At 52.7% G+C, this 56,707-nt stretch carries 59 protein-coding genes, 1 riboswitch and 1 other annotated feature (2 of these 61 only partly in view); of the genes, 36 read left to right on the plus strand and 23 right to left on the minus strand.

All coding sequences use genetic code 11. The features are described 5' to 3' along the window. The 3 genes from KNP60_RS10515 to KNP60_RS10525 form a co-directional block, all read right to left on the minus strand. On the minus strand, positions 1-220 hold the start of the coding sequence (locus KNP60_RS10515) for a flagellar motor protein MotB (RefSeq protein WP_214788341.1). 557 nt of this gene lie to the left of the window's left edge; 220 of the gene's 777 nt are visible here — the first part of the coding sequence; the start codon lies at positions 218-220; the stop codon falls past the left edge of the window. After that, positions 198-980 (minus strand): flagellar motor stator protein MotA, encoded by a 783-nt coding sequence (gene motA, locus KNP60_RS10520; protein WP_034780808.1) that lies wholly within the window; start codon positions 978-980, stop codon positions 198-200. The genes KNP60_RS10515 and motA overlap by 23 nt, the downstream gene beginning before the upstream one ends. A gap of 86 nt (positions 981-1,066) precedes the next feature. Next, positions 1,067-1,318, minus strand: a complete 252-nt coding sequence (locus KNP60_RS10525) for a hypothetical protein (protein ID WP_233005246.1) — start codon at positions 1,316-1,318, stop codon at positions 1,067-1,069. A 142-nt stretch (positions 1,319-1,460) separates the two neighbouring features. Here KNP60_RS10525 and KNP60_RS10530 point away from each other — a divergent pair, with 142 nt between their 5' ends. Further along, positions 1,461-2,840 carry a TrkH family potassium uptake protein gene (locus KNP60_RS10530; protein WP_214797436.1) on the plus strand — a complete coding sequence of 460 codons (1,380 nt, stop codon included), beginning with the start codon at positions 1,461-1,463 and terminating at the stop codon, positions 2,838-2,840. Positions 2,841-2,857: 17 nt separating this feature from the next. Here KNP60_RS10530 and KNP60_RS10535 read toward each other — a convergent pair whose 3' ends face one another. Together KNP60_RS10535 and KNP60_RS10540 are read right to left on the minus strand one after the other, a co-directional pair. Then, positions 2,858-3,928, minus strand: coding sequence for an SDR family oxidoreductase (locus tag KNP60_RS10535; protein WP_138860057.1), 1,071 nt, complete (start codon positions 3,926-3,928; stop codon positions 2,858-2,860). Beyond that, the gene (locus KNP60_RS10540; RefSeq protein WP_214797437.1) at positions 3,925-6,099 is read right to left on the minus strand and encodes a PAS domain-containing sensor histidine kinase; all 2,175 of its coding nucleotides are present in this window, start codon (positions 6,097-6,099) and stop codon (positions 3,925-3,927) included. The genes KNP60_RS10535 and KNP60_RS10540 overlap by 4 nt, the downstream gene beginning before the upstream one ends. Before the next feature lie 134 nt (positions 6,100-6,233). Between KNP60_RS10540 and KNP60_RS10545 the strand changes: the two genes are divergently transcribed. Together KNP60_RS10545 and KNP60_RS10550 are read left to right on the plus strand one after the other, a co-directional pair. Next, positions 6,234-6,719 (plus strand): restriction endonuclease, encoded by a 486-nt coding sequence (locus tag KNP60_RS10545; protein WP_235420246.1) that lies wholly within the window; start codon positions 6,234-6,236, stop codon positions 6,717-6,719. A 217-nt stretch (positions 6,720-6,936) separates the two neighbouring features. After that, positions 6,937-7,416, plus strand: coding sequence for an LURP-one-related family protein (locus KNP60_RS10550; RefSeq protein WP_034780813.1), 480 nt, complete (start codon positions 6,937-6,939; stop codon positions 7,414-7,416). Positions 7,417-7,483: 67 nt separating this feature from the next. Here KNP60_RS10550 and KNP60_RS10555 read toward each other — a convergent pair whose 3' ends face one another. Continuing rightward, positions 7,484-8,107 (minus strand): DUF1836 domain-containing protein, encoded by a 624-nt coding sequence (locus KNP60_RS10555; RefSeq protein WP_034780815.1) that lies wholly within the window; start codon positions 8,105-8,107, stop codon positions 7,484-7,486. A gap of 149 nt (positions 8,108-8,256) precedes the next feature. Here KNP60_RS10555 and KNP60_RS10560 point away from each other — a divergent pair, with 149 nt between their 5' ends. Continuing rightward, entirely contained in the window at positions 8,257-8,907 is a 651-nt protein-coding gene (locus tag KNP60_RS10560; RefSeq protein WP_034780817.1) for a diacylglycerol/polyprenol kinase family protein, read from the plus strand. Between the two features lie 154 nt (positions 8,908-9,061). Continuing rightward, a complete protein-coding gene (murB, locus tag KNP60_RS10565; RefSeq protein WP_034780819.1) occupies positions 9,062-9,982 on the plus strand; it encodes a UDP-N-acetylmuramate dehydrogenase in 921 nt (306 codons plus the stop codon). Between the two features lie 89 nt (positions 9,983-10,071). On the opposite strand, the gene ald is transcribed toward murB, so the two are convergent. From ald to trhO, 4 genes are all read right to left on the minus strand, one after another. Beyond that, positions 10,072-11,202, minus strand: coding sequence for an alanine dehydrogenase (gene ald / locus KNP60_RS10570; RefSeq protein ID WP_214797438.1), 1,131 nt, complete (start codon positions 11,200-11,202; stop codon positions 10,072-10,074). A gap of 131 nt (positions 11,203-11,333) precedes the next feature. Beyond that, a complete protein-coding gene (locus tag KNP60_RS10575) occupies positions 11,334-12,557 on the minus strand; it encodes a PucR family transcriptional regulator (RefSeq protein ID WP_214797439.1) in 1,224 nt (407 codons plus the stop codon). A 102-nt stretch (positions 12,558-12,659) separates the two neighbouring features. Then, the gene (locus KNP60_RS10580) at positions 12,660-13,085 is read right to left on the minus strand and encodes a divergent PAP2 family protein (protein ID WP_131434844.1); all 426 of its coding nucleotides are present in this window, start codon (positions 13,083-13,085) and stop codon (positions 12,660-12,662) included. Between the two features lie 117 nt (positions 13,086-13,202). Next, the gene (trhO, locus tag KNP60_RS10585) at positions 13,203-14,144 is read right to left on the minus strand and encodes an oxygen-dependent tRNA uridine(34) hydroxylase TrhO (RefSeq protein ID WP_034780826.1); all 942 of its coding nucleotides are present in this window, start codon (positions 14,142-14,144) and stop codon (positions 13,203-13,205) included. 222 nt (positions 14,145-14,366) lie between these two features. Here trhO and KNP60_RS10590 point away from each other — a divergent pair, with 222 nt between their 5' ends. Continuing rightward, on the plus strand, positions 14,367-15,017 hold the full coding sequence (locus tag KNP60_RS10590; protein WP_034780827.1) for a TVP38/TMEM64 family protein: 651 nt from the start codon (positions 14,367-14,369) through the stop codon (positions 15,015-15,017). A gap of 21 nt (positions 15,018-15,038) precedes the next feature. On the opposite strand, the gene KNP60_RS10595 is transcribed toward KNP60_RS10590, so the two are convergent. Both KNP60_RS10595 and KNP60_RS10600 read right to left on the minus strand, forming a co-directional pair. Further along, positions 15,039-16,340 carry a Na+/H+ antiporter NhaC family protein gene (locus tag KNP60_RS10595; RefSeq protein ID WP_214793010.1) on the minus strand — a complete coding sequence of 434 codons (1,302 nt, stop codon included), beginning with the start codon at positions 16,338-16,340 and terminating at the stop codon, positions 15,039-15,041. A 52-nt stretch (positions 16,341-16,392) separates the two neighbouring features. Beyond that, positions 16,393-16,488, minus strand: a riboswitch (SAM riboswitch). 96 nt (positions 16,489-16,584) lie between these two features. Beyond that, a complete protein-coding gene (locus KNP60_RS10600) occupies positions 16,585-18,264 on the minus strand; it encodes a GGDEF domain-containing protein (protein WP_251131383.1) in 1,680 nt (559 codons plus the stop codon). A gap of 152 nt (positions 18,265-18,416) precedes the next feature. After that, positions 18,417-18,629 (plus strand) — a binding site (T-box leader). A gap of 53 nt (positions 18,630-18,682) precedes the next feature. Here KNP60_RS10600 and argS point away from each other — a divergent pair. Then, on the plus strand, positions 18,683-20,365 hold the full coding sequence (argS, locus tag KNP60_RS10605) for an arginine--tRNA ligase (protein ID WP_034780833.1): 1,683 nt from the start codon (positions 18,683-18,685) through the stop codon (positions 20,363-20,365). 37 nt (positions 20,366-20,402) lie between these two features. Here the strand turns inward: argS and KNP60_RS10610 are convergent, their stop codons facing one another. Next, positions 20,403-20,981: a metallophosphoesterase family protein gene (locus tag KNP60_RS10610; RefSeq protein WP_034780835.1), complete on the minus strand. Its 579-nt coding sequence runs from the start codon at positions 20,979-20,981 to the stop codon at positions 20,403-20,405. Further along, positions 20,978-21,469, minus strand: a complete 492-nt coding sequence (locus KNP60_RS10615) for a YajQ family cyclic di-GMP-binding protein (RefSeq protein WP_034780837.1) — start codon at positions 21,467-21,469, stop codon at positions 20,978-20,980. Before KNP60_RS10615 ends, KNP60_RS10610 begins: the two co-directional genes overlap by 4 nt. A 70-nt stretch (positions 21,470-21,539) precedes the next feature. On the opposite strand from KNP60_RS10615, the gene pulA reads away from it, so the two are divergent. Continuing rightward, positions 21,540-23,534 (plus strand): type I pullulanase, encoded by a 1,995-nt coding sequence (pulA, locus tag KNP60_RS10620; protein ID WP_214788359.1) that lies wholly within the window; start codon positions 21,540-21,542, stop codon positions 23,532-23,534. Between the two features lie 16 nt (positions 23,535-23,550). Here pulA and KNP60_RS10625 read toward each other — a convergent pair whose 3' ends face one another. After that, positions 23,551-23,715, minus strand: a complete 165-nt coding sequence (locus KNP60_RS10625) for a YycC family protein (RefSeq protein ID WP_021068148.1) — start codon at positions 23,713-23,715, stop codon at positions 23,551-23,553. A gap of 140 nt (positions 23,716-23,855) precedes the next feature. On the opposite strand from KNP60_RS10625, the gene KNP60_RS10630 reads away from it, so the two are divergent. The 4 genes from KNP60_RS10630 to KNP60_RS10645 all read left to right on the plus strand — a co-directional run bounded on the left by KNP60_RS10630 (position 23,856) and on the right by KNP60_RS10645 (position 28,564). Further along, entirely contained in the window at positions 23,856-24,647 is a 792-nt protein-coding gene (locus tag KNP60_RS10630; RefSeq protein WP_214797440.1) for a hypothetical protein, read from the plus strand. 101 nt (positions 24,648-24,748) lie between these two features. After that, positions 24,749-26,872, plus strand: coding sequence for an MMPL family transporter (locus KNP60_RS10635; protein WP_214797441.1), 2,124 nt, complete (start codon positions 24,749-24,751; stop codon positions 26,870-26,872). Positions 26,873-27,125: 253 nt separating this feature from the next. After that, a complete protein-coding gene (locus KNP60_RS10640) occupies positions 27,126-27,761 on the plus strand; it encodes a YitT family protein (protein WP_034780845.1) in 636 nt (211 codons plus the stop codon). A gap of 80 nt (positions 27,762-27,841) precedes the next feature. Then, positions 27,842-28,564 carry a YwiC-like family protein gene (locus tag KNP60_RS10645; RefSeq protein WP_214797442.1) on the plus strand — a complete coding sequence of 241 codons (723 nt, stop codon included), beginning with the start codon at positions 27,842-27,844 and terminating at the stop codon, positions 28,562-28,564. Positions 28,565-28,585: 21 nt separating this feature from the next. Here the strand turns inward: KNP60_RS10645 and KNP60_RS10650 are convergent, their stop codons facing one another. The 3 genes from KNP60_RS10650 to KNP60_RS10660 form a co-directional block, all read right to left on the minus strand. Continuing rightward, positions 28,586-29,530, minus strand: coding sequence for a DUF4003 family protein (locus KNP60_RS10650; RefSeq protein ID WP_251131384.1), 945 nt, complete (start codon positions 29,528-29,530; stop codon positions 28,586-28,588). 90 nt (positions 29,531-29,620) lie between these two features. Beyond that, positions 29,621-30,052, minus strand: coding sequence for a type III secretion system chaperone family protein (locus tag KNP60_RS10655; protein WP_016509669.1), 432 nt, complete (start codon positions 30,050-30,052; stop codon positions 29,621-29,623). A 66-nt stretch (positions 30,053-30,118) separates the two neighbouring features. After that, on the minus strand, positions 30,119-30,385 hold the full coding sequence (locus KNP60_RS10660) for a metal-sensitive transcriptional regulator (RefSeq protein ID WP_138860044.1): 267 nt from the start codon (positions 30,383-30,385) through the stop codon (positions 30,119-30,121). A 285-nt stretch (positions 30,386-30,670) separates the two neighbouring features. Between KNP60_RS10660 and KNP60_RS10665 the strand changes: the two genes are divergently transcribed. From KNP60_RS10665 to KNP60_RS10680, 4 genes are all read left to right on the plus strand, one after another. Further along, positions 30,671-30,976, plus strand: a complete 306-nt coding sequence (locus KNP60_RS10665) for a rhodanese-like domain-containing protein (RefSeq protein ID WP_214797443.1) — start codon at positions 30,671-30,673, stop codon at positions 30,974-30,976. Next, complete coding sequence (locus KNP60_RS10670) at positions 30,973-33,441, plus strand: CoA-disulfide reductase (RefSeq protein WP_214797444.1); 2,469 nt, start codon at positions 30,973-30,975, stop codon at positions 33,439-33,441. Before KNP60_RS10665 ends, KNP60_RS10670 begins: the two co-directional genes overlap by 4 nt. A 182-nt stretch (positions 33,442-33,623) precedes the next feature. Beyond that, positions 33,624-35,072, plus strand: coding sequence for an alanine/glycine:cation symporter family protein (locus tag KNP60_RS10675; protein WP_034780850.1), 1,449 nt, complete (start codon positions 33,624-33,626; stop codon positions 35,070-35,072). 84 nt (positions 35,073-35,156) lie between these two features. Beyond that, positions 35,157-35,612, plus strand: coding sequence for a DUF1877 family protein (locus KNP60_RS10680; protein ID WP_034780851.1), 456 nt, complete (start codon positions 35,157-35,159; stop codon positions 35,610-35,612). A gap of 434 nt (positions 35,613-36,046) precedes the next feature. Here KNP60_RS10680 and KNP60_RS10685 read toward each other — a convergent pair whose 3' ends face one another. Continuing rightward, on the minus strand, positions 36,047-37,057 hold the full coding sequence (locus KNP60_RS10685) for a metal ABC transporter solute-binding protein, Zn/Mn family (RefSeq protein ID WP_214797445.1): 1,011 nt from the start codon (positions 37,055-37,057) through the stop codon (positions 36,047-36,049). Between the two features lie 173 nt (positions 37,058-37,230). On the opposite strand from KNP60_RS10685, the gene KNP60_RS10690 reads away from it, so the two are divergent. From KNP60_RS10690 to KNP60_RS10700, 3 genes are all read left to right on the plus strand, one after another. Next, on the plus strand, positions 37,231-38,166 hold the full coding sequence (locus KNP60_RS10690) for an alpha/beta hydrolase (RefSeq protein WP_034780854.1): 936 nt from the start codon (positions 37,231-37,233) through the stop codon (positions 38,164-38,166). 66 nt (positions 38,167-38,232) lie between these two features. Continuing rightward, the gene (locus KNP60_RS10695) at positions 38,233-38,832 is read left to right on the plus strand and encodes a histidine phosphatase family protein (RefSeq protein ID WP_214797446.1); all 600 of its coding nucleotides are present in this window, start codon (positions 38,233-38,235) and stop codon (positions 38,830-38,832) included. A 10-nt stretch (positions 38,833-38,842) separates the two neighbouring features. Beyond that, entirely contained in the window at positions 38,843-39,319 is a 477-nt protein-coding gene (locus KNP60_RS10700; protein ID WP_034780856.1) for a DUF456 domain-containing protein, read from the plus strand. Positions 39,320-39,393: 74 nt separating this feature from the next. On the opposite strand, the gene KNP60_RS10705 is transcribed toward KNP60_RS10700, so the two are convergent. Then, complete coding sequence (locus KNP60_RS10705; RefSeq protein WP_034780942.1) at positions 39,394-39,867, minus strand: YwpF family protein; 474 nt, start codon at positions 39,865-39,867, stop codon at positions 39,394-39,396. Positions 39,868-39,982: 115 nt separating this feature from the next. Here KNP60_RS10705 and KNP60_RS10710 point away from each other — a divergent pair, with 115 nt between their 5' ends. Further along, on the plus strand, positions 39,983-40,285 hold the full coding sequence (locus tag KNP60_RS10710; protein WP_034780857.1) for a hypothetical protein: 303 nt from the start codon (positions 39,983-39,985) through the stop codon (positions 40,283-40,285). A gap of 41 nt (positions 40,286-40,326) precedes the next feature. On the opposite strand, the gene KNP60_RS10715 is transcribed toward KNP60_RS10710, so the two are convergent. Next, complete coding sequence (locus tag KNP60_RS10715; protein WP_034780858.1) at positions 40,327-41,772, minus strand: nicotinate phosphoribosyltransferase; 1,446 nt, start codon at positions 41,770-41,772, stop codon at positions 40,327-40,329. A gap of 22 nt (positions 41,773-41,794) precedes the next feature. Next, on the minus strand, positions 41,795-42,328 hold the full coding sequence (locus tag KNP60_RS10720; RefSeq protein ID WP_214710649.1) for a cysteine hydrolase family protein: 534 nt from the start codon (positions 42,326-42,328) through the stop codon (positions 41,795-41,797). 142 nt (positions 42,329-42,470) lie between these two features. Here KNP60_RS10720 and KNP60_RS10725 point away from each other — a divergent pair, with 142 nt between their 5' ends. From KNP60_RS10725 to argF, 10 genes are all read left to right on the plus strand, one after another. Continuing rightward, positions 42,471-42,746: a 4a-hydroxytetrahydrobiopterin dehydratase gene (locus tag KNP60_RS10725; RefSeq protein WP_034780860.1), complete on the plus strand. Its 276-nt coding sequence runs from the start codon at positions 42,471-42,473 to the stop codon at positions 42,744-42,746. Then, positions 42,739-43,221, plus strand: a complete 483-nt coding sequence (locus KNP60_RS10730; RefSeq protein ID WP_235420248.1) for a hypothetical protein — start codon at positions 42,739-42,741, stop codon at positions 43,219-43,221. The genes KNP60_RS10725 and KNP60_RS10730 overlap by 8 nt, the downstream gene beginning before the upstream one ends. A 33-nt stretch (positions 43,222-43,254) precedes the next feature. Next, positions 43,255-43,572, plus strand: coding sequence for a hypothetical protein (locus KNP60_RS10735; RefSeq protein WP_034780861.1), 318 nt, complete (start codon positions 43,255-43,257; stop codon positions 43,570-43,572). A 147-nt stretch (positions 43,573-43,719) separates the two neighbouring features. Next, a complete protein-coding gene (gene argC / locus KNP60_RS10740) occupies positions 43,720-44,745 on the plus strand; it encodes an N-acetyl-gamma-glutamyl-phosphate reductase (protein ID WP_214797447.1) in 1,026 nt (341 codons plus the stop codon). Positions 44,746-44,759: 14 nt separating this feature from the next. Next, entirely contained in the window at positions 44,760-45,977 is a 1,218-nt protein-coding gene (gene argJ / locus KNP60_RS10745) for a bifunctional glutamate N-acetyltransferase/amino-acid acetyltransferase ArgJ (RefSeq protein WP_214797448.1), read from the plus strand. Continuing rightward, positions 45,974-46,753 carry an acetylglutamate kinase gene (argB, locus tag KNP60_RS10750; RefSeq protein ID WP_214797449.1) on the plus strand — a complete coding sequence of 260 codons (780 nt, stop codon included), beginning with the start codon at positions 45,974-45,976 and terminating at the stop codon, positions 46,751-46,753. The genes argJ and argB overlap by 4 nt, the downstream gene beginning before the upstream one ends. Continuing rightward, the gene (locus KNP60_RS10755) at positions 46,713-47,858 is read left to right on the plus strand and encodes an aspartate aminotransferase family protein (RefSeq protein WP_214797450.1); all 1,146 of its coding nucleotides are present in this window, start codon (positions 46,713-46,715) and stop codon (positions 47,856-47,858) included. The genes argB and KNP60_RS10755 overlap by 41 nt, the downstream gene beginning before the upstream one ends. Further along, positions 47,855-48,904, plus strand: coding sequence for a carbamoyl phosphate synthase small subunit (locus KNP60_RS10760; protein WP_214797451.1), 1,050 nt, complete (start codon positions 47,855-47,857; stop codon positions 48,902-48,904). Before KNP60_RS10755 ends, KNP60_RS10760 begins: the two co-directional genes overlap by 4 nt. Further along, a complete protein-coding gene (carB, locus tag KNP60_RS10765) occupies positions 48,897-51,917 on the plus strand; it encodes a carbamoyl-phosphate synthase (glutamine-hydrolyzing) large subunit (RefSeq protein WP_214797452.1) in 3,021 nt (1,006 codons plus the stop codon). Before KNP60_RS10760 ends, carB begins: the two co-directional genes overlap by 8 nt. Next, a complete protein-coding gene (gene argF / locus KNP60_RS10770; RefSeq protein ID WP_214797453.1) occupies positions 51,914-52,840 on the plus strand; it encodes an ornithine carbamoyltransferase in 927 nt (308 codons plus the stop codon). Before carB ends, argF begins: the two co-directional genes overlap by 4 nt. Positions 52,841-52,888: 48 nt before the next feature. Here the strand turns inward: argF and KNP60_RS10775 are convergent, their stop codons facing one another. Next, on the minus strand, positions 52,889-53,614 hold the full coding sequence (locus tag KNP60_RS10775) for a rhomboid family intramembrane serine protease (protein ID WP_034780868.1): 726 nt from the start codon (positions 53,612-53,614) through the stop codon (positions 52,889-52,891). A gap of 63 nt (positions 53,615-53,677) precedes the next feature. Between KNP60_RS10775 and acpS the strand changes: the two genes are divergently transcribed. The 6 genes from acpS to rsbW all read left to right on the plus strand — a co-directional run. Then, on the plus strand, positions 53,678-54,055 hold the full coding sequence (gene acpS / locus KNP60_RS10780) for a holo-ACP synthase (RefSeq protein WP_021068179.1): 378 nt from the start codon (positions 53,678-53,680) through the stop codon (positions 54,053-54,055). Then, entirely contained in the window at positions 54,033-55,109 is a 1,077-nt protein-coding gene (gene alr / locus KNP60_RS10785) for an alanine racemase (protein WP_214797454.1), read from the plus strand. The genes acpS and alr overlap by 23 nt, the downstream gene beginning before the upstream one ends. Positions 55,110-55,238: 129 nt before the next feature. Beyond that, a complete protein-coding gene (locus KNP60_RS10790) occupies positions 55,239-55,517 on the plus strand; it encodes a hypothetical protein (RefSeq protein ID WP_034780874.1) in 279 nt (92 codons plus the stop codon). 5 nt (positions 55,518-55,522) lie between these two features. After that, positions 55,523-55,873, plus strand: a complete 351-nt coding sequence (locus KNP60_RS10795; RefSeq protein ID WP_029596222.1) for a type II toxin-antitoxin system PemK/MazF family toxin — start codon at positions 55,523-55,525, stop codon at positions 55,871-55,873. Between the two features lie 140 nt (positions 55,874-56,013). After that, entirely contained in the window at positions 56,014-56,340 is a 327-nt protein-coding gene (locus KNP60_RS10800) for an STAS domain-containing protein (RefSeq protein WP_128123185.1), read from the plus strand. Continuing rightward, positions 56,337-56,707, plus strand: the 5' portion of a protein-coding gene (gene rsbW, locus KNP60_RS10805; RefSeq protein ID WP_021068184.1) for an anti-sigma B factor RsbW. Its footprint extends 106 nt past the window's final position; 371 of the gene's 477 nt are visible here — the first part of the coding sequence; its start codon is at positions 56,337-56,339; its stop codon lies beyond the right edge, outside the window. The genes KNP60_RS10800 and rsbW overlap by 4 nt, the downstream gene beginning before the upstream one ends.

Consider the following 56,707-nt stretch of genomic DNA (forward strand, 5'->3'; position numbering starts at 1 on the left):
TATCGCTGTTCGAGGCGGTCGAGGCTTGAAACACACTCGTCCCGCCTGAGAACACTTGATTAAAGGACTGGGACATCTTTTCGAGCTTCGTCTGGTCGACGTTACTCGAGGCGAACAAGACGATGAACAAAGCGAGCAGAAGCGTCAGGAGATCGGCATAAGGAATGAGCCAGCCTTCAGGGATATGTTCTTCATGATCATGCTTCTTTTTGCGCTTCATAGTTCGCTCGCTCCTTTGGAGACAAATACACGGCCAACTTATCTTCTAGCGTCTTTGGTGATTCTCCGCCTTGGATGGATAAAATTCCTTCAATCATCATTTCCTTGACGACGACTTCGCTCTTCGAATATTGCTTCAACTTGTTAGCGAAGGGGAACCAAAGGACATAGCCACTAAAAATCCCGAACAGTGTCGCGACAAAGGCAGCTGAGATGGCATATCCGAGTTTGTCGATATCCGATAAATCTTTTAATGCGGCGACGAGTCCGATTACGGCCCCGAGGACACCGAGTGTCGGCGCATATGTCCCCGCTTGCGTGAACACGTCAGCGTTCGCTTTATGGCGTATTTCCATGTTCTCGATATCACGAGACATCACTTCGGCGATGTACTCGGACGGTTGGCCATCAATGACCATCATCATGCCTTGCTTCAAGAACGGTTCTTCGACTTGTTCAAGGGCTGTTTCAAGCGATAACAAACCTTCTTTACGCGCTTGCGTCGATAAATCGACGAATTGCGTCAACAGGCCCGATTTACTCGGCAACTCTTGCTTCTTGAATAAAATTTTGAACAGTTGGGGAACCGTCTGTAACTGTTCTTTTGATACGGCGATGCTGACCGCGGCAGCTGTACCGACAAAAATAATGACCAGTGCTGCTGGGTTGATCAGCGGGGCGACCCCCGCGCCTTTCAAAATCATACCGCCGATAAGCGTGAAGAAACCGAGTAAAAGTCCTATTAAAGTGACGACATCCATGTCTATGTTTTCCACCTTTCTAAAGAGATCGGGAGACAAAAAAAGCGAGAGACTTAACTCGTCTCCCGCAAATGCGTTCCCGATGGTTAAGCGCCGTTTTCGTCAATCAGCATTTGAATGCTGATATTTCGTTCTTCACGCTCTATATCGGTTAACACGTCGTATTTTTTTAATAATGCGTACAATTGATTCACAACTTCTTGATCGAGTGACCAATGTAGCAGTTCTTCAAGTTGGAAATAAAGATGGGCGGGCATACATTGTGACTGACGCTCCAACCTTCGCGAGACATCCGTTAGCGAATGATCTACCGTACTAGGGTCCACGGTTTCATTCAACCTCCTCAACATTCTTAAAGTCTATCTCTCATATTACCAAAAAAAATCGACAAACAGTTAGCGATACATTTTTCTAGTTGGCAATTTTAAAAGTGAGGAGTAATATGAGCCTTAGAAAACTAGATATGAAGGAGATAGCGAGATGCGACATCGATTGACCGTGCGGGAAATGCGCATAAAACGAATTGAAGCGCTCTACCGGCTCGTGTTTGAAAAGCCGGCCCGTTTTATCGCGACTGGATTTTTACTCGCCATCTTGACTGGTGCGACCCTGCTCTACATGCCGTTTGCACAGACGCAACCCGTGTCGTGGATTGACTGTCTCTTTATCGCCACGTCGGCCGGTACGGTGACCGGGTTGTCGACGATTGATATCGGCTCTTCCTTCAACACGTTCGGCGAGCTCGTCATCGTCGCCTTGATTCAAATAGGAGGCCTCGGCTTCATGACGGTCGCTCTCATGTTACTCAGCGTGCTCGGGAAGAAAATCGGCTTGAAACAGCGGATTCTCCTTCAAGAATCGCTCAACTTGTCGGGGCCTGGCGGCACGGTCCGGCTCGTCCGCAACATCGTCTTCACGACACTGATCGTTCAGTTTCTGGGCATGCTATTTTTAACGTTCGAACTGTACAGCACCGGTGATTATCGCTTCGGCGAGGCATTGTATTATGGCTTCTTCCATGCGGTATCAGCGTTCAATAACGCGGGGTTTGCCCTTTGGCCAGACAGTTTGATGCAATTTGAACAGAATACGGCCATTGTCATCACGATCGCCGTCCTCTTGATGATCGGAGGGCTCGGCTTCACGACGATTGCAGATGCGACCGAGGTGAAGCGCTGGAAACGGCTCGCGCTGCATTCGAAAATCATGATCGCGTCACTCGCCATCGTCAACGGCATTGCCTGGTTCGCGCTCATGCTGTTTGAATGGGTGTCGACGGAAGGGAGTTTATATGGACGCCCGTTCGGTGAAGCGTTGCACGTTACTTTCTTCCAGGCGGTGACGACACGGACGGCCGGTTTCAACACGGTCGACATCTCGACGATGGCGCCTGTGTCGATCGGTGTCGTCTTGATTCTCATGTACGTCGGTGCAGGGGCCGCTTCCACCGGGTCCGGGATTAAAGTGACGACCGTGGCTGTCATTTTGGCGGATATGTGGGCGTTCATCGTCGGTAAAAAGGAGACGGTCATCTTGGAGCGGACGATTGACGCGTTCCAAATCAAAAAAGCGTATATGGTGGCCATCACCAGTTTCATCTTTATTTTATTGATTACCGCACTGACCATCTTGACGAACGGCCACATTTCGGCGACCGCGCTCCTATTCGAGACGGTCTCGGCGTTCGGCACGGTCGGGTTATCGCTTGGAATCACGGCAGAACTGAACGATGCCGGAAAAAGCTTTATCATGTTCATGATGTTGCTCGGCCGCGTCGGCTCGTTGACGATTCTATTCACGGTCGCGAGACAAATGGACCGGAAGATTCGCTATCCAAAAGAGAAGTTGTTAATCGGATGACACACAAAAAGCCCTGTTCAGGGCTTTTTGTGTGTCTCGTAATAGGCGACGACTTTCGGCAAGTAGTCTTTCAAGTCAGGACAGACGATGTCCGTCCCGCTCAGTGCCCGCAACGTCTGGGTCGTATCGAAATGGACTTGATGTTTGAAATAGGCGAGTAGTTCGCGCGGAACGCCGTAACGTTCCGACAGATGCAGCGCCGAGAATCCGGTCTCCGCGACTGCGTGTGGAATCGTCCCGCGTGGAGGACGACCGAACATCTCTTCATGAATCATCCGGTACACTTCGCGTGCGCCGTGCGGGAACGGGTCCGTCAAATGGAACGTCCGTTTTAAACCGACCGGGGCGTGGGCGAGATAAGCGGTCGCCTCGACGACATAATCATACGGGACGAGGTTCACTTCGATATTCTGTCGTCCAATGTAAGGCAGCGGGGCGGCTTGGCGGAGTTGGTCCATCAGCTTCAAGACGAAGTAGACCCCGTCAAACTTTTTCGTCTCGCCGGTCTCGCTATGGCCGATGACGATGCCGGGACGGATGATGGTCACCGGCATCGAACCGAGCTCCCGCGAGACGATGGCCTCGGCTTCATACTTCGTCGCCTCGTAATGATTTTTAAAGCGGACACGGTGCCATAACTCGTTCTCATAAACGGTTCCTTGACGGCGTCCGGACACATAGGCGGTGCTGAAGTAGACGTATCGTTTCAAGTGCGGGGCCCGTTTCGCGAGCGAGGTGATGTGTTTCGTCCCAAGCAGATTGATGCGATACCCGACATCATAAGGGATGCTCAAGTCGTACGCAGCGGCCAAGTGAAACACGTAATTCACTTCACGTTCGATGACCGAGCGCATGATCGGGTCGAGCACGACTTCAGGCAGCGTGATATCGGCCTCGACGAGCACGAGTTGGTCATCTCGTAACGATGTCGCTTCCAACAGCTCCTGTTTTAAAGCGAGTGCCCCGGAACGTTCGGTCGGGAGGTGGAGCGCGTAAATCGTTCCGATTTGATTCGGCAAGGTTGCGAGGTGCGTGATCATCTTTCCGGCTAAAAAGCCGGGGAAACCGGTGAAAGCGTAATGGTTCATAGTGTCTCCTCCGCTAAGTCCAACGTGAACGTGAATGTCGAGCCGACGCCGACGCTCGACTCGACCTCGATACTACCGCCGTGTGATTCGATGATTTCCTTACAAATTGACAGCCCAAGACCCGTCCCGCCAATTTGACGTGTGTCCGAGTTGTCGACGCGATAAAACTTTTTGAATAACTCTTCGAACGCATGCTCGGGAATCCCGATGCCGAAGTCTTGAATGGAGACGTGGGCTTGGTTACGTTCATGGCGGACCCGTACCTCGACTTCGTGGTGATGAGGCGAGTACTTGATCGCGTTCGAGAGCAGGTTGATGATGACTTGCTCGATGCGGTCTTTGTCGGCGATGAGGTGAAGCGATTCATAGGCGTCATCGAAATGAATCGAGTGATTGCTCGTCTCGCGGAAGCGTTCGACAACATCGCGGACGAGTTCGTTCAAGATGAAGTGGTCTTTTTTATACTCTTGATTGCCGTCTTCCATTCGTTGAATATCGAGAAAATCGTTCAACAGGTCGGTCAGACGCTTCGCTTCCTTCGCCATCGTCTTTAAGTAGCGCTCACGCTTTTCGGGGTTCAAGTCGCGAGTGAGCATCAATTCGATATATCCCGACAGTGACGAGAGCGGGGTTCTCAGTTCGTGGGACACGGTGCTGACCAATTCGTTTTTGATTTGGTCCATCCGTTCTTCTTCGGTCCGGTTGCGAAAAACAAACAAGAACCCACTGTCCATTCCGATTTGGCGTTTCGTATCCATACCAGTCCCATACATCTCGTAATATTGCTCGTCCCGATCATTCGGTTGCGGAATCGAGAAGCGCATTGACACTTCTCGCGCCGATCCGTCGAGCAACAAATCGATTTTTTTCAACATCTCGGTGCGGTCACGCGCGCGGAATGTCGTCAGGAGCGGAATTCGCTCTTGCATCTTGTTCGGGGCGATACCCGGCAAATCGAGCAGACGACGGGCGTGCACGTTCATGAAGAGGACGCTGCCGTTCGATTCGGTCAAGACGAACGCTTCATTGGACGCCTGTAAAATCGATTGGATGATATCCCGTTGCCGGGCGATGGCGTTCTTCTCCCGCTCGAGCATGCGCTCGACTTTCTTTCGGTCGCTGATGTCGCGCATGACGGCGACACGAAGCGTCTGACCTTGGAACGTCACTTCTTTCGGGTACACTTCCATCTCGAGGAACGTCCCGTCCTCACGACGGCCGATGACCTCATACGGTGTCTGGATATGATTGCGAATGCGGCGCAACACATCGGCCCGGTAGCCTTCGGCGATGAACTCGATCGTTTGACGGCCGACCATCTGTTCGGCCGGGATGCGAAAAATCGTTTCGGCCGCCTTGTTCGCGTCTAAAATCGTCCCGCCTTCATGGAATAGCACAGCTTCGATGACTGATTCGGCAAACATGCGATAGCGTTGTTCTTTATGAAGCAATTCGCCTTTCAAGGCAATCTCAGGACTGACATCGAACACGAAAAAGAAAAAGCCGATGACGCGTGCCTGCTCATAGACAGGGTGCATGAACAGTTTTCCGACGAAATGGGTCCGGTCTTTTCGTTGGAACTTCCATTCACGGTCGCCTCGGTCTAACGCCACACGAAGCATCTGTTCGAATGACAAGAGCCGCTCCGTTTCGTCTTGATAGTGGGTCCGCTTCTCGCTCAGTTCTCTTGACTCGAACAGACCGAATGGGGTCATTTCATAGAGTACTTCGTGCGGCGCATATCCGAACAGTTCGGTCGCGCCTTTATTGAAGCGATTGATCAACAGATTGGCATCGGTCATGATCATCGCCATATCAAGCTCCGTGTGCATCATGGCTTCGAACGCGTTATGTTGTACCGTCACCCGTGTATCGAGCGGGAGCGGCTCGATTGAGAGGATGTAGACGTCACCATTGGGGATGGCGTGAATCCGGATCGTCGGCATCTCATACGTCCAAGATAGTCCTTGCTCCATCCGTCGTGACAGCTCCATCGTGATCGGTGACTGGTTGACCATATGAAAAATGTTTGATCGCGTTTGTAAGTCTTCAGGGAATTGCTCTAAAAACGGACGGTTTGCTTGGACGATTGTCCCATCCGTCGTGATTAACGCTACACCGTAAGGTAAGGCGCGTAGCAGTTCGCTTTGGAGATGTCCTCGGTTCTCCATTAACGATGATCCCTCCTTCTCTATATCAAACGGGTACATCTTCAATACATTCGACAGCTCCCCCTTTGTTTTCCTGCCTTCAAACGGTAAAGTGAAGATAAGAACACATAGAGAGGGCGATGGACGTGAAAGGAATGGGGCTCAGCTTAATGATTGCCCTCGGGTTATGGTGGTGGGATGCACCGATTTGGAGCATCATCGCTTGCGTGGCAGTCGGCCTGCTTTGGCTCATTTGGCGGATGCGTCTCTCGACGATCCACCGCATCGACCGGATGGACGGCCGAGAATTTGAACTATTTTTAGAGGAAGTGTTCACCGCGCTCGGGTATACCGTGACGGTGACCCCGGCGTCACGTGATTTCGGGGCGGATTTGCTCCTTGAAGCAGAAGATGGATGGTCGATCGCGGTCCAAGCGAAACGCTATGAAAAGGCGGTCGGACTCGAAGCCGTCCAGCAAGTCGCGGCGTCTGTTCCATACTATGGCGTGAACGAGGGCTGGGTCGTGACGAACTCATCGTATACCGATAGTGCGTACGAATTGGCGGAACCGAATCAAGTTCGTCTGATTGCAAGAATGGAGCTCGAACAGTTGCTAAAAGAGGCCGGTTTTAAGCGATAAAATCAGGCGTGTTCACAACTTTGACAGAATGGCGGATTGTGTCGAAGAAAAAGGGGTTGTCTTTTTCATCAATCGATGCAATAATCATCTTCGTCATATGAAATATGTAGTCGCTGAAACGAGGAAAGGCGGCTAGCAGTACCAATTTGGGGGTTTCATAGAAAGACCAACCAAACACACACAAATCCAAGGTTGGAACGTATTAGGAGGAAAAGCGGTGCGCAAATTAATTTATGTAAAAGGTTGTGTCTTTACGCAAGGCGAAGCAACCATTTATGACGAGACAAATGATGCGATCGGATCTGTTCACCGCGACGCGGAGGGCAGTGTTCAAGTGCACAACTTGTCAGGCCGTCAAATCGCTCACGGGAAGTACATCCCGAACTGTCAAAAGTGGGTCGTCATGAACCACGACGGGCAGGCGATTGGTCAGTTGAAGGACAAATTCTCGTTATTCGGGAAAAAGTGTGAGTACAACGTCTATGAACGCGGACTCTATACGATTCAATACGATGTCGAGCGCTATAAGTTCAGCGTTCGAGACAAAGCAGGCAAGCTTGTGGCGGAACTCCGCAAACAAGAGGATGACTGCTTCTGCTTGACGAAAGAGGCCGACCAACTCTCGATGTTCGAGTTGTTGTCTGTCCTTAAAACGTTGACAGTAAAATCACGGATGCCCATCGCGGTATCGGTGTGACCAATATGACGAACACCAGTCACGGCGACTGGTGTTTTTTTATGAAAAAAAGCTCCATTCGACGTGGTCAAATGAAGCGGTTCAAATAATGTTTGGCCTCGATCTCGAGGGTCGTCACGCGGTGCGCGTATAAACAGAGTTTAAGGACGTGCAAGATGTTCGGGTGAGTATAGCCCATCTTCTCGATTGAACGCTTCGCACGGGTGTCGAGGAGCTCGATCGGGCTCGTCGACTTGGCGTACTCGGCGTAGAGACGATAAAAGTCGATCGGTGAGATGAGGTCGTCTTCATCACGGTCAGGGTTGTTGAAGATGAGCGCCAGGAGCGAACTCGTCTCTTCTAGCGAGAACAAGTGCTTCAAATCATCGAGTAAATAAATGATGGCCGCTTGTTGGAGCGAGTACTTTTTACCGACCCGGGGCACTCCGATGATTTTCCGGACCTCTCGTTTCGTCCAGTTTTGGATCGTGGTGGCGGATAAGTGTTCCCCCGTCAACGTGTTCGCCAAAGCAACGATTTGATTGATCGACAATCCGTTCTTTTCAATATGAAACAAATGAATTTTGCGAAGTTCTTTCGGGAAATGCTCACGCACGTCCTCTGGGAAGAGAGAGATGGCCCGGTCTACGTCGCCAACCCGCATATAATGAAGGCAATCAGCCAAAGTTTGAATCGAAATTGCGTCGCGCATACAGGCATCCTTTCTATAGCCACCTACGTCCGTTGGCTATACAGTCATTTGACCTCATTCTACCAAATGTTTGAAAAGGAAGCTAGGCTATCGCCTGATTAAGGTATAATGGAAACGTATAAAAAAATGTAGATAAAGGTGGTCCAACGATGAATGAATGGGTCAGTTCCATCCTGTCCATCGTCATTGTCCTGGTGTTTCTCGTCGGTCTTGAACAGATTGGCAAACGCCTCGGCTGGACGGATGAGACAATTCGAAAGAGTGTACATATCGCGGTCGGCCATTGGTCGCTGCTTGCAGTCTGGTTAATGGAGACTTGGTACGTCGCAGCCGTCCCGCTCGTCTTCTTCACGTTTGCGAACGCATTGCTTCTTTATAAGAGTCCGTCACCGGTCCACCAGACGGAGCGCAAATCACTCGGTACCGTCTATTATCCGATCGCCTTGCTCGTCATCCTGTACTTTTTCTTCGAATCGGAGCCGCTCGCTTTTTTGGCCGGATCGCTCGTTTTGGCGTGGGGAGATGGGTTGGCCGCTCTGATTGGACGTAAATATGGTACAGTGACGTACGACTTATACGGACAGAAACGCTCGTTTCAAGGGAGCATGGCCATGTTCCTCAGTTCGTACGCTGTCCTCTTTTTATTGTTTTTGTGGGATGATGTTCCACTTTGGCAAGTGGTAACATATGGATTCATCATTTCCATTATCGCTACGTTGACAGAAGCGATTTCGTATCGGGACTGGGATAATTTCACAATTCCTATCGTGGTGGCAGTAGCTACATCATTATTGCTATAAACTAATTGCTTCATTGTAAAGAAAACGTTGCTTGTCACCCCTGTCAAAGATTTGTATACTGTGTTTCGTACTGAAATCATTCAGTGACGTGTTTGCCTCTCTCTTGACGAACCGAGGCATGCTTAAAATAGAACGTAAAGGATTGAGGCAACGCATGAGCTTTTTAGACCAACTACTTACTATCATTCCGGCCGATCGCGTCAACCAAGACGAACCACTGTCGGCACACACGTATACAAAATTAGGCGGGAAGGCCGATTATTTCGTGGCCCCGCACACGTACGAGGAAGTACAAGCCGTGCTTGAACTTGCTCATCGCGAGAGCGTCCCGTTCATGATTCTCGGGTTTGGATCAAACTTGATTGTCCGTGATGGCGGCCTTCGCGGAATCGTCTTGAATTTGAACGAGTTGAAAACGATTCGTCGCGATGGGAATCAATTGATCGCCCAAGCCGGCGCGGCCATCATCGATGTGTCACGCCAAGCGCTCACCGAGGAACTATCAGGCTTAGAATTCGCCTGTGGCATCCCGGGGACGGTCGGTGGCGCGGTCTACATGAACGCAGGCGCCTACGGTGGAGAGACGAAAGACGTTATCGCGAGCGCGGTCGTCTTGTCACCAGAGGGCGAACTCATGACGCTCACGAAAGAAGAGCTCGACCTCGATTATCGGACGAGCCGAGTTTCTAAAGACGGGCTGATTGTCCTCGAAGCGACGTTCGAACTCGAGCCGCTCGGCTATGAGGCGATCAAAGAAGTGATGGATGACTTGACGCACAAGCGCGAGTCGAAACAACCGCTTGAATACCCATCGTGTGGTAGCGTCTTTAAACGACCGCCTGGTTACTTTGCCGGTAAATTGATTCAAGACTGCGGCCTGCAAGGGAAGCGGATTGGCGGGGCGGAGGTCTCGCTCAAGCACGCCGGATTCATCGTCAATATCGATGAAGCGACGGCGACTGAATATATCTCGCTCATCCGTCACGTCCAAGCGACGGTGAAGGCGAAGTTCGAGATTGAGCTTGAACCAGAAGTCAAAATCATTGGTGAGGATATCGCCGTCGAAAACGCATAAGCACGAAAACGCTCGAACCAACCGGTTCGAGCGTTTTTTGATGATGTGACGACATAAAAACCGACAGAATAGTTCTGTCGGTTTGGTCCTTACGCTTGTAATTGTTTTGTGACCGCTTCAGCAGGCGCCACGAACGTGTAGCCGAGGTCACGCGCGACAGCCTCATACGTGACTGTCCCGTCGATGACGTTCAAGCCTTTGAGTAACGCCACGTTTTCACGAAGCGCCGGGAAAATCCCTTTTTGAGCGCACTCGACGATATACGGCATCGTCGCGTTCGTCAAACCGAGCGTCGACGTACGTGGGACAGCACCTGGCATGTTGGCGACGGCATAGTGTTGGACGCCGTAGCGCTCATACGTCGGTGCGTCATGCGTCGTAATATGGTCGATCGTCTCGCAAATCCCGCCTTGGTCGATGGCGACGTCGACGATGACCGACCCCGGTGACATCTGTTGCACCATTTCTTTCGTGACGAGTTTCGGTGCTTTCGCGCCTGGAATGAGGACGGCACCGATGACGAGGTCACTGTCAGCCACTTGTTTGGCGATATTGTAGCTGTTTGAGATGAGCGTATTGATTGTGTTGCCGAATTGGTCGTCGATTTGGCGAAGACGGGCTGGGCTGATGTCCATGATTGTGACGTTGGCACCGAGGCCGATGGCGATGCGGGCTGCGTTCATCCCGACGACACCTCCCCCGATGACGGTGACGTTCGCACGTGGTACGCCAGGCAAGCCTGACAAGAGAATCCCTTTTCCACCGTGCGGTTTTTCAAGGATTTGGGCCCCGATTTGAGCGGCCATTCGTCCAGCCACTTCGCTCATCGGTGTGAGGAGCGGCAACGTGCGGTCGATTTCAACCGTCTCGTAAGCGATCGCCGTCACGCCTGAATCGACGAGTGCTTTCGTGAGTTCTGGTTCGGCTGCCAAGTGCAAGTAGGTGAAGAGCGTCAAGTCCGGACGGAAATAACGATATTCAGACGGTTGCGGTTCTTTTACTTTCAACGCTAATTCGACGTTTCCCCAAACGTCTGCGGTTGTGTCGACGATTGTCGCCCCTGCATCGACATACTCCATGTTCGTGAAGCCGCTCCCGACACCGGCTTCCGTCTCGACGAGAACCTCGTGTCCAAGCTCAGTTAATACGGCTGCACCCATCGGCGTCAAGGCGACGCGGTTTTCATTGTTTTTGATTTCTTTCAATACCCCGATTTTCATGTAAAGTTCCCCTTTCTCTCTACTGACACAATTTGTTCACACCTCTAGTATAGCCCCATCCGAAAACGCTGTCTTTAGCATGGATTCTAAAAATGACAATGCCCACTTTGTGAAAAATCACAAAGCAGGCATCAATCATCTTGTCGGTATTGGCCTGCCTTGATGGCGAGGTAAACAGCGGCTCGTTCGGGCAGTGAGACTTGCGTAATATTCGTCAGTTCCTCGATGCGGCGAATCCGATAGAGCACGGTATTCGGGTGGATGTGAAGATGGGCGGCGACGCGTTTGACGTTCCCATCAAAATAGAAATACCACTCGAGCGTCGTGACGAGCTCGGTATGATGGGCGACATCATATGCCTGCAAACGCTCGATGGTCGGATGCGTTTCGAGCCGAAGCCCGATTCGGCGAGCGAGATCTGGGACGAGCTGATAAATCCCGATTTGTTCGAACGTGTGCGTCGCGGCAAGCTCATAGGGGAACTTCCGACGAAGCGACGTGACCTGTCGTGCTTCTTCCATCGCGGCATACAGCATGTCGCTCTCAAAGAAACGACGGCTGACGCCTAAACGTGGATCGACTTCCGTGAATTTCTCTCGGAGCTGTGTCTCGAAGCGATTGGCCCACTGCAAAAGTGCCGTCTCTTCCTCGGCTAACTCCGATTTCATATAATGCCAGACGAGTAGCTGTTGACCATCGATGGCGTGCAACACGACCTCGATCGCTTGTTGGGTCGCGAGAACATAAAACAATCGCTCCGCCAGCTGTGGGGTGATCGGTTGGCCGCACTCGATGATGGTGAGTCGGCTGGCGACAGCAATCGGGGCGAGTTCGTTCAAACGATCGCGATGAGCGGACGACAAATTGGGGCTGGCCAACACCTCTAAAAAGAAACGCTCGAGCTCGGCATCGATGCGCCGCTCATGCATGGCGATGGTCATGAGCAATTTTTTAGCGATGCTCGCGCCTTCTTTTAACACAGTGAGCTCTTGTTCCGAGAACGGGGTCGTTCGGGCCAGGCTCCAAATATAACCGAGCACATCGTCCTGTTGTTTGATAACGACAGCGGCACGTTCGCCTAAACCGACAGCCACCCGGGCTGGGATGACGACCGGTTCGTCTCGGTCGATCACTTCTTGCAGGATTCCACTTTCCCATAAGTCCTCGATGACCGCTTCCGGCACACGACGGCCGATGATGGTCGCGATGCGGGCCGGGTCGGTCGAGTCGGGGTGGGTGCTGTAGGCGAGCAACTGGTGGTGGCGATTTTCAATCGTGATTGGGGCCCGAATCGCTTGTCCGATTGCTTCGGCGAGTGTATCGAGCGATTCATAAGATTTCTGCAAAAAAGGCATGTCGATTCCTCCTCTCTCTCACTATACCGTCTCTGTTGTGAAAGTTCACAAAAAGATGGAAGTGTTTTGAGAAGAAGGGGCGACATGCCTCTAAAATTCAGCTTAAATCGGGAAAAACAATCCGATGACGAGACCGAGCAGGGCACCGACGATGACTTGGAACGGGGTGTGACCGACCAACTCATTTAAAATCGGTGTCTCATGTTTGATGCCTTTGAAATAGTCGTTCAACAAACGGGCTTGGAACCCGACCGCTTGCCGGACACCGGTCGCATCGTACATGACGATCGTCGCGAAAATCAGGGCGAGCGCGAACATGCTGGAGTCGAGCCCTTCGATACGCCCGATCACGGTCGTCAATGCGACGACGGTCGAGGAGTGGGAACTTGGCATCCCACCTGAGGCAAACATGATTTCAAGTTCAAAATCTCGTGTTTTAATGAGTTCGGTTACGAGCTTGGCCGCTTGGGCGATGAACCACGCGAGCAAGGCGGCGAGTAAAGGTTCGTTAAAGAGCAATCGATTCACTTCCTGTCTGACAATGGTATCTACACTATACCCGATTCTTTCAGGCACTAGACGTAAAGTTTTTGTCAAAAAAAGCACCTCGAGCATAGGCTCGAAGTGCTTCTCGGTCGATTTTTGTTACCCGACGACGCCTTCAGTCTCCTGAAGTTTGTCCGCGATATTCTCGATGATATAGCGGTTACGTGGATGCTCCTGGCACTCTTTCGAGCATGAACGCATTTGTTTCGGTTCACACTCTTCACAACAGAAGTGTTGAGCATTACACACCGGGTTGGCACAATTAACGTAACGGACCGTCTTCGTCCCACAGTGCATGCACTCGGAAACAACCGACGGATTGACCGTGTTGACTGGGACGTTGATGCGCTCGTCAAAGACGTAGAGCTCGCCTTCCCAATTTTCGCCTTTCGTGGCGTCGTCTTTGCCGTACATGGCGACGCCGCCTTTTAGGTGGAAAATGTTGTCGTGACCTTGGTCACGCATATATGCGGTAAATTTCTCGCAACGGACGCCTCCGGTACAGTACGTGAGTAAGGTTTTCCCTTCGTAGAGGTCCTTGTTCTCTTCGAGCCAATCTGGCATGTAACGAGAAGCCTCTACGTCGATTTTGATCGCATTTTTAAAGTGACCAAGATCGTACTCGTAGTTGTTACGAACATCGAGGATGACGACATCGTCGCGATTCATCATCTCTTTCCATTCTGCCGGTTCGAGGTACGCACCGTGCTGTTTAGGAACGTCGAACTCACCATCAAAGCGCCACGTCACAAGCTCTTTCTTATGACGGACAAAGATTTTTTTGAACGCATGCTCTTCGACTTCATCGATTTTGAACTCGATATCGCTGAAAAGCGGGTTCGCTTTCAAGTCGTTCATGTATTGCTCGGTCTGTTCCCAAGTCCCAGAGCACGTTCCGTTGATTCCTTCGGAAGAAATCAAGATCCGTCCTTTGATGCCAAGGTCCTTACAATACTTGAGGTGCTCTTGTGTGAGCGTTTCTGGGTCTTCGATGTTGACGTACTTATAGTACAGCAAGACCCGCATTGGTTTTGTTTCCATGTTATTACTCCCCTGTGTTCAGTTTTTTGCAGGAAAACGAACGTTGGGTTGTGTCGTTCGACGAGCGGACTTGCCTGCAACCACAAGTCCATATTATATGATAGATATCACAGCGAAATTTCGCAAATACTTTTTATTTTTTTTACTGGCGTGCAGGGGGATGCGTCTTCCTGAGCGAAATCGGGTAAAAGGTATTAATGAAAGTCGAAGGTGGAAACTGATATGCTCACATCACTCCAACAATGGATTATCCAACTGATTGAATGGCTGCAAGAGCTTCCGGGAGGCCCATGGGCAGGACTAGGGGCGCCGTTCCTTGAGGCGATCTTTCCATTTCTTCCGCTCGTCCTCATCATTTCGGCGAACGCGGCCACGTATGGGTTCTTGCTCGGGACGTTATTGTCTTGGGTCGGTAGTTTACTAGGGACGATTCTTGTCTTTACAGCCGTCCGTTACGTATTCCGTAAACCGATGACACGGTGGCTCGAAAAACATAAACAAGGGGTATATTGGCTGGAACGCATCAACCATATGAGCCCGATCTCGCTTGGGTTTTTATATTCGCTCCCGTTCATCCCGGTCAGTTTGATCACATACTTACTTGCCCTCATTCAAATGCCGCTTCGGACATTCATCATGGCGGCGGGGTTCGGGAAACTGCTTGTCGTCTTGATTTTTTCGGTCATTGGTGACCAGTGGGAAGAGTTTATTCAAAGTCCGTTCCGCTTATCGATGCTTGGACTGTTACTGTTTGTTCTTTGGGCGATCAGCCGTGGCCTCGAGGAATTGCTCAAGCGGCGCGCCTTCAAAAAACGCAACGAACAACTTCAACGTGAACGTGAAACGAAACGTCAAACGACCCTTCGAAGCTAGTGCTTCAAAGGGTCGTTTTGGTCAGGCGCGCTTTTTGAAACGCGGGAAGTTAAAGACGATGGCCAGCCCTCCGCAAATGAAGAGCAGGAATGGATAGAACATATACGGGACGAGCGCTGGTGACGCCGTATTCGTCAATTCGGCGGCGATGAGCAGCTGTGCCCCATAAGGCAACAGGCCTTGGACGCCACACGAGAAGATGTCGAGCACACTCGCTGATTTCTTTCGCTCGATGTCATACGTGTCGGCGATATTGGCGGCGAGCGGACCGGCCACGAGAATCGAGATCGTGTTGTTCGCCGTCGCAACGTTCGTCGCGCTGACGAGCCCGGCGATGCTCCATTCGGCACCGGCACGTTTTTGAATCCGCGACGTGAGCGCGTCACGCAAGTAAGTGAGCCCGCCGTTATGCGAGATGAGTCCGACGAGTCCGCCCATGAGGAGCGTCAAGAGCGAAATCTCGGCCATACCCATCATCCCGTCTGCCATAGCCGTGACGTATGAAGTGACAGCCAAACTCCCATCGATCAAACCGATGATGCCGGTCAAGGCAATCCCGCCAAGCAAAACGAGAATGACGTTCAACCCGGTCAAGGCGAGAGCGATGACGGCGAGGTATGGAATGAGTTTATACCATTCGAACGCGGCTGCATCGACAGTCGATTCTCCACTCGATAACACCGATAAGAGGACGATTGTGATAAGGGCGGCCGGGAGGACAATCCAAAAGTTGGTTCGGAATTTGTCACGCATATTGGTACGCTGGGTCCGGACGGCAGCGATTGTCGTGTCCGAGATGAACGACAAGTTGTCCCCGAACATGGCACCACCGACGACGGCAGCCGCCGCGATGGCGATATTGACGCCACTTTCTTCGTGGATACCGAGCGCGATCGGGGCGAGGGCGGCAATCGTGCCCGTCGACGTTCCCATCGCCATCGAGATGAAAGCCGCGATGACGAATAAACCGCTCAGTAGAAGCGAGGACGGTAAAAATGTCAGCGCCGCATTGACGGTCGCGTCGATTGCGCCGATTGCTTCGGCGACACTCGAGAACGCTCCGGCGAGCAAGAAGATGAAGACCATGATCAAAATGCCGGGGTTCCCCGCACCTTGGGCGACACGCTCGACCGTCTGAGTGACGCTGCCTTTCGTCATCATCGCCGCGACGATGACCGCGATCAACGCCGCGATCAGGACCGGGAATTTATAAAAGTCGTTATAGTAGATGCCTGCCCCGATAAAGAAGACGAGGAAGACGAGCAAAGGCAATAGTGCCCATTTGTTAGCTGTCGGTTGTTCCAATCGATTCACCTCATTCATAAAATAAAAAGAGAGCCTTCTGAAAAAAGGCTCTCTCTACAAGAAAACACTTTTTTCATCTTTCGAGCAGACTGCTCGCTGGATTTGGCACAGGTTACCCGCTGCCGAGACGTCACTGGGCCAGTCCCTCAGTCTCTCTTGATAAAAAAGTTGTGATATTTAATTATAAGACACGTTCCCTAACGTACCTGTTTCAAATCCGCTTGTCAATAGCAAACCCCCACGCGGTGAACGTGGGGGTGAGTCAGGTCGTTAAGAAATTGTAATGGGCGACGCGGTTGCGTCCGGCGTACTTCCCGCCGACGTAGAGGGCCCGGTCAGCGTTACGGATCGTATCGTCGAGGCGTTTGTCACCGAACGCCTGAATCGTGTCGACACCGATCGAAGCGGTGACGGGGATATCGATTCCGTCGACGTGGAACGGTTTGTTCTCGATTTGTTGCCGGATCCGTTCGGCGATCTCGATTGCCTGTTCGACATCGCAACGATTCAATAGCAAGATGAACTCTTCACCGCCGTAACGGGCGGCAAAATCTTCGGTGCGGAGTGCCTGGCGAATCCGCCGTCCAAACTCTTGGAGCACACTGTCCCCGACTTGATGTCCGTGCAAATCGTTGATTTTTTTGAAAAAGTCGATGTCGAGCATCGCGACCGAAATCGGATACATCGAACCGTCCGAGATTTGTTGAATCCCGTATTCGTAAAACGCGCGTGCATTCGCGAGCAGCGTCAAGCTGTCGGTCCGACTTTCCGTGTAAAGACGGTCGCGCTCATGGCAACGGCTGATCGTCCGGTTGAACGACTTGAGAAGTTTGACGATTTCACGTTGGATGGTCGAGGGATACCCATAGACGTGTTCACCCGTCATGACGAGCCACGTGCGAATCCCTTCGATCTCCTCGGACCGAACCGAGATGAAACTATGATAGTCGTCGTCAAATTCGTTCGACAGTGGTGCGTCCCATTCGAAGCGCATCTCATATTCGACCGAGGCTTCGTTCGGATAAGCGTGATCGAGCAAATCGAACACGATGTGACGGTCAATCGGCTGACGCGTCTTCAAATCAAAGTACAGGGTACGGTCGAACAGTTTAAACTCGACGAACCCTTCGTCATAGTGATTGAGCCGCTCACATTGACTGAGAAACACTTCGATGGCTTGCGCCTCGCTCTGCGATAACGACACGGCTTCTTTTGCCTCATCATACTGTTCAATCAACGATTTAAAGGCGTCTTGCCGGCCTTTTTGGATGATGAGCCGCTTGATGAAGAACGTCAACGCGGCAGCGATGCTGCTGACGACGAGTAAATTCGTCTCCCGGAACAACGAGGCCGCCAAAATGAAGACGAGACTGACGATATACGTATAAAACGCGATGCTCAGAAAATCGCGGACCGGGATGTCGACGCGGAACCACCAACCGACTTGATACTTTTGCACGACCGTGTTCAAGATGATGGCCAGAATCAAACCGGCGAGCGGCAGGAACGAGTCTTGAGAATAGAAGCCGAGACCGGTCACACCACCAAGTGCCAAGTAAACACCGGCTGGGATGGCAATCTCCAAGAAAGACGTGATGGCGTTCCAAGGATACGTGAAGCGGAAGCGTCGAAGCGCGACGCGCGGTTTCAAGTTGACGAACTGGAAGACGAGGAGACCAATCTGATTGACGAAAAGCGCCGTCTCGAAATCAAAAAACAAGAAAATGATGAGGACGATACTTTCCGAAAACGTGAAGTAGACGCCTTTCCGTTCGATGGAGTCCATTTGAAAAATGATGACAAGGAGCGCGATCAAGATGAACGGCAACGGCTCGATGGCGGGTATGTTCAATACGCCTGTGGCGAACAAGGTGATCGTCGATATGAGTAAAACACTCCATATGCTCCAACCAAGGACGGACATCTTGCGAAAATGGTTCATGGTTCCCTCCTATGTGGGAAAATTCGATATGTATGGTAGGAGATTCGGCACAATCATGCCTGAGTCCTGCCTATTCATCATAATGGCGGAATTCTAGCATTGAGTCTATATGAAATATCCTCTATAATGAAATTGCTTTTCAACCACATAGACGAAAGTCGATGAAAAAGAGAGTAACGATCGTTCCGTCAACAAAGCGACCTAGGGATTGGTGAGAGCCTAGGCTGACAAACATCGCGAAACGCACTTTTGAGATGCTGCCCGAACCTTAGTAGGCGTAGCCGGGGGACCCCCGTTATCACCGATAAAGCGGTCTGCGTCAAGCAGGCAAGAAGAGTGGTACCGCGGGCCATCCCGTCTCTTTGCATCTGTGCAAAGGGCGTTTTTTTTTATGAAAATTTTATAAGGAGGAATTGTAATGAGTTATGAACGCAAATATGCGGAAGCCTTGTCCCGTGTCATCGGGGACGAGTTGACGCTCGACCAAATTGAAGCTCTAATTGAAAAACCAAAACATGAGGCACACGGGGACCTTGCTTTCCCTTGTTTCCAACTCGCGAAAGCCTACCGGAAAGCGCCGGTCATGATCGCGACTGATATCGCGAACGATTTGAACGATGAATTGTTCACAAAAGTCGAGGCGGCTGGACCATACGTGAACGTCTTCTTGAGCCGTGACGTCGTGTCACAAGAAATCATCAACATGGTGCTCGACGAAAAAGCGGACTATGCGACGCATGCGACCCGCAACGAGACAATCGTGACCGACTTCTCGTCACCGAACATCGCCAAACCGTTCTCGATGGGACACCTCCGTTCAACTGTAATCGGGAACGCCATTAACCAGATCGCCCGTAAAAACGGCTACGACGTCGTTGGGGTCAACCACCTTGGGGACTGGGGGACACAGTTTGGAAAACTGATGGTCGCCTATAAAAAATGGGGCAACGAGGAAGCGGTACGTGAGCATCCGATTGCCGAATTGTTGAAGCTTTACGTTCACTTCCATGAAGAGGCGAAGACGCAACCGGAACTTGAGGACGAAGGCCGTGCTTGGTTCAAGAAACTTGAAGACGGCAACGAAGAAGCGACTGAGCTATGGACATGGTTCCGTGACGAGTCGCTCAAAGAGTTCCAAAAAGTATACGACTTGCTCGGCGTCGAGTTCGACAGCTTCCACGGGGAGGCGTTCTACAACGACAAGATGGACCGCATCGTCGCCATGCTCGAAGAGAAGAACCTTCTCGTCGAAAGTGAAGGGGCGATGGTCGTCTCACTCGAAGACGAGAACTTGCCGCCATGCTTGATTAAAAAGAAAGATGGCGCGACGCTTTACGCAACACGTGACTTGGCAGCGGCCGTTTATCGTCATGAGACGTATAACTTCGTCCAAGCGAACTACGTCGTCGGCGGCGAACAGGCGCTTCACTTCAAGCAGTTGTTCTCGGTCCTCCGTAAACTCGGCTACGACTTCGTCGATGGCATGCATCACGTGCCGTTCGGTTTGATTTTGCAAGAAGGGAAAAAGATGTCGACACGAAAAGGTCGCATCGTCTTGCTCGAGGAAGTACTGAAAGAAGCAATCGAGAAAGCTCAAGGCAACATCGCCCAGAAGAACCCAGAACTTGCGAACGCGGACGACGTGGCACGTATGGTCGGTGTCGGCGCGGTCATCTTCCACGACTTGAAGAACGAGCGCATCAACAACATCGAGTTCGACCTCGACAGCATGCTCAAGTTTGAAGGCGAGACAGGCCCGTACGTGCAGTACACGAACGCGCGTGCGAACTCGCTCCTCCGTAAAGGCAACTACGACGGCTCGACATTCACGGGTGCGGATGACGACCACACGTGGGGCGTCGTGACGATGCTAAACGCGTTCCCACACGTGATCACACGTGCCCATGAGCGCCGTGAACCGTCGATCATCAGCCGTTACGTCCTCGACTTGGCGCAATCGTTCAACAAGTATTACGGCCATGTCCGTGTACTCGAAGAAGATGCTGGTAAACAGTCGCGTCTCGCCCTCGTCAAAGCGGTGACGATCGTATTGACAGAAGGACTCCGTCTGATCGGTGTTCAAGCTCCAGAAGAAATGTAAGCACAAATAAGGGACCCTTTTGAGGGGGTCCCTTTTCCTATGCCTTCATTCGTGTGACTGTCCGGGTTTTTGTATCGTACAAACACCATTCCCGGTCGAAGATGACGGCGCCGACGTTGATGACGTACCGTTTTTTCTTCAATGTGAACGGTTTCCCGATTTCCCAGGGAATCGAACGGCCTTTCCGGTAAATCCCCGGGATATGGCTGTGGCCGATAAAGACGAGCGGATACTTGCCTTTCTCGACGATCGGTTCCCAGTCCGGACTCCAGTTCACTTGATGGCCATGCAAGAACAACGCCTCATCGAGCGTCGTCTGTTCCGGTAATAATGAAATCCGCGTCTTAACTGGATGCGACACGACGAGCACCTCGTCAATCCGTTCTTCTTGATTGCCACGCAGACTCGGGAACGTGAGCAGCGCCTCGTAATCCGGATCGTACGTCACGACGTCGGACACTTCGTGGAACCGTTCGTTCCGTCGCTTTTTGCCAATGTGGCATTCATATAAATCGCCGAGGCAGAGGATATGCTCCGTCTCACGCCGGACCGACTCGAGGACGGCCTTCAAATCATCAAACGAACCGTGCGGGTCACTGATGATGGCGAGCTTCATCGGTAGTTCGTAAATTGGGCATCGACAGACAATTCGAGCTCACGGACGAGCTGCATGACGGCTTGGAGGTCATCGCGTGACTTGGCCGTCACACGGATTTGATCGTCTTGGATTTGCGACTTCACTTTCAATTTTGATTCTTTAATGGCGTTGTTGATTTTTTTCGCATCGTCTTTATCGATGCCGCTCTTCAACTTGACGCGCTGACGGACGGTGCCACCGAGGGCGCGCTCGATTTTTTGGTAGTCGAGGTTTTTCGTCGGCACGCCGCGCTTGATCAATTTCGAGATCATGACGTCCTTCAATTGCTCGAGCTTGTAGTCGTCATCCGATACGAGGACGAGGTCGCCGTTGTCGAGTGACATCTCACTCTTCGATCCTTTAAAGTCGTAACGGTTTAAAATTTCTTTCTCGGCGATTTGGATCGCGTTCTTCACTTCTTCCAGGTTCATTTCTGACACAATATCAAAAGAATTGTCTTTTGCCATGTTTCATCCATCCTTTACAAGGGTTTTGTTATAATGATAGCAGATTTGAAGTAGTGAAGGAGTGAAAGAGATGGAACATACTATCGATCAACAGACAAATGTAGATTTAGACCATATGGCGTATCACGGCAAAGACCTCGGGGTGACGTTTAAAGGTGATATCATCCGGTTGCGGGTCTGGTCGCCAGTCGCCGAAGAGATGACCGTAAAACTATACCGGACGCCGCGGGCACGAAAGTTCGAACGGATTGAGCTCGAACGGGCCGAGAAAGGGACGTGGGTCCTTGAACTCGACCGCGCTTCATTCGAAGGATATTTTTACGTGTTTGAAGCTACCGTCGAAGGCAAACGTGTCGAGTCGCTCGATCCGTATGCGAAAGTCGTCGGTGTCAATGGGAAGCGCGGGTGTCTGCTCGACCCGTCAGCGCTCAACCCGGACCATTGGGTCAAAGAACGTCCGCTCTTCCACTCTTCACAAGAGGCGGTCATTTATGAAGCGCATGTCCGTGATTTGACGAGCCATCCCGACAGCGGCGTCATGCATCGTGGCAAATTCCTTGGGATGACCGAGGTCGGCACGAAAACGCCGAACGGCTATCCGACCGCGCTCGACTATATCACCGCGCTCGGCGTCACGCACCTCCAACTCATGCCGTTCTTCGATTACGGTTCGGTGAACGAGTCGCGTGAGAGCGAGGCGAATTATAACTGGGGTTATGACCCGGTCCATTATTTCGCCGTCGAAGGTTCGTACGCCTCGTCTGCCGATGACCCGGCCGCTCGCATCATCGAGTTGAAGGCGATGATCCAGGCACTGCACGACCGTGGGATCCGTGTCATCATGGACGTCGTGTTCAACCATACGTATGACGCATTGACGACACCGCTCGGTCAGTTTGTGCCCGATTACTATTACCGCTTGAACGAGGATGGAACGCTCGCCGACGGCTCGGCGTGTGGGAACGATACGGCTTCAGAGCGCGCGATGATGCGGAAGTTGATCGTCGAATGTGTCTCATACTGGGCGAAAGAGTTCATGATCGATGGCTTCCGCTTCGATTTGATGGGGCTCCATGACGTCAAGACGATGAACCAAGTCCGGAAAGCACTCGATCGCATCGACCCATCGATTCTCGTCACCGGAGAAGGATGGGATCTCGACACGCCGCTCTCGGTCCGCAAGAAAGCGAACCAGCATAACGCCCATAAGATGCCACGTATCGCCCAGTTCAACGACGCGATTCGCGACGGCGTCCGTGGGGACGTGTTCATCGAGGACTTGCCAGGCTGGATCAGCGGCAACGCGGATATGACGGCGGACGTCAAGCGCGGCATTGCCGGCGCGGTGACAAGTCAGAGTTTTGCCGATGAACCGAACCAAGTCGTGAACTACGTTGAGTGTCATGACAACTTGACGCTTTGGGACAAGCTCGCCGTCACGAACCCGGACGATGACGAGACGACACGTCGTCGCCGGCATCGCCTCGCGACAACGATCGTCATGCTCGGTCAAGGCATCCCATTCTTGCATAGCGGTCAAGAGTTCTTCCGAACAAAAGATGGGGACGAGAACAGCTTCAACTCGGGTGAGGTCGTCAACCGTTTGGACTGGACACGGGCCGAGCAGGAGACACCGAGCGTCGAATACGTGAAAGGATTGATCAGTCTGCGGAAACAATATCCGTTGTTCCGTCTCGAGAACACGGAGCAGATTCGCAAACATTTGCGCTTCTTCGATGAAGAAGAAGGGGTGATCGCCTTTGAACTGAGTCGCCACGTCGAAGGGTATGTCGAACGTCATCTCGTCTACCATAACGGGCTCGAGGAAGCGGTCGAGGTGAAGCTGCCGGCCGGTAAGTTCGAGGTCCACGTTGAAGACCATACCGTCAATTTGACAGCGCCGCGCCTCCTTGAAGAACGACACGTCACGGTCGCACCGCTCTCGACGCTCGTCGTGACGGAACGCCGCCCGGATTACAGCAAATATGCGGTCGCCGGCGGGGCTGCCCTTGCGATCCTTGGTCTCTGGTACGTCGCGAAAAAACGCAAGAACAAACAGCAGTAACCAAAAAAAGGAGACGTCATTCCGTCTCCTTTTCCTCGTTCGTTTCAGTTTTGGCTGCCTCCAGTTCCATCATCTTCTTCACGATGATGTGTTTTGGCATATGCATGAGCTCCTCGAGCGGAACGTTCAGCTTTTTAGCAAGCTCGACCGCCGTCTCGGGAGAGAGTTGAAGTGGGCGCATTGAGGTTCCTCCTTTCACATTCAGGGTATGCTAATGCCAGTATACAGGAAAATCAGGCGCATGGAGAATGTGTTCTGTGAACACATTCAAAATCGAAAAATGCGTGGGGCGTTGCTAAGCTGAAACTAGGAAGTGATCAAATGTACAAACAAGTAGCAGACTATCAATTTCATCAAACGGTTGAATGGTTGGAGCGCGTTGGTGGAGGATGGATGTTGTATTTGGCGCAAACCGGTTTTCTGTTTTTTGACGAGACGTTCCAAATCCGATGGGAACTCGAGTGGAAATGGGCACCGTGCGCACTATATATTGAGCCTCATGGCAGACGAGCCGTCGCGCTGTTTCGGGATTTACAGACATACGGAGTCATGGATTTAACAAACGGGACGATGGAACGTCATCCGATCCCACGGACGTTTCATGACGATTGGTTCAGTAACCTGCACCACTGGTCAGGAGACGACCTGTTTCTTTACTCGGCCGAATCAGACATTGTCGCTTTGAACTTGAACGACCACACGTTCCGGTATAGCCGCTACGAAGAGGTCCCCGAGTTCGGAAATATCATCGAACTTGCCTATCAGCCGACCTATGATTTCGAACGATTCACGGCACCGGGCCTCGTGACGCTGTACGACGAACCGAATCAACAGTTCGTAGTCGAGAATGTTGCGTCGAGCGCGTCTTGGATGATTCCATACGGAGGTGACCGCGATCTGGCCATCGTCGATCAAATCGGCGAGACGACCGCGATCACATCGATGACGTCGTTCCAACTGTTTGAACGCGATCGCGAAGTGTTCTCGTCTGAAGTGTGTGCTGAAACTGAATTACTGAAAGTCGTCTTATTGGACGAACCGGGCGACCGACTTGTCGTCTTGTCAACGCCACGCCGCTTTTGCCATAGTTGGCTTCAAGTGTTCGAGCGTTGACGCTCCTGGACCAGACCATGGTTCAGGATTTTTTTACGAAGACTTGGTGAATCCCCAAAAAAACGGGAACAGTCTTCTTAGATGGAGAGGAGTGGACAGGGATGGAACGATTAGGACAAGCGTTAGTCCGATGGCGCTACGCTGTCGTGTTGATTTGGACGGTATTGCTCGCGGTATCGGTATATTTCGGATTACAGTTGCCAAGTGAACTGCGCGGCAACGGGTTCGCAATCCAAGACGGGCGTTTCGCCCAAGTGGAAGATACGTTGAACGACCGGTTCGACCGGGCCGGTGCCTCGATGATCGTCTTGTTGGAAGGTGGGGACCTTGATACGGTCATCGAGCAGCAACGCGATCGACTCGCTGAAGTCGATGGGATCGATGGCGTGATCACGCCAGCCGAGAATCCGGAGGCACGCGATGGAGACGTCGCCTATTTATTGCTCGAGTTCGAGGACTACGATACGGCCGAGGCGTCGATTGAAGACGTCCGCAGCGCCTTGATTCGCGACACGGACACAGACGTGCGATTGACCGGAGAGCCGGTCTTCGCGGATGACTTGAACGAGGCGTCAAAGAATGACTTGATTCGGGCCGAGCTGATTGGGATTCCGGTCGCGTTGCTCGTGCTCTTGCTCGTCTTCGGGACGCCGCTCGCCGCGGTCATGCCATTATTCGTCGGTTTAATCACGTTCATCGTGGCAGCGGGCTCGTTGTTCTTCTTTGCCCAAACGATGGAACTGTCTATTTTCGTGTTGAATGCGGTCGCGATGATTGCCATCGCGCTCGGCATTGATTTCTCCTTATTGCTCGTCAACCGGTACCGGGAAGAGCTCGCGAAAGGGAAGTCACGTGAGGCGGCCATCGTCCGAACGGTCGCGACGGCTGGACGATCGATTCTATTCTCAGGACTTTGCGTCTTCGTCGGACTGGCTGGGTTGTTGTTCATCCAAGTCGATGTGTTCCAAGCGATTGCCCTCGGTGCGTTGATTGCCGTCGCCGGTGCGGTCTTGTCCGCGCTCACGTTGTTGCCGTCTGCCCTGTACATCGTCGGAGACACGATCAATAGAGGACGGCTCGTCAAGACGAATGAGACGCGCTCGGAAGTGCGGTGGCAGAAGTTGGCCCGCTTCGTCATGAGACGTCCCGTCACGATGACGCTCGTCGCGCTCTTGCTGCTACTGCCAAGCCTCTGGTTCGTTCGTGACCTCGAACTGAACATCCCGGACGCCGATGCGCTCCCGACCTCGTACGAGTCACGGGCCGCCCTTGAGCGCTGGGACGACGTGTTCGGAGAGACGTCGACCGACGCGGTGCTCTTGTTTGAGACGAATGACTTGACCGATTCGATGATTCTCGACGAATTGACGGCGCTCACTGATGAGCTATCCGAGGATCCGATTGTCGACAACGTCACGACGTTCTTGACGGCATCCGGTCTCGAACCAGCCGAGTTCCAACAACTCGCTGAAGCGGCACCAGAGCAACTTGAAGCGTTCGATCGTCTCATCACGCTCGAAGGGAATACCGACCTCGCCCTCGTCAACGTCAGCTTCGACGTCCCGCCGAGTGATAAGGACGCGCAGGCGTTCGTCCGTGATTGGCGCGAGAACGGTTTTGACGTCGGGGGACCAGCCGCGTTCAACGAAGAAATCTATGAAGAGATTTACGATAGCATCCCGTATGCGGTCGTGACTGTCATCTTGGCGACGATGGTCATTCTCATGTGGGCGTTCCGCTCGGTCTTGATTCCAATTAAGGCGATTATCATGAACGTGCTCGGTCTCGGGGCGACGTTCGGTCTGCTCGTCATCATCTTCGAATCAGGCTACGTGTATGATGCCGAGACGATCAGTATCTTAACCCCGGTGTTCATCTTCTCACTCGTGTTTGGCCTGTCGATGGACTACGAGGTGTTCCTCGTATCACGGATCGAGGAATATTATCGGGAGACCGGGGATAACGACTACGCGACGGAGATGGGGCTCGCCAAGACGAGTAAAATCATCACGTCGGCCGCTGTGATCATGATCGTCGTCACGGGAGCGTTTGCCTTCACCGGCGTCAGTCCGATCAAACAGCTCGGGGTCGGGATCGCGCTCGCCATCTTCATCGACGCGACAATCATCCGCATCTTGCTCGTACCGTCTTTGATGAAAATGTTCGGGGACTGGAACTGGTGGTGGTTCGGGAAGAAAGATTTACCGAAACGTAATCTACACTAAATATACATTTAATGAAATAGTCGTGAAAATGTGTTAAAATAGTTTCATGATTACGCGCAATTTGGGAAAGGAAGGTCTTTATGGATACCGAGAGGACATGGCCTCTGTTTCAATTGCCGGACTTCTAGCGTTGAGTTTTTACAAGCGACATCAATGTAAAAATCAACAAACGGAAGATCGGAGATGGAACAGATGGAACCGCGGCTACGACTGAGGATCCTCCTCTCCGTTGAAAACGGGGAGGACAATCGGAATGAAACGAGTTGCTACCATAGTGCTCGGAACGCTAATCATGGCGTTCGGTTATTATTATTTGAATGAACAGTTTGGTTTGGCAGAAGGGGGCTTCGTCGGGCTAGCATTGCTCGGCCGCTATTTATTTGATATCGATCCAGCGATCTCGATGATCGTACTCGATATCCCCTTCTTTTTAATTGCCCTTTGGTGGAAGGGCTGGCGCTTCGTCGGACAAGCCGTGCTTGCCGCCGCGTCGTTATCGCTCAGTTATGCGATGTGGGACCGATTGGATTTACTCACATTCGACATTCAAGTCTGGCCGGCAACGTTGTTTGCCGCCATCGCGAGCGGGATTGTGACCGGTTACGGTCTCGGTCTCGTCTTGAAGTCAGGCGGGGCGACCGGAGGCGACGATTTATTCGCCCTCGGCCTATCGAAATGGACCGGCGTATCGGTCGGGACGATTCTCATCATATTTGATGTCATCGTTTTGGCGATCTCGCTCATCTATTTGCCGCTGTCGAACGCGCTTTACACGCTTCTCGCGGTCTCGATCGCAGGTCGTGTCGTCACGAAGATGTTGACGGACGATGTGGTCGAAGTAACCGTACCAAGTGTGACCAAACTAAAAACAAAAAACGATCTCGCGTGAGATCGTTTTTTGTTTTGTAAAATTTATCACAGTTTTACAGTCATCTTTCTTCTACACTAAACATAGAAGGAGGGAGTCACATGACATGGATGATTCCAAAACAGCACGGCGCTTGGTCGATGCTGATCTTACCGTTCTTACTCGGCGGTATCGTCGGAGGGTGGACGCTCGCGCACATCCCGTTCGCGATCGCTTGGTTATTCGTTTATATGGGCACGTTTTTCTTGTTCCAATACATTAAGCAACGGAAGAAGTCTAAGGAACTGTTGCGTACGGTCGTGACGTATTTGACGATTGCCACCGTCGCCGCCGTCCCGGTGTTTCTGTCCGAGTGGCGTCTCATTTGGTTTGTCCTTGCTATGATTCCGTTCGGACTCGTCAACGCCTATTTCGCCAAAATCAAAGACGAGCGCAACGTCTGGAACGACGTCAGCGCCGTCACCTCATTTTGTATCGGCGGGATGGCGAGTTATTATCTCGGAGCACGGGTCTTGGACGAGACAATGATGTGGATGTTCGTCTTGCCGTACTTATATTTCCTCGGAAGTATCTTTTTCGTCAAGACGATGATTCGAGAGAAAAAAAGTCTATTCTATCGAAACGTATCATGGGGGTATCATGGTTTGCTCGTCGCCACCTTCATCGCGTTCGGCTATCCGGTTTTGGCACTCGCTTACGCGCCAAGTCTCGTCCGGGCGGTCGCGTTCTACGGCAAAAAGATCCCCATCATGAAGATCGGGATCGTCGAAATCGCCAACTCGGTGTTCGTGCTCGGTTGTCTCAGCTGGTATTTATTTTCTTAAGAAGGGGCGACCCTTCTTTTTTTAATCGCTTGAAGCGCTGCTAGAGATGATGGCGACAGTCGTCGCGGCCGTTGCTGCCTGTTGCATGGCGAGCAGGTGGGCGAACGTCCCGTGTAACAGTAAATCGCTCGCGTCTTCCTTGATGTTGTTTGCCGCGACGAGTTGCAGGGCGACCGTCAACGCGTGGGTGTGGAACCAGCGATGCTGTTCCTTCTCGGCGTTCGTGATGTCAATCAGGTCGCGCTCGTCGTTGTCGTTCGGAGCCGCGACGATGGCCAAGAGGGCGAGCGCTGGCAGATGCTCGTTTTTGACAGCGATTGTTTGTCCTTGGAGCCGCGTGCGCCACTCGAGCAGGCGGTTGATGACCTCGTCTGAAGGCAAGTCGCTAAAAGCAAGTAGATGGGAGACGAGTTGGAGCTCGTTTGAGCGGGGCAACTCGGCTTTCAACGCTTCGTAATACGTCTCGATTCGTTCATTTAGCGCAACATGGTCATCGAACGCTTGGACGAGGACGAGGGCAGACAGAAGGTCTTCTTCGCTCGTCAGCCAAGGATGGTTTCGTTTGAACGTTTGATAGAGTGCGCTCGCCTCGTCAAGCCGGCGCTCGGGCTCATCGACGTTGATCAGTTGGCTCGCGATAAAGGGCCGCAACATACTGAAACGGAAGTGCTTCCGGTCGAGTAGCGTATCAAGCCGGAGTGCCTCGTCGATGGCAGATTCGATGTCTTCGTATTTGGCATCGAGGAACGACAGCCAGACGAAGTTATTGCTGCCTCGAAATTTCGAGAATATGCCGGTCTTCTGTTTCAGAACCGCTTGAGCGTGTTCGAACCGTTCCGAATCGAACGGGGTATCGTGCATGGCGTAGTTGATGGCCATCAAACGTCGGAAATCGTCAGTGAACCACTTTGTCGCTCCCCTGATTCCTTCGAGTGCTTCGAGGTAACGGGTGTAACGTGTCATCATCAGCAATTCCTCCTTTTGCTCCTTATACGAGTACAATCGAAAGAATGATTCAAAAACAGCCGCCCTGGATTCGTCCGGGGCGGCTGTTTGTTATTGGACTTGCGTATACAACTTCTGCATATACTCGTTCACTTCATCGGCCGCTTGGAACATCATGAATGAATGTTGCAAGATGATCTCTGGCGAGAAGCCGAGGTCGAGGTCGAGCGTCGAGGCGAGCGTGACATCACGGTCGCTATCGAGTACGCAACGGAAGTATTTGAACTCTTGGTTGAACTCGTTCAAGGCGTTAAGAATCGGTAGGTCTTCCACGTAGTCCGGCACGTGTGTGACTGTCGCGGCATAAAGTTCCGCATCCGTCGTCTTTTTATTGAAGGCGATAATCATAACGGGCTGAGCCCCGGATTTAGTCGTTTCACGCGTCAAGAATGTGACGTGCGTTTCAGTCTCGCTCTCTTTGAACGTCATATTGCGTTCAGCGACGAGCGCTTTAAATGATTCTACTTTTTCTTCGAAGTTCACAAACAAGTCCCCCTTAAAAGTCGTTACTCTAACTTTCTCCCATTTGCGGAGGGAAAGCAAGGGGAACTAGCGTTTCATCAACATTTTGATGGCTTCTTCGACGGTTTCTGACGTATCTTCGCCATCTTCTTGGGCGGTGATGATGCACTGCTCCAAGTTCTTCGCGACGATGATGGTCGAAGCACGGTCGAGTGCCGAACGAGCCGCGCTCAACTGCGTCACGACGTCGCGGCACTCTTTCCCTTCTTCCATCATACGGATGATGGCCCGGATTTGTCCTTCGACTCGTTTCATCCGGTTCAATACTTTCGCATCGTATTGATACTGTTCCATTAGATTCACCTCTATATTCAAATCGTTCAGTAACCCAACTATTTATTGTGTAGTCTCATCTTAATACGTGGGGGAGTATGTGTCGAGCCACAACGTTTGAGATAAAGATTTTTTGAAAGTTTACCATTTCGTCAAACAAATCCCTTGCAATCGAATACCATAGGGGGTATATTAATGACGTGGAAGCGATATGTTCAACGAATCACAAACTTTCGTCGGACGCCCGCTACCAAGATGACGAATAAATAAGTGAAACATCATAGATTAAAAGGATGGGTAAATAACATGAAAGCATCTGCTTTAAAACGTCAAATGGATTTTGAAGTACCAGTGAACATCGTCGACGTTCGTGAACGTGACGAGTTCCAAGAAGCGCACATTGCTGGCGCGAGCAATTATCCGCTATCTGAAATTTCGGAATGGATCGAGACACTCGACCCTGAAGAAGAATACATCGTTCTCTGCCGTTCAGGTGCTCGCAGCACGCAAGCAACTTGGCAAATGGAAGCGAAAGGTTATAAAGTGGTCAATATAGAAGATGGCTTGATGAGCTGGCCTGGTGAAGTCGTCAAAGGAGGAAATGAGCAATGAGTAAAAAAATCGTAATCGTCGGTGGAGTCGCCGGTGGCGCTTCAGCAGCCGCACGCCTTCGTCGCTTAAATGAAGAGAACCAAATCGTCATGTTCGACCGGGGCGAATACATTTCGTTCGCGAACTGTGGTCTTCCATATTACATTGGTGACGTGATTCAAGATCGTCAAAAATTGCTCGTCCAGACGGTCGAGGGCATGAATAAACGTTTCCAACTCGACATCCGCAACTTGACGGAAGTGACAAAAATCAACCGTGCCGAGAAGACGGTATCGGTGAAAAACGTTAAGACGGGCGAAACATACGATGAGTCGTACGATGTACTCGTCTTGTCACCAGGAGCGAAACCGATTCGTCCGAACATCCCTGGAATTGAAGAAGCAGAAGACATCTTCACGCTCCGCAACATTCCGGATACGGATAAAATCCGCAGCTACGTTGATGACAAAGCGCCGAAACACGCGACAGTCATCGGTGGCGGTTTCATCGGGATCGAAATGGCTGAAAACTTACGTGAGCGCGGCGTCGAGGTCACACTCGTCGAGATGGCCGACCAAGTTATGACACCGCTCGATCGTGAGATGGTATCACCTGTTCACGAACATATGCGTCTCCATGGCGTCGACCTTCAGCTTTCTGACGGTGTCGATTCGTTCTCTGAGAAAGGGAAACGTGTCCACTTGAAGAGCGGTCGCGTCATCGATACCGATATGGTCGTCTTGTCAATCGGCGTCGTGCCAGAATCGTCAATCGCAACGGAAGCAGGACTTGAAACAGGCATCCGCGGCGCCATCCGCGTCAACGAGAAGATGCTCACGTCAGACCCGAACATCTACGCGATCGGAGATGCTGTTGAAGTACTCGATTATGTCTTCCAAGAGCCGACGGTCGTTCCGCTTGCATGGCCAGCCAACCGCCAAGGCCGTCTTGTCGCCGATATCATCAACGGTCGTGACGTTAAATACAACGGAACGATGGGGACTGGGATCGCTAAAGTATTCGATATGACAGTTGCTTCGACAGGTTGGAACGAAAAACGTTTAACAGCAGCTGGTAAAGAATTCGAAGCCGTTCACGTGCACCCGGGTTCACATGCGGGTTATTACCCAGGATCGACACCAGTATCACTCAAACTCTTGTTCCATCCGACGACAGGTGAAATCTACGGCGCGCAAGGCGTGGGGATGAACGGCGTCGATAAACGAATCGATGTGATTGCGACAGCGATGAAAGGTGGCTTGACGGTCCTTGACCTTCCAGACCTTGAACTCAGCTACGCACCACCGTTCAGCTCAGCGAAAGATCCAGTCAACATGATCGGTTACGTCGCGTCGAACGTCGTCCTCGGCGATAACGAAGTCGTGCACTGGAATGAGATTGACGAGTTGGTCCAAAACGGCGCGACATTGCTCGACGTCCGTGACGAGTCAGAACATGAACTTGGCAAAATTCCTGGTTCAATCAACGTTCCGCTCAACTCGCTACGCGATCACTTGGACAACTACAGCAAAGACGAAACGATTTATGTGACGTGCCAAGTCGGGCTTCGCGGATATCTCGCATCCCGTATCTTGCGTCAAAACGGCTTCAAGGTGAAAAACTTGAGCGGTGGCTACAAAACATGGTCACAAGTAAAACGTGATTTTGATGCCATTGAGGCAGGCACGAAGGCAGCCAATGAGACTGCCGCAACAGTAACGGAGGAGGCACCACCAGCAATGACGAATGAACCAGTCGGGGAACCGATTTTCCTAGATACGTGCGGTCTGCAATGCCCGGGACCAATTTTAGAAGTAAATAAAAAAGTAGCCGAGCTCGGCGAAGGCGAGACGCTTCGTGTCCTCGCGAGTGACCCTGGTTTCTTTGCAGACATCGAAGCATGGGCGAAGAAAACCGGCAACAAGCTCGTCTCGAAACAGTTCGTGAACGGTCGCGTGGAAGCAATTCTTCAAAAAGGTAATGGTCCTGCGGCTGTACAAGCAGGGGCACCGGCGACAGACGGCGCATCGATGGTCGTCTTCAGCGGAGATCTCGACCGCGCGCTCGCTTCGTTCATCATCGCCCAAGGTGCGGCGGCGATGGGCAAAGACGTGACGATGTTCTTCACATTCTGGGGACTCAACGTCATTCGTAAGCCAGATGCACCGGAAGTGAAGAAACAAGGTCTCGAGAAGATGTTCGGCATGATGATGCCATCGCATGCGGGTGAACTTCCACTCTCGAACATGAACTTCGGTGGAGTTGGTCAAAAGATGATGAAAAAAGTGATGAGCGACAAAAATGTGCCATCACTTGACGAAATGATCAAATCGGCTCAAGAAGCAGGCGTCAAAATGGTCGCTTGTACGATGTCGATGGACGTCATGGGAATCAAAGAAGAAGAGTTGATCGACGGCATCGATCTCGGGGGTGTGGCAGCATACCTCGGGGCGGCTGAAGGCGGCAACTTGAACCTCTTCATCTAATCAAATGATGCAGGATGGGCGATCGGTCACTTGACCGGTCGCTTTTTCTGTTGTTCGACAGCTCATGTGAAATTTGTCGAAAAGGATTGCAATTCTTAGACGTTTTTCCTATAATTCTACTCATGTAAAGAAAGTTGACATAACTTTTTCTTATAACTCATACATACACGGAGGATTTAAAGATGGAGAAATTCGTAGAAGGTCTCGTTTCATCAGCCAACGACTTGCTTTGGTCGTCAGTGCTAATCGTTGTCCTTGTCGCCTTAGGTTTGTACTTCACCGTCCGGATGGGGTTTGTCCAGTTCCGGATGTTGCCTGAAATGTTCCGCCTCTTGTTCAAAGACGGCATGAAACGTGAAAAAGGCCAAGTCTCGTCATTCCAAGCGTTCGCGATCGGGACAGCAGCCCGCGTCGGAACGGGTAACATCGCCGGTGTCGCGACAGCAATCGCGCTCGGTGGTCCGGGAGCCGTCTTTTGGATGTGGCTCATCGCCCTCATCGGATCGGCTTCGGCGTTCGTAGAAAGTACGCTCGCACAAGTCTACAAGATTCGGGACGGACGCACATGGCGTGGAGGCCCGGCGTACTATATGGAGCGCGCCCTCGGTCAACGTTGGCTCGGGATCTTGTTCGCAATTCTCATCACGTTCTCGTTCGGATTCGCCTTCAACTCGGTGCAGTCGAACACAATCTCGCTCTCGATGAGCAATCAGTTCGGCGTGAGCACGACGACAGTCGGTCTCGTCTTGGCCGTCGTCACAGCAATCGTCATCTTCGGTGGGATTCAGTCGATTGCCGTGCTCTCGAGTATCATCGTCCCGGTCATGGCCGGTGGCTATATCTTGCTCGCAGGATGGGTCATGATTTCAAACGCATCATTGTTGCCGGAAGTGTTCGGTTTGATCTTCTCAGAAGGCGTGTTCGGTCTGCAGCAACTGTTCGGCGGTGCCATCGGAGCGATGGTGCTCCAAGGAATTCGTCGCGGTCTCTTCTCGAACGAAGCCGGAATGGGTTCTGCCCCGAACGCGGCGGCGACAGCGGAAGTATCGCACCCGGTCAAGCAAGGCTTGATTCAATCGTTCAGCGTCTTCGTCGATACGCTTCTCGTCTGTACGTCGACAGCGATGATCATCTTGTTGTCAGGTGTAGCCGGATCGGAGTCGTTCGCAGGTGTTGAATTGACACAAGCGGCGCTTACGGCTGAGATTGGTCCGATGGCGACATCGTTCCTCACGATCGCGATTTTCTTGTTCGCGTTCAGCTCGATTCTTGGAAACTACTACTACGGCGAGACGAACATCCAGTTCATCTCGGATAAAAAGATTTACGTCACGCTCTACCGCATCGGTGTCGTCGGTATGGTCCTCTTCGGAGCCGTCCGTTCGGCCGGTCTCGTCTGGTCGATTGCGGACGTGTTCATGGGCCTTATGGCGCTCGTCAACTTGTATGCGATTTTCCGTCTCGCGAAAGTCGCTCGTCTCGTCCTCGACGATTACTTGGAGCAACGTCGTCAAGGTGATGACCCTGTATTCTACGCCGATTCGATCGACAACTTGCCAGGCCGCGAGTACATCGAGGCTTGGGAGACGGCAGAAGAGGAAGAAGTCAAGACAGGCACGATTCGTTCATAAGCGACAAACCGTCTACGAAAACACGTAGGCGGTTTTTTTGCGCCTAAAAGATGGGTAAACTGAAGAAAAGGGGGGCGTTCAATCATGGAGACGACACATTATATACGCATTTCCCCAGAAGTATGGGTCTCGTTCGGGCAAGACCCGGAAATGATTTTAGATTGGCTGTTGCACGTTCACGCTCAACAGCGTGACACGTATGAGACGTTGACGCTCCCGAACATTGAACGGTTCCAAAAAATTCTCGGGCAAATCGAAGTCTATATCGATGGGGATGACACGTATAACTTGGAGATGGCGGTCATTGGGGAAGAGTTGATCGTCAACGAGAAGCAGGCGGTCGTCGTCGGGATTTTGACGCCGCAACTGCTCCACATCGTCAAAGACGCGATGAACGCGTTCACGAAAGAGGATGTCGCCGACATGGCGTTCGTCGACCATGAAGGCCTCGATGATGTATGGCTCAAATGGACGTTGTTGAAACGATTCTGCGAAGAAGCGATTGAACGGGACGAGCTCGTGTTGATTTATTATGAGTAATATCGCCTAAATGGTATAATTAGGAAAGATGTCAGTCACTTCTAGTCTCGATTCACGTGAACTAATGGGGGAGAAGTGCTACAAGTGTGATGATCATGGGGGTTCGCTGAATGTTATCTTGGTTAGGTATAACGAATGCAGATGAGACAAATCAAACTGAACGTCAATTTTTCGCGAATGTGAAGAAAAAAACGATCACTTTAATTCTACTTACGGCTTTAATCGCACTCTATGGCGTTAAGGTTTTGTTAACTTACCTAATCCCGGCCTCATATTTGGCCGACCCAATTGTCGCCGTTCTACCAGGTACCGTAGGCGTTTTGGTTTCTATAGTCTACGTCTTGGTCGCGGAACGAATTCTACAGGACAACGCCAAACACTAGTCATACCATTTAGAGAAAAAAACTCGACGCCGCAGCGCCGAGTTTTTTGTCTTATTTCAATGCCGTCTCAAGCGCTTTGACGTTCTCGCGCATGAGATCGAAGTAACTCTTGTCCATCTGTTCTTTCGTGACCGATTCCAAGTTATAGATCGTCACCGTCTCCGCGCCGATCTCATTTTGAACGACCTGGGCGACTTTCGGTGTCACCGTGTCCTCGAAGGCGATGTATTTCAAGTCGTGAAGTTGAGCCTCTTCGATGACGCGCTTCAACGCCTGTTGTGACGGTTCTTCCGAAGGCGTGAGACCTGTGATTGGGAGTTGGTCAAATTCGTAGCGCTCTGCTAGGTAACCATAGGCTGCGTGCGTCACGAGTAGCTCTGACTTCGAACCGCCCTCGACTGCCGCTTTCAGCTCGGCGTCGAGCGTGTCGGCTTCTTCTTTAAAGGCGCTCAAGCGATCCGCAAACTCATCTTTATAGTCAGGGGCCTGTTCGCTGAAGGCCGCTTCGACCGCTTCGGCCATCGAGACGGCATTCATTGGGTCGAGCCAGACGTGTGGGTCGTATTGACCGTGATTATGGCCATCATCTTCACTATGACCGGCTTCTTCTTCGGCATGGTCATCGTCCTCATGTCCGTGCTCGTCTTCTTCACTATGCTCGTCCTCGCCGTGGACGTGGACCGTGTCATCAGCCGATAAAAGGGTGATGTCTTCGGCCGTCTTCACGAACGTGACGTTCTCATTGGCCAAGCTTTTCTCCATCGACTCGACGTATGGCTCGAGGTCATGGCCGACCGTCAAGAACAAGTCCGCTTCAGCGATGTCTGTCATTTGCTTTGAGGTCGGCTCGTACGTGTGCGGGTCGGCACCAGGCGGGATGACCATCTCGACGCGGACGCGGTCGCCGCCAATCTCCTCGGCGAATGATTTCAACGCGAACGTCGACGCATATACGGTCAACTGGTCGTTGGCTTCCTCTGTGGCACCGCCCTCTTCATTGCTTGCGCAACCACCTAATAAAAGTGTCCCGGCAGCGGCGACACCTAACAGTTTTTTGTTCATAACCCTCTCCACCTGTCCTCTCTATATAAAACCTTTAAATCGTAACCGTTACGTTCTGAGACTGCGTTTTATATTATAGGGGGCGAATGCGAACACGTCAAGTCCGACTTCAGATGGATGGTTTTTCGAGAAAAAGGGAATATGATTAAAAAAAGAACGAGGAGTGGATGTATATGAGAAAGGAGACCGCCTGGTTCGTCGGTGGTGCGGCGCTCGCAGCTGCCACCGCAGCCGGGGCAAGCGTATGGAACCAATACGGATCGCTCGTGCGTTGGCAAGAGCCCGAGTTGCCGGTGCGTCCCTCGACCCGTAAACGCCGGACTCACACGTACAAGATTGTCAATGACCGTCCGCTCCAATTTGATGTGTACTACCCGCCCGGCGAAGGACCGTTCCCGGTCGCTGTCTATGCACACGGCGGGGCATTCGTTCGAGGGAATCGAGGCATGGTGACGTTGTTCCATCCATTGCTCGACCACTTCCTCGCCAAAGGATTCGCGGTCATCAGCATCGATTATCGTCTGTTCGAGGACGGGGTCTATTTCCCGGACAACATCATCGACGTCTCCGATGCGCTTTGCTATCTCAAACAACACGACGGTCTACTCAATCTTGACATCGACAAATTGATTGTCTGGGGCGACTCGGCAGGCGCGGCCCTTGTCCTTGCGACAGCACTCGACCGAAGCAAGCAGTTTATAGGAGAACTCGGCGATGACGTGCCGCCGGTGAAAGGTGTCATCGCCCTTTATCCGCCGACGAACTTCTTGTTGTTCAAGTTCATCCAGACGTGGCTCGCCCATTTGAAGTTTTACGAAGGCAGTCGTGAGGCGTGGCGCGAATTGATGGTGAAGTGTTCTCCGGTCACGCATCTGTACGATGATGCCCCGCCGATTCTCCTTTTGCACGGGAAAAAAGACCCCATCGTTCCGTTCGGACAAGCGCTCCATTTCGTGGAGCATGCGAGCGAGGTCGGCGCGAACGTGCAATTGATTTCTTTTCCGAACGGCACCCATTCGTTAGCGAGTTTCCTCCAATCCGATAACCCGATCAAAGAAACACAACTCATGGCCCGGATCGATCGTTTCATCGATGACGCGATGATGTGACGTTGCGCTTTTTTTCAAAGATGGTACGATGGGGTAGGATTTAGGAATCAAAAAGGAGTGACTCGTGTGACAGAACTTTGTTTGGTCCGACATGGTCAGACCGATTGGAATTTTCAAGAAATCATTCAGGGGCGGGAAGATATCCCGCTCAACGCACTCGGACATCGGCAGGCCGAAGAGAGTGCGGCCTTTTTAAGCCAAGAATCATGGGACGTGATCGTCGCGAGCCCGCTTTCGCGAGCGATGGATACGGCCCGCTACATCGCAGAGGCGTGCGGCATCGACCCAGGCGTGATTATTCAGGACGAACGGTTCATTGAGCGTGAGTTCGGTCATGCGTCGGGAAAACCTGTGCCTGGCATTTACGAAGCTGTCCAAGCCGATGATCAAGATCGCGTCCCGGGTCTCGAGTCAGAAGATGAGATGCGGGCCCGGGTCTTGAGCGGCATGGAAGACATCGTCGAGGCACATGCTGGAAAACGTATCATCGTCGTCTGTCATTCACATGCAATTAAAGCCGCCTTATCGGCGATTGACGACACGTATACGTTCCGCCACGCCATGCGCAACGCCTGCTCGAATTATATCGAATATCAAGAGGGTCAGTTCGTGGTCAAGGCGGTCAATGTCGCCGACCATATTACGAATGTGATCGTCGCGAAGTGAGGAGAAGTTCATGACGACATTGCTCTGGATTTTCATCATCGCATCATTTGTTGTCGCGTTCGCGGGTCTGATCTATCCGGTCATCCCGAGCGTCTTGTTCTTATTCATCGGTTATATGATTTACGGTTTTGGATTCTCGTTCGAGCCGCTCACATGGACGTTCTGGCTTTGGCAAACCGTATTTTTGATCTTCTTGTTCGTAGTCGACTATATCGTCACTCGGGCGACGGTTGATAAACGAGGCGGTTCCGAACGGGCGAAGTGGGGAGCGACGATCGGATTGATCGCAGGTCCGTTCATCTTCCCGCTCGTCGGCGTGCTCATCTTCCCGTTCATCTTCGCGTTTCTAGCGGAGCTCACGCTCGGTAAATCGACGCGTGAGGCGTGGAGTATCGGTGTCGGGACGGTACTTGCTTTCCTTGGAAGTACGATGCTCAAAGTCGTCGGAATGACGATGATGGTCATCTTGTTTTTCATCTACATTTGAGGCGGAGAAATTTCTTCGCCTTTTTGGGTTGAGATATTTGAAAAAACGGGGAAAGAAAAACAAGACCGTTCGACTTATTCGAACGATCCTGTCTTAACGAGCTGAGTGAAGGCGGAGCGGCTGAACGACTGCTGTTGCTCCATTTGTTTTTCGAAGAAGGACGGTTTGAGCTCGGCGTTCGCCACGCCTTCGGAAATCAACGAATCGAGTACTTGCTTCGTCGTGTCTTGTTTCGGCAACAACATGAGCCCTTCGGCGACGAACGTGTGATGGTCGCTTAGCGACCGTTCACTCGTGAACGTCAAGGCGAGGGCGGCCGGCCGGTTCGATGGAGACGTGATGACGGCCTCGGCGAGAAGCAGGATTCGTTTATTCAAGTAATGATGAAGCGTGACGGCAAATTCAGTCGGTACGAGCATCTCGAGGAGCCATTCGTTGTCGTGCTCTTTTGAGATGATCAACCCATCGAGCAGTTCGACGGGCAGGTTCAACTCGTTGCCGTACTCGTCTTGGACGAGGCGAACTTGGACTAGGCGGAACGTTTTCATCGTATCGATCCCTTCCACATTTTCTTTAACTCATCTTAACACAGTCTGATTCGAAGATTGTGTTACGATAGCGGGGAAGCGACGTAAAAAAAATAGAGGACAAGGAGGCATCAAGATGAGTTGGGTTGTTGGCATAATCGGGTATATCGCGATTCTAGCAATCGGTTATTATGGTGTCCTTTTCTTCAAAGTAAAGCAGGAGCGGAGTCGGGCCGGATATCGAATCTTCCTCTTGCTCGCGGGCTTGTTCTTCGTGAGCGGGAGTGACTATATCATCGCGTTGTTCCGAGGGGATACGGAAGCGACGTTTTGGCAACGGACCGTTTACTTCATATTGATTTTGATCTCTCTTTCGATCGCCCTTTACTTTCGGAGAAAAGAAGATAAAATCCATGCGAATGAGATGACGACGGCATAAAAACAAGAGGCTAACGGAAAAAAATCCGTAGCCTCTTGTTTTTATTTCGGAATCCGAGTTTGACGAATCATTTCGAGCTTCAAGTCCCAGAGCGGTTTACTGAATGTGACCGAGTACACTTCCGGCAAGCGGAGGCGTTTGTACTCTTCCCACAGACCGTTCATCTGCTCGTGATGATACGTGCGGATTTCTGTCGCGTTCGGTAACTCATATACGCGTTCGCCGTCTTGGAAAATCGGGACGAGCAAACGTTTGACGCTAAAGTTACGTGTCTTGATGCGGAACGCGGGGTCGCGCACGTCAATCAAGTCGATTTCGTTATACGACTCGACTGGTTCGTCGGCAAGGGCGATATAGTCACCTTTGAACTTCCCGGTCTCGTTATCGATGATGCGATACAATTCTTTCTTGTGCGGAGTCGTCGTTTTCACTTTCGAAGACGACACTTTGATGACCGGCTTCAGCTTCCCGTCGGCGCCTTCGCGGGCGACGAGTTTGTACACCATACCGAGTGCAGGTTGCTCATAGGCCGTGATGCCGCGTGTCCCGACGAGGAACGTATCGGCTTCAGCTCCTTGCATCCGCAAGTCTTGAATGACGTACTCATCGAGGTCGCCCGAGACGACGATTTTGACGTAATCGAGTCCGGCCGCGTTCAATGCTTTTCGGGCCCGTTTCGACAAGTAGGCCAAGTCACCCGAGTCGAGTCGGACCGACTTCAAGCGGTAGCCTTTCGCTTCAAGTTCTTTGGCGACCGTGATCGCGTTCGGGAGACCTGACTTGAGCGTATCGTACGTGTCGATCAACAGGCTCGTATTGTCCGGGTACATCGAGGCGAACGAGCGGAATGCCTCGAGTTCGTCATCGTGGAACTGGATATCGGCGTGCTCCATCGTTCCACCGGTCGGGACGTCAAAATCACGTCCGGCCGAAACCAAGCTCGTGACGTCGAAACCGGCGATATAGGCGGCCCGTGTTCCGTAGTACGCAGCATCGACGCCTTGGGCGCGACGAGCACCGCCTTCGAGTAGCGTCTCGTTCGGCGCAGCTTGGCGGATGCGCGCGTATTTCGTCGCGATGAGTGATTCGTGGTTGGCGATGTTCAAGAGCGCCGTCTGGAACAGCTTCGCCTCAAAGATCGTCGATTCGATGCGGACGACTTGTTCGTTCGGGAAGATGACTTCTCCTTCACGGACACTGTAGAGCGAGCCCGTGAACTTGAAGTTACGGAGTACATCCGCGAACTCGTCCTCGAAGTCGAGTTGCTGTTTCAAGTAGCGGATATCTTCTTCCGTGAATGAGACGTTCTCTAAATAATGCACGATATTTTGGAGGCCGGCGAAGACGACGTAACCTCCGCTGAACGGGTTTGAGCGATAGTATAGGTCAAACACGACTCGTTCGTTGTGACGGCCTTGTTTCCAATAGATATACATCCAACGTGGGAGGTATAAGTCTGTGTGAAGTGCTAAGTTGCGATGTAACATAATCGATCCTTTCTGTTTTACGTCACTTCCCGGTCACCGTTGCTCCGAGGGTCGTGACAAAATGTTCGAGCGCCCAATCGTGGCCGACTGGGTTGAAGCTTTGGACGGCGTCGGCGTGGACGACGATTGTATAGCCGAGGTTGTACGCGTCGACAGCGGTATGAAGCACACAAATGTCTGTGCACACACCGACGAGATGAATCTCTGTGATGGCCCGTTCGCGCAAGCGCAAGTCGAGGTCTGTGCCGGCAAAGGCGCTATAGCGTGTCTTATCGATCCAATGATCGGCCCGGCTCGCCGCGGTTTTGACGGCACCGTATAATTCACGGCCCTCTGTACCGCGAATGTTGTGGGGCGGGAAGAGCGTCGTCTCAGGATGATACGTGTCGCCGGCGTCGTGGACATCGTTCGCGATGACGACATAATTCTCGTCCGCAAACTCCTCGATCAACTGGACGATTCGTTCTTCTATGTCTTGCCCTGGTTTTCCACAAGTCAAACGACCCGTATCTGCGATAAAATCAAACGTGTAGTCGATCACAATCAATGCTCGCATGGCGAGATCTCCTCTCTCATGTGAAGAATAGTTGGCTATCCTTCTTATTCTAAATCATTTTGCGTGAAGCGAAAAAGATTATTTTTGATCGCGGTCGGGTACTAGGTGTAAGAAGAACCGTTTGCGAAAGGGGAATCAGCACATGCTGCTGTCATCAACCGAACTGTCAGAGCAACTATCCCGCTTAAATGGCTGGGATGTTGTTGAAGGGGAATTACAAAAGACGTATCGGCTCGAGACGTTTCCAGAGGCGATTCAGTTCGTCCATCTCGTCGCTGATTTGGCGGAGGAGCTCAATCATCATCCGAACATCTTGATCGAGTATCGGAACGTCACATTGACCGTGTCCACGCATGACGAAGGTGGAATCACGGAGAAAGACATCATGCTCGCGAAAGGGTGTGAGGGGCTTGTCTAAACTGTTCATGACGTTTGCCTCAGGAACTGTCGCTGAACGATTGCGTCAACAACCCGGTATCCTTGTCGCCAACGGGACCGAGACGATTTTGCTCGCAGAAGGCGACAAGTCTCCCTTCCAAAGCGGGAAGACGTTTCAAATCGAAGAAGCGGAAGGACAATTCGCCTCGAAAGGGAATATTGTCTATGCGAACATTCCGGTCGATTCGAACGCCCGGTCGCTCTTGTTCCATCGCTTGTTGAAAGACAAATCACGTCTTGGGTCTGGCCATAGCGGTTTTGCCGCCTATCGGCTCGGTGTCGACCCGGACGATCACCACGGGATTATCTTCATCCAATTCACCGAGGGCGGAAATCGTTTCCGTGATTCGACCGACTATGTCTTGTTCCAAGAATGGCTGAAAGAAGCCGTCGAACAAAAAGGAGCCGGTCCAATCATAAAACACTATGTCGTCGATGAAGCGGATGACCTATAATAAACATAACGTCATGTTAGGGGAGGATTTTTTATGAACAAGAACTACTTCTGGATGGGAATGGCCGCAGGTGCCGTCATCGGAGCCGGGGCATCGCTTCTCCACAGAGAGACGCGCGAACAACAAGTCAGCCAGCTCAAACATATGAAATCACGACTCAAGTCGAAGGATGCGTCAACACAAAGCCATTCGGTCGGCCTTCAAGCCTCATCGAAAGGGAGCTTGAAAGATCGCGTCATGGATTTGAAGGCGCTCTACGAAGAGAACCAAGACACGATTCAAAATCTCGTCGAAGATGTGAAAGACTTGGTCGACGCGCTCCAAGACGCTCGTCACAAAAATCAAATTTAATCATCTATCACGGTCTGGCGCTATTGCGCCGGGCCGTTTTTTTATGGTCTGGCGAACATCTCTCTATTTAATTTGTATAAAAATACAATTGACAGTATAAATATACGTATGTTTTAATCGATTTATTCTTTTAAGGGGGTTCGACAGATGATCACTTGTGGAATCGTCGGCGTCACGGGGTACGCCGGGATGGAGCTGTTGAAGCTCATCGGGAAACATCCCGAGTTCACGCTCGTCCGGGCGATGAGCGATTCGAGCGCCGGATTGACGCTCGCGCAACTGTATCCATGGTTAGAGATTGAGGATTTGACGCTCGAGCCGTTCCAGGTGGGCGTATTGAACGACATCGACATTATCTTTTTAGCGACGCCGAGCGGAGTGTCGGCGCAATATGTGGCGCAGTTGACGGAGTATGAAGGAGTCGTCATCGATTTGAGCGGAGACTTACGTCTGCCGGCATCGAGTTACGAGACATGGTACGGCAAACCGGCCGTACCGGTATCGCTTCAAGCGCAGGCCGTGTACGGATTGACGGAATGGAATCGAGATGCTGTAAGGTCGGCCGACTGGATTGCCAATCCCGGGTGTTACGCCACGGCGGTCGCCCTTGGCTTATTGCCGTTCGTGAATGGAGGATGGATCGACCCGAACGAAATCATCGTCTCGGCCTGCTCCGGCATCACGGGAGCCGGGAAAGGACTCAGCGCCAAGACGCACCATGCCCGCTCCAACGAAAACGTACAACTTTATAAAATTCATACGCATCAACACATCCCGGAGATTGAACAGACGCTTTATGCAGTGAGTGGGACGCAAGCGACCGTGTCGCTATCGACTCATCTGTTGCCCATCAATCGAGGCATTATGGCGACGATGAGCGTCGTGCCGACAATCGAGCAGAGCGAAGCAGCTTGGGTGAACGCATTGCGACAAGCATACGCGAACGAACCATTCATCCGGGTGCAACAAGGCGAACCGGAGATTCGGACAGCCGTCGGGTCGAACTACTGCGACTTATGGGTGTATCTCGATCAACGAACGAATCGATTGACCATCATCTCGGTCATCGACAATATGCAAAAAGGTGCGGCCGGACAAGCGATTCAAAACGCCAACGTCCGCTTTGGATTAAACGAGACAGCCGGGTTGAATGAACAGCCCCAATACATATGAGGAGGTAGAAACGAATGATTGAAACAGCAATCAGCCCTGTCGTCCACGTCGTCACGCCGAAAGGGTTTCAAGCGTGCGGAGTTCACGTCGGACTGAAGCGGAAGCGTAAAGATTTAGCCCTGCTCGTCTGCGAACAGTTGGCCAGTGCCGCCGCGGTGTATACGACGAACCAGTTTCAAGCGGCCCCGATTCAAGTGACGAAAGAGACGCTACAAGCGTCGAACGGGAAGATTCGTGCCGTCTTGATCAACAGTGGAAACGCCAACGCCTGCACCGGTCCGCAAGGGCTCGAGGACGCGTATACGATGCGCGATAAGGCGGCCGAACATATCGGGGTCAAGCCGGAAGAAGTAGCGATTGCCTCGACAGGTGTCATCGGTCAACTGTTGCCGATGGAGACGCTCTTGACCGGGATCGATTTGCTTGAACCGATCCATGAGGAGACGGGGGCGGAGTCGTTCGCGGAAGCGATTTTGACGACCGATACGGGAACGAAATGCACGGGCGTCGAGTACACCGAAGGCGATGCCGCCGTGACGATCGCGGGTGTGGCCAAAGGCTCGGGGATGATTCATCCGAACATGGCGACGATGCTCGGCTTCATCACGACCGATGCCGTCATCGCACCCGACGTGTTGCAACGGGCGCTGAAACAGAGCGTGGACGCCTCGTTTAACAGTATCACCGTCGACGGGGACAGCTCGACGAACGATATGGTGCTCGCTTTGGCGAGCGGACTGACCGAGATGGATGAAATCATCGAAGGGACACCGGCCTATGACCGCTTCCTTCAAGCGTTGACGGACGTATGCACGAATCTCGCCAAAGCGATTGCCCGTGACGGGGAAGGGGCGACGAAATTGATTGAGGTCGAGGTTGTCGGGGCGAAAACGGACGCAGCGGCTCGGATGATTGCGAAACAAGTCGTCGGCTCGTCGCTCGTGAAGACGGCCGTCTATGGACAAGATGCGAACTGGGGACGCATCATCGCCGCCATCGGTGCATCAGAGCAACCGATTGACGTGAACCACGTCGACATCCGCATCGGGTCACAGCATGTGCTGATGGAAAGTGCGCCGGTCTGGTTCGATGAAACGCTCGCGACAGAGGAGATGGGCCAAGACATCGTCTCGATTCAGATCCGGTTGCAAGACGGCACCGGACAAGGTCAGGCGTATGGCTGCGATTTGACTTACGACTACGTCAAAATCAACGCGAGTTACCGGACATGAAACAGCGGAAAATCGTCAAACTCGGCGGAAGCGTTTGGGACACGCTTCATCCGGACTATTTCAAAGAATGGCAGGCGTGGCTCGAGGCGGGGCATGAACTTGTGATCGTTCATGGGGGTGGACCTGCGTTGTCCGCTTATTGCGAGCACCAACAAATCGAACCTATGTTTCAAGACGGACGTCGTGTCACGACAGCGGACGTGTTGACCGGTGCCGAGCGTGTGCTCGCGGGGGAGATGCAGACCGAAATCGTCGCTGCCCTCGGACGTCATCATATTCAAGCGGTCGGTCTCTCGGGTGTGGACGGACAGACGCTGACAGGAAAACAATTGGTGGAACTCGGGGCGGTCGGCGAAGTCGACCGGGTCGAGACAGACTTGTTCGAGCTATTGCTCGCGGGTCGCTACGTGCCCGTCGTGACATCATTATTACACGGTACGGAAGGCACGTTGAACTGTAATGGGGACGATTGTGCGATCGCAGTCGCGGTCGCTCTGCAGGCCGACTGCTTCGAAATGATCACCGACGTACCAGGTATCCGGATTGATGGGACGTTCCGTCAAACGCTGACACGTGAGGACATCCAGACGGCCATCGCCACAGGGGATATCTATGGGGGGATGATCCCGAAAACCGAGGCGCTGTTGGCTGCTCTAACAGGAGGGATTGATATCGCCGTCATCCGTGACGGCAAGGACCCGGTTCATCCCGGGACAACACTACAGGAGGTGCACCATGCATTCACTACTACCGACCTACGGACAACGACATATTGAGATTGAGCAGGCGAACGGATCGTATGTGACCGACACCACGGGGAAACGGTACCTCGATTTCGTCATGGGTATCGCCGTCTGCGGCACGGGCCATCGTCATCCACACGTAAGCCAAATGCTAGAGGCGCAGCTTCAAAAAGTGTGGCACACGTCGAACCTTTACAACATCAGCGGACAAACTCGCGTCGCCGAGATGCTCGTCTCCGGGACTCATTTGACGCATGCGTTCTTCTGTAACAGCGGGACCGAGGCGAACGAAGGGGCGTTCAAATTGATTCGGAAATGGACGAACAAGACGAAAGTCGTGACGTTCACGAAATCGTTCCACGGTCGCTCGTTCGCCATGCTCGGAGCCACGGGACAAGACAAGGTCAAAGCCGGATTCGGGCCGATGGTGGCTGATTTTGTACACGCACCGTTCAACGACATGGACGCACTCGACATGATCGATGCCGATACGGCTGCGGTCTGGCTCGAAATCGTCCAAGGCGAGGGCGGGGTCGTCGTTGCTGACTCGGCATGGCTCGAAGCGCTTCAAGCGAAAGCGACTGAGCACGGGGTCAAAATCGTCGTCGATGAGGTGCAGACCGGGATTGCCCGCACAGGTACCCGCTTCGCGTTCGAACAGACACCGCTTAAACCGGACGTCGTCACGCTCGCGAAAGGGCTCGGCAGCGGTTTCCCTGTCGGAGCGATTTTGACAGCGGCAGGTGCAGAGCACGTCTTCACGGCTGGCAGTCACGGTTCGACGTTCGGCGGCAATCCGCTCGCAATGGCAGCGGCGGAAGCGACGCTCGACATTTTGTTCGAGGCGGACGCACTCGCCCACGTCAATGCGATGGGGGCACGATTACGAGCGGGCTTGGAACAATTTGTCGACGGAGAGACGTTCATCGAGGTCCGTGGACTCGGCTTGATGCTCGGGCTCGTCGCGACGCAGCCGGTCGCGCCATGGATTGAACAGTTGCGAGACGCTGGCCTCTTGGTCGTTGCGGCAGGTCCGGACGTGATTCGCTTCTTACCGTCTTTGTTGCTTACGGAAGCCGAAGTGGATGAGGCGCTCGCAATCATTGGACAGGTGATTACAAAGGAGATGGTGTCATGACGGGGACAGTGACGTTACAAAGCGGTGAACAGTTCAACGGGACGTGGGAGACGAGTGCGTGCTCGGCGAAAGGAGAGGTCGTCTTCTTCACAGGGATGACCGGTTATCAAGAAGTGTTGACCGATCCGTCGTACGCCGGTCAAATCGTCGCGTTCACATATCCGCTCATCGGGCAATATGGGTTGACCGACGCAGCATCGGAGAGTGCGGACATTCAAGTGGCGGGCGTGCTCGTCCAGACGTTAGCCGGAAACGGGGCGGCGACCGACTTGAAGGATTGGCTGGAGCAGTCCGGTGTGCCGGTACTGTCTGACGTCGACACGCGCTCGCTCGTCCATGCGCTCCGTGAACACGGCGATCAGTGGGGTGTGATGACGTCTGAATCAGATGTGTCGTTCGATGGGGACCTACATCAGATTACGGAGACCGTTTCGACGCCAAGTCATGTGCGTCACGGCGACGGGGCGAACGGACACATCGTCTGTCTTGATTTCGGCGTGAAGGCGTCGATGGTTCAAGCGATGGTGGAGCGAGGGTACGCGGTAACGGTCGTTCCGTTCGATACGACGGCCGCCCAAGTCCACGCGCTCGCACCGACCGGGATTCTCGTGTCGAACGGTCCGGGAGACCCACGTGATTTGGTCGACTACCTCGACAATGTACGTGACGTGGCACTGTCGTATCCGACACTCGGCATTTGTATGGGCCATCAACTGCTCGCGCTCGCCTTCGGGTGTGAGATTGAAAAACAGGCTTACGGACACCGCGGATCCAATCATCCGGTCCGGAACGTCCAGACGGGTGAAGTGTGGATGACGTCGCAAAATCATGGGTACGTCGTCACACGGGACAGTTTGGAAGCGACGCCGCTCGAACTGCTATTTGAGAACGTGAACGATTTGTCGGTCGAAGGGACGTTGCACCGGACGGCCCCGATTCTAACGGCTCAGTTCCATCCAGAGGCCAGTCCGGGACCGAAGGAAGCACAAGCCATCTTTGACCGCTTTGACGAAATGATTCAGCAAGGGGTGAACGTCTATGCATAAAAAAGTACTCGTCATCGGCTCGGGTCCGATTATCATCGGACAGGCGGCCGAGTTTGACTATTCGGGCACACAGGCGTGCCAAGCGCTTCGGGAAGCAGGTTGTGAGGTCGTACTCTTTAACTCGAACCCGGCCACAATCATGACCGATCCCGGTTTGGCCGACCACACGTACATCGAGGCGATGACGTTAGAGAAGGCCGAATTGATTATCGAGACAGAACGTCCGACCCACTTGCTCGCCACAGTCGGCGGGCAGACCGCCCTCAACTTGGCGCTCGCCTTGGACGAGGCCGGCGTGCTCGAACGATACGGCATCGCCCTCCTTGGGACGTCGCTCGAGACGATCCGTGACGGGGAAGACCGTGAACGGTTCAAACAGAAGATGAACGAACTCGGGGAACCGCTCCCGGTCAGCACGACGATTGAATCGATCGATGGACTTGATCGCTTCGTCGCCGAGACAGGCGTCCCGCTCATCGTCCGTCCGGCGTTCACGCTCGGCGGTACCGGCGGCGGGATTGCGGAGACGATTGATGCCGCCTACACGCTCGCGAAACGTGGTCTCGAGGCGAGTCCAATCTCGCAGTGTTTGATCGAGCAGAGCATCGCCGGCTATAAAGAGTTCGAATACGAGGTCATGCGTGACGCCAACGGGACGTGCATCATCGTCTGCAATATGGAAAACATCGACCCGGTCGGCGTCCATACGGGCGATTCGGTTGTGTTCGCCCCGGCCCAGACGTTATCGGATGTCATGCATCAGACGTTACGGAGCGCCGCGTTCCGAATCGTCTCGGCCCTCGGTGTCGTCGGCGGGTGTAACATCCAGTTCGCCGTCCATCCGACGGAAGACGCCTATTACGTGATTGAAGTGAACCCGCGCGTGTCGCGTAGCTCGGCGCTCGCCTCGAAAGCGACCGGGTATCCGATCGCGAAGATCGCCACCCGTCTTGCCCTCGGGGAACGACTCGACGATTGCATCAATCCCGTCACGAACGGGACGATGGCGAGCTTCGAACCGGCCCTCGATTATGTGACGGCGAAAGTGCCGACGTTCCCGTTCGATTTGTTCAATGGGACGGACCGGACGCTCGGACCGCAGATGAAAGCGACCGGGGAGAGCATGGCGATGGGCAAAACACTTGAGGAAGCGCTACAGAAAGCGTGGCGTGGTGCCGGTGTCGAGCAGAGTCCGCTCTATCCGAGTTGGATGGCGACAGCCGATCCTGACGCGCTATACGCTGAAATTTCGGCTCCGACTGATCGTCGTCTCCTGGCGTGCCTCGCACTACTCGATCGGGGAATCGCCACGGCGTCACAGCTTGAAGCGCTGACGGGTATCGCCCCGCACTTCATGATGACGTTCAATCGACTCGTGTCGACAATCCATCTGGACCTGTCCACGAAAGCGAACATGTTGCAGGCGAAACGGTTCGGTTTCACCGACGCCCAGATTGCGCAGCAGATGAACGTCACGGCGGACGCAGTCGCAGCGATGCGGCTCGAACACGACATCCATCCGGTCTATCAGATGATTGATACGTGTGCCGCCGAGTTCGAGAGCCGCACACCGTACTTTTACGGGTCGTGGCACGGGACGTCTGAAGTCGTACCGAGCGAGCGTCCGAAAGTCGCCATCATCGGGTCTGGACCGATTCGCATCGGGCAAGGCATCGAGTTCGATTATAGTTCGGTGCATGCCGTCTGGGCGCTTCAAAAACTCGGGGTCGAGACGATCATGATCAACAATAACCCGGAGACGGTGTCGACCGATTTCACGGTCGCTGACAAACTGTACGTCGAACCGTTGACGATTGAAGATGTTGTGCACGTATTGGAGGCAGAAGGCTGTCAGGACGTCCTCATCCAGTTCGGCGGGCAGACCGGCATTTCACTCGCCCATGCACTAGAAGCCAAAGGCTATCACTTGCTCGGGGCGACGGCAGACGTCATCGATCAAATGGAGGACCGGGATCGGTTCTATCAATTCCTCGACGAGATCGGGGTGGCCCACATCCCTGGCGAAGAGGTCGGATCGGTTGATGATTTGACGTCCGCGATCGATCGTCTCGGCTATCCATGTGTCGTCCGTCCTTCCTACGTCATCGGTGGAAAAGGCATGTATATCATCCGGACCGCGGCGGATTTGCACCAAGTCGAATCACACTTGACCTATCCGCTCCTCGTCGATGCGTATGTCGATGGACGTGAACTCGAAGTCGACTGTGTCACTGACGGGAAAACCGTCTACATTCCGGCCTTGCTCGAACAGATTGAGGCAGCCGGTGTCCATTCGGGCGATTCGACGATGATTCTGCCGCCGGTCAAAACGTCACGCGCGCAACAAGCCGAGATTGAAGCCATCGTTCAAACGATTGGTCAAGCGCTCGCATATAAGGGTGCGCTCAATATCCAATTCGTTTTGAAGGGCGACGTCATCTACGTGCTCGAAATCAATCCGCGTGCATCTCGGACGGTCCCGATCGTCAGTAAAGTGACCGGGGAACCACTCATCGAATGGGCGACGCTCGCGGCGTTCGGCCATGAGTTGGCAACCGTCGTCCCAGAGGCACGTCCGGTATGGAGCGGCTATGCCATCAAGACACCGGTGTTCTCGAGTTTGAAATTGCCGGGCGTCGACCCGCTCACCGGACCCGTCATGCGCTCGACTGGAGAGACACTCCAATTCAGCATGACCCCTTACGTGTCCGAACGCTTCTGTTACGATGCGACGACGGCGCGCGTCATGAATCGGACTGAGACCGTAGCCGGCCAAGGGTGGTCATCATATAGTGATCAAGCGCTCGATGAGACGACCGAGTTCCAAAACGTGTCGGTCCTATTTTCAAACGCACCAGAAGAACAAGTGGCACGTGAGACGGCGGTCCGAAACGGCGTCCACGTCATCTCGGAGACACATCTTGCCGAGTACTATCAACAAGCGATGCAAGCGGAAACGATGCCGGTCCGTTCACTTCAAACGATGCAGACAGGAGAGGGACTACCATTATGACGACGAAAACAATCAATCATCTACTGACACTCGAGGAACTGACTCCGTCCGCCCTCGACGACTTGCTTGGACTCGCGGCCGAAGTGAAACGACAGCCGGAAGCGTTCCAGTCGGCGCTCGCCGGCAAGAAAGTGGCGCTCTTGTTCGAGAAGGCCTCGACTCGGACCCGGATGTCGTTCGAGGTCGGTGTCGTCGAACTCGGCGGTTATCCGCTGTTCTTGAGCAGCAGTGATTTACAAATCGGGCGTGGGGAACCGCTGACGGATACGATTCAAGTCATGAGCCGTTATGTCGATGCGCTCATGATTCGGACGTATGCCCACGCGACGGTCGAGACGCTCGCTTCGGCAGGTTCGATTCCAATCATCAACGGATTGACCGATTCCCATCACCCATGCCAAGTACTCGCCGACTTGTTGACGGTCGAGGAAGTGTTCGGCACGAGAACGGGGAAGACGTTGACGTACATCGGCGACGGGAACAATATGGCCCACTCGCTCATGATCGGGGGCGCGCTCAGCGGGATGCACATCCGCATCGCCTCGCCGGAAGCATATACGGTCGAGACCGAGATTTTCGAACGGGCGAACGAACTCGCGGCGACTACTGGAGGCAGCGTTACGTTGTGGCAAGACCCGGTCGCTGCGGCAGCGGGTGCGGACGTCATTTACACGGATGTGTTCGCGAGCATGGGGCAAGAAGCGGAAGCGGCGGAACGGTTGACGCAGTTTGCGACGTTCCAAGTCGATGCTTCGCTCATGCAGCAAGCGAAGTCAGATGCGATTTTCCTGCACTGTCTCCCGGCCCATCGCGGCGAAGAAGTGACGGCCGACGTCATCGATGGCACGCAATCGGTCGTTTTCGATCAAGCTGAGAATCGATTGCACGCGCAAAAGGCGCTCATGCTTACCTTGCTCGCCTAAACGAAAAGAGAGGATTCGCCGCTCGGGCGAATCCTCTCTTTATTACTGTCATAAAAAGCGGGCGAACAGGCCGAACACGGCCAATCCGACGATCACGTAGAAAATCCATTTGCCTTCACCCGTATGAATGATGGGCGGGGAATACTTGCGTGGCTTGTACTTCCCGTAACGGAGCGGGCGCGAATACGGCACCGCGAACCGGGAGAGCGGGATCGCGAGCAAGAACCCGGCCAGGAAACCATACACATGTCCCCAAAGTGATACGTTCGCGCCGATGAGCGTGAACACGGCGCTGATGGCGACGAAGATATAGACGAGTCGAGCGTCCTGGCTGTAGATGAGCGTCCGGCGGAACCGACCGATGTACACATAAAAGCCGAGAATCGCTAAAATCGCACCTGAAGCACCGGCTTGCAGGTAGAACAGTTCACTCACCGTGAAGAACGTGAGCAAGTTGGCAAGCACACCGGCCACGATATAGAACACGGCGAACTTGATGTGACCGACCATGCGTTCCATGGCAGGTCCGAAGATAATCAAAGCGAACGAGTTGAACAGCAAATGACCGAGCCCTAAATGGATGAAGTTGGCCGTCAAGAGACGGTACCATTCCCCTTGGGCGAGTGCGAGATGGAATGACCCGCCGAGTGCGACAATCCGGAGGTCGGGGACCAAAGAATCGATGACAAACACGAGCAGTTGGATTACAATGAACAGCGTTACGAGCGGATACGCCCGGACGAACGTTTGAACATTCTCAGTACGACTAAACATAGCATCACCTCTTTCCTTAATTGTATAAGGAAACGAGTGAAAAAGGAAAGGAGCGAGTGTCCTGTGATTGTGGGGATCGGAATCGATATCGTCGAGCTCGAGCGGATTGCTCGCTCGCTCAAAAATGACCGTTTCGTCGCACGTCTGTTGACCGAAGCCGAGCGGGCGCTTGCGGACGCCTATCCAGAACAACGGCGCATCGAATTCGTCGCTGGACGATTTGCGGCGAAAGAAGCGTATGCCAAAGCAGTCGGGACCGGGATTGCCCGGGGCCTGTCGTGGCAACAAATCGAAATCTTACCGGATGAGGCCGGGCGACCGCATATGACGGCGCCGTACTCAGGCCGGATTCATATGAGTATCAGCCACAGCGAGCAATATGCCGTGGCACAAGTCATCATTGAAGAGGGGGATCACGATGTTTCGTCCAAGTTGGATTGAAATCGATCGGGCGGCGATCAAACATAACGTAATCGAAATTAAAAAACGGATCCCGCAAGCGCTCATGGCCGTCGTCAAAGCGAACGCTTACGGGCATGGTGCCGTCGAAGTGGCAAAGATTGCGCTTGATAACGGAGCGACGATGCTCGGTGTGGCCTTACTCGAGGAGGCAATCGAGCTCCGAGAGGCCGGGATTAAAGCGCCAATTCTCGTCATGGAGGCCCAGTTCCCAGAATATGCGGGCGTCGCAGCCGAACACGATGTGACGTTGTCCGTCTTTTCGGCCGACTGGTTGCGTGAGGCGTGCACACATCTATCTGACCGTCCACTCACCGTTCATGTGAAAGTCGACACCGGTATGGGTCGTCTCGGTTTGCGGACCCGCGCCGAACTTGATGCCCTTTTAGAAGCGGCAGATGACCGTTTTATCGTCGAAGGGATTTATACGCACTTTGCGACAGCGGATGAGCCGGACAGTGAGCTTTACTATGAGCAGCAGGAGCGGTTCGGTCAGTTGATAGATGGACTCCACTCGCGATTCCGCTACATTCATACGTCAAACTCGGCCGGAGCGATCCGCATGGCCGGACAAGACGTGCCGTACAACGTGGTGCGGGTCGGAATTGCGATTTATGGGCTCTACCCGTCAGCTGAAATGGCTTCCTTCTATTCATTTTTACGTCCGGCCTTCACGTTGAAGAGCAAGCTCATGCAAGTGAAGCAACTCGAAGCTGGACAGACGATCAGCTACGGGGCGACGTATACGACGACTGAAGATGAGTGGATCGGTACCGTGCCGGTCGGATATGCCGACGGCTGGATCCGTAAAGCGAGCGGCTTCGAAGTAGACGTCAATGGAGAGCGCTGTCCCATTATCGGTCGTGTCTGCATGGATCGCTTCATGGTGAGACTTCCTAAAGAGCTGCCGGTCGGGACTGTGGTCACGCTCATCGGCGGACCAGTCGCGATTGACGAACTGGCCACGCATCTCGAGACGATCAACTATGAGGTCGTCTGCCAATTAACGAATCGCCTCCCGCGACGTTATGTGTAAAGCGGAAAACGTGTGAAATTATCTGAATTCTTTCGGGAATTCTCTATATTTTCCCAAACTCGCGTGTTATATTGGTAAAGAACGCGGGAATATTTCCGCCAGTCATTGAAACGATTCTGGAGGTGTAAGATGTTGAAACAGCGAACTGCGGGTGCTTTAGCGTCCGTTCCAGATCGGTTCTCGCAGCATGGGGGTCCGATTTCGATGAAAGACCGTGAATCATTGTCATTGAACGATGTAGTGACGTACTTGTCCAAAGAAATTGCTGATCGACAACAAACACTGCGCGAAGAATTGGCGAGAGGCTATCAAGAGATGGCCGCGTTTAATTTGAATATGGCAGAAGAGATGCTGATGATTGAGACGGAAGCCGAACATGCTCTCTTACGTCAAGTAAGCGGGGTGTGAGCGGAGTGATCGTAAAGCGTGGTGACGTGTTTTATGCGAATCTGTCGCCCGTAGTCGGTTCAGAGCAAGGTGGAGTTCGTCCGGTTCTCGTCATTCAAAACGATATCGGCAATCGCTTTAGCCCGACCGTCATTGTCGCTGCGATTACGGCTCAGATCCAGAAAGCAAAACTGCCGACTCATGTAGAGGTATATCAAGTCAAACATGGTCTCGAACGAGATTCCGTGATTTTACTTGAACAGATTCGAACGATTGATAAGCGTCGTCTGACGGATAAAGTCACTCATCTTGATGATGAGACGATGCACAAAGTTGACCGAGCGCTAGAGATTAGTCTGGGATTAATCCCTCTCTAGCTTACATATAAAGAAACCGATACATGGGTATCGGTTTTTTTTCAAAAAAATCTTTGAAAAATAGTTTAGAATTCTGTAAAACGGGAATTTAGTTTAATCGTACTCAATTTTTCTGTACGCACATTAGGAGGGAATATACGATGGATTTAGCGATTCGCGAGCAAGTCATTGGAGAACAATTACACCTTTACGTATCCGGAGAAGTGGATACATATACCGCACCAAAATTGAAGGAAGTCTTGCACCCGGCAATCACGGACCAAGACGTCACCGTTCATTTGGATGAAGTGGACTATATGGATTCAACTGGTCTCGGCGTATTTGTCGGTGCCCTTAAAATAGCCAAACGTAATGAGAAAGAGTTGTCGCTCGTCGGCGTCACCGACCGCGTCAATCGTCTCTTTGAATTGACAGGACTGCACAAGTTGCTTTCGATCAATACAAACGTAAGAGGTGGCACGCAATGAGTAACATCGAACAGACGGTGATGACGTTCCCGGCCAAACCGGAGTATGTCGGTGTGGTCCGTTTAGTCGTCTCAGGAATCGCTAACCGTATGGGATATACGTACGACGAGATCGAAGATATTAAAATCGCGGTCTCGGAAGCCTGTGGCAATGCTGTTCAACATGCTTATGAAGACCAAGAAGGTGAAGTGAAACTCACGTGTGGCGTCCATCAAGATCGTCTCGAGATGACGATCGAGGACTCGGGCAAAACATTTGCCGACGACGTGAAACGCCAAGCGGCGCCAGTCGAAGAGACGGCTGAAATTGAATCGCTTCACGAAGGAGGACTCGGTCTTTTCCTCATTGAAGCCTTAATGGATGACGT

Source organism: Exiguobacterium sp. s5 (assembly GCF_018618075.1).
Taxonomy (GTDB): Bacteria; Bacillota; Bacilli; order Exiguobacteriales; family Exiguobacteriaceae; genus Exiguobacterium; species Exiguobacterium mexicanum_A.

What these genes read in the sequence shown, in the direction of transcription:
- KNP60_RS10800 (WP_128123185.1), top strand. Translation starts at nt 56,014, where the DNA reads ATGGATTTAGCGATTCGCGAGCAAGTCATTGGAGAACAATTACACCTT.
- KNP60_RS10700 (WP_034780856.1), top strand. Translation starts at nt 38,843, where the DNA reads ATGACGACATTGCTCTGGATTTTCATCATCGCATCATTTGTTGTCGCG.
- KNP60_RS10625 (WP_021068148.1), bottom strand. Translation starts at nt 23,715, where the DNA reads ATGCGCCCACTTCAACTCTCTCCCGAGACGGCGGTCGAGCTTGCTAAA.
- carB (WP_214797452.1), top strand. Translation starts at nt 48,897, where the DNA reads ATGCATAAAAAAGTACTCGTCATCGGCTCGGGTCCGATTATCATCGGA.
- KNP60_RS10590 (WP_034780827.1), top strand. Translation starts at nt 14,367, where the DNA reads ATGCTCACATCACTCCAACAATGGATTATCCAACTGATTGAATGGCTG.
- KNP60_RS10660 (WP_138860044.1), bottom strand. Translation starts at nt 30,385, where the DNA reads ATGGAACAGTATCAATACGATGCGAAAGTATTGAACCGGATGAAACGA.
- trhO (WP_034780826.1), bottom strand. Translation starts at nt 14,144, where the DNA reads ATGGAAACAAAACCAATGCGGGTCTTGCTGTACTATAAGTACGTCAAC.
- argS (WP_034780833.1), top strand. Translation starts at nt 18,683, where the DNA reads ATGAGTTATGAACGCAAATATGCGGAAGCCTTGTCCCGTGTCATCGGG.
- KNP60_RS10540 (WP_214797437.1), bottom strand. Translation starts at nt 6,099, where the DNA reads ATGGAGAACCGAGGACATCTCCAAAGCGAACTGCTACGCGCCTTACCT.
- KNP60_RS10555 (WP_034780815.1), bottom strand. Translation starts at nt 8,107, where the DNA reads ATGCGCGACGCAATTTCGATTCAAACTTTGGCTGATTGCCTTCATTAT.
- argB (WP_214797449.1), top strand. Translation starts at nt 45,974, where the DNA reads ATGAAACAGCGGAAAATCGTCAAACTCGGCGGAAGCGTTTGGGACACG.
- KNP60_RS10665 (WP_214797443.1), top strand. Translation starts at nt 30,671, where the DNA reads ATGAAAGCATCTGCTTTAAAACGTCAAATGGATTTTGAAGTACCAGTG.
- KNP60_RS10760 (WP_214797451.1), top strand. Translation starts at nt 47,855, where the DNA reads ATGACGGGGACAGTGACGTTACAAAGCGGTGAACAGTTCAACGGGACG.
- KNP60_RS10710 (WP_034780857.1), top strand. Translation starts at nt 39,983, where the DNA reads ATGAGTTGGGTTGTTGGCATAATCGGGTATATCGCGATTCTAGCAATC.
- ald (WP_214797438.1), bottom strand. Translation starts at nt 11,202, where the DNA reads ATGAAAATCGGGGTATTGAAAGAAATCAAAAACAATGAAAACCGCGTC.
- KNP60_RS10595 (WP_214793010.1), bottom strand. Translation starts at nt 16,340, where the DNA reads ATGAATGAGGTGAATCGATTGGAACAACCGACAGCTAACAAATGGGCA.
- KNP60_RS10640 (WP_034780845.1), top strand. Translation starts at nt 27,126, where the DNA reads ATGAAACGAGTTGCTACCATAGTGCTCGGAACGCTAATCATGGCGTTC.
- murB (WP_034780819.1), top strand. Translation starts at nt 9,062, where the DNA reads ATGAGCTTTTTAGACCAACTACTTACTATCATTCCGGCCGATCGCGTC.
- KNP60_RS10630 (WP_214797440.1), top strand. Translation starts at nt 23,856, where the DNA reads ATGTACAAACAAGTAGCAGACTATCAATTTCATCAAACGGTTGAATGG.
- KNP60_RS10650 (WP_251131384.1), bottom strand. Translation starts at nt 29,530, where the DNA reads ATGATGACACGTTACACCCGTTACCTCGAAGCACTCGAAGGAATCAGG.
- KNP60_RS10645 (WP_214797442.1), top strand. Translation starts at nt 27,842, where the DNA reads ATGACATGGATGATTCCAAAACAGCACGGCGCTTGGTCGATGCTGATC.
- KNP60_RS10705 (WP_034780942.1), bottom strand. Translation starts at nt 39,867, where the DNA reads ATGAAAACGTTCCGCCTAGTCCAAGTTCGCCTCGTCCAAGACGAGTAC.
- KNP60_RS10535 (WP_138860057.1), bottom strand. Translation starts at nt 3,928, where the DNA reads ATGAACCATTACGCTTTCACCGGTTTCCCCGGCTTTTTAGCCGGAAAG.
- KNP60_RS10545 (WP_235420246.1), top strand. Translation starts at nt 6,234, where the DNA reads ATGGGGCTCAGCTTAATGATTGCCCTCGGGTTATGGTGGTGGGATGCA.
- KNP60_RS10690 (WP_034780854.1), top strand. Translation starts at nt 37,231, where the DNA reads ATGAGAAAGGAGACCGCCTGGTTCGTCGGTGGTGCGGCGCTCGCAGCT.
- KNP60_RS10725 (WP_034780860.1), top strand. Translation starts at nt 42,471, where the DNA reads ATGCTGCTGTCATCAACCGAACTGTCAGAGCAACTATCCCGCTTAAAT.
- argJ (WP_214797448.1), top strand. Translation starts at nt 44,760, where the DNA reads ATGATTGAAACAGCAATCAGCCCTGTCGTCCACGTCGTCACGCCGAAA.
- KNP60_RS10615 (WP_034780837.1), bottom strand. Translation starts at nt 21,469, where the DNA reads ATGGCAAAAGACAATTCTTTTGATATTGTGTCAGAAATGAACCTGGAA.
- KNP60_RS10610 (WP_034780835.1), bottom strand. Translation starts at nt 20,981, where the DNA reads ATGAAGCTCGCCATCATCAGTGACCCGCACGGTTCGTTTGATGATTTG.
- KNP60_RS10675 (WP_034780850.1), top strand. Translation starts at nt 33,624, where the DNA reads ATGGAGAAATTCGTAGAAGGTCTCGTTTCATCAGCCAACGACTTGCTT.
- KNP60_RS10720 (WP_214710649.1), bottom strand. Translation starts at nt 42,328, where the DNA reads ATGCGAGCATTGATTGTGATCGACTACACGTTTGATTTTATCGCAGAT.
- pulA (WP_214788359.1), top strand. Translation starts at nt 21,540, where the DNA reads ATGGAACATACTATCGATCAACAGACAAATGTAGATTTAGACCATATG.
- KNP60_RS10575 (WP_214797439.1), bottom strand. Translation starts at nt 12,557, where the DNA reads ATGCCTTTTTTGCAGAAATCTTATGAATCGCTCGATACACTCGCCGAA.
- KNP60_RS10600 (WP_251131383.1), bottom strand. Translation starts at nt 18,264, where the DNA reads ATGAACCATTTTCGCAAGATGTCCGTCCTTGGTTGGAGCATATGGAGT.
- KNP60_RS10560 (WP_034780817.1), top strand. Translation starts at nt 8,257, where the DNA reads ATGAATGAATGGGTCAGTTCCATCCTGTCCATCGTCATTGTCCTGGTG.
- KNP60_RS10775 (WP_034780868.1), bottom strand. Translation starts at nt 53,614, where the DNA reads ATGTTTAGTCGTACTGAGAATGTTCAAACGTTCGTCCGGGCGTATCCG.
- alr (WP_214797454.1), top strand. Translation starts at nt 54,033, where the DNA reads ATGTTTCGTCCAAGTTGGATTGAAATCGATCGGGCGGCGATCAAACAT.
- KNP60_RS10685 (WP_214797445.1), bottom strand. Translation starts at nt 37,057, where the DNA reads ATGAACAAAAAACTGTTAGGTGTCGCCGCTGCCGGGACACTTTTATTA.
- argF (WP_214797453.1), top strand. Translation starts at nt 51,914, where the DNA reads ATGACGACGAAAACAATCAATCATCTACTGACACTCGAGGAACTGACT.
- KNP60_RS10715 (WP_034780858.1), bottom strand. Translation starts at nt 41,772, where the DNA reads ATGTTACATCGCAACTTAGCACTTCACACAGACTTATACCTCCCACGT.
- motA (WP_034780808.1), bottom strand. Translation starts at nt 980, where the DNA reads ATGGATGTCGTCACTTTAATAGGACTTTTACTCGGTTTCTTCACGCTT.
- KNP60_RS10680 (WP_034780851.1), top strand. Translation starts at nt 35,157, where the DNA reads ATGGAGACGACACATTATATACGCATTTCCCCAGAAGTATGGGTCTCG.
- KNP60_RS10530 (WP_214797436.1), top strand. Translation starts at nt 1,461, where the DNA reads ATGCGACATCGATTGACCGTGCGGGAAATGCGCATAAAACGAATTGAA.
- KNP60_RS10755 (WP_214797450.1), top strand. Translation starts at nt 46,713, where the DNA reads ATGCATTCACTACTACCGACCTACGGACAACGACATATTGAGATTGAG.
- KNP60_RS10670 (WP_214797444.1), top strand. Translation starts at nt 30,973, where the DNA reads ATGAGTAAAAAAATCGTAATCGTCGGTGGAGTCGCCGGTGGCGCTTCA.
- KNP60_RS10790 (WP_034780874.1), top strand. Translation starts at nt 55,239, where the DNA reads ATGTTGAAACAGCGAACTGCGGGTGCTTTAGCGTCCGTTCCAGATCGG.
- KNP60_RS10635 (WP_214797441.1), top strand. Translation starts at nt 24,749, where the DNA reads ATGGAACGATTAGGACAAGCGTTAGTCCGATGGCGCTACGCTGTCGTG.
- argC (WP_214797447.1), top strand. Translation starts at nt 43,720, where the DNA reads ATGATCACTTGTGGAATCGTCGGCGTCACGGGGTACGCCGGGATGGAG.
- KNP60_RS10735 (WP_034780861.1), top strand. Translation starts at nt 43,255, where the DNA reads ATGAACAAGAACTACTTCTGGATGGGAATGGCCGCAGGTGCCGTCATC.